The sequence below is a fragment of the Psychrosphaera sp. 1_MG-2023 genome, from assembly GCF_030548245.1.
In the GTDB taxonomy this organism is placed as follows: Bacteria; Pseudomonadota; Gammaproteobacteria; order Enterobacterales; family Alteromonadaceae; genus Psychrosphaera; species Psychrosphaera algicola.
The window spans coordinates 1-57,671 of record NZ_JAUORW010000022.1 but is presented as its reverse complement, the minus strand read 5'-3'; the positions used below and the strand labels follow the sequence as shown (position 1 = coordinate 57,671).

Annotated in this window: 54 protein-coding genes (1 of these 54 running past the window's edge); 23 read left to right on the top strand and 31 right to left on the bottom strand. The window is 40.5% G+C overall.

Going from position 1 to position 57,671, the window contains the following annotated elements; genetic code table 11:
* The 4 genes in view from Q4575_RS17530 to metA are tightly spaced (at most 20 nt apart) and all read right to left on the bottom strand, a layout consistent with a single transcriptional unit that may run on beyond the window.
* A protein-coding gene (locus Q4575_RS17530; RefSeq protein ID WP_303523672.1) for a DUF938 domain-containing protein crosses the window boundary here: on the bottom strand, positions 1 to 200 show its 5' portion. It extends 442 nt beyond the left edge of the window; the window shows 200 of its 642 coding nt (coding positions 1-200); it begins with the start codon at positions 198 to 200; its stop codon lies beyond the left edge, outside the window.
* Positions 197 to 2,827 (bottom strand): methionine synthase, encoded by a 2,631-nt coding sequence (gene metH, locus Q4575_RS17525; RefSeq protein ID WP_215963959.1) that lies wholly within the window; start codon positions 2,825 to 2,827, stop codon positions 197 to 199. Before metH ends, Q4575_RS17530 begins: the two co-directional genes overlap by 4 nt.
* A 10-nt stretch (positions 2,828 to 2,837) precedes the next feature.
* Entirely contained in the window at positions 2,838 to 3,905 is a 1,068-nt protein-coding gene (locus Q4575_RS17520) for a homocysteine S-methyltransferase family protein (RefSeq protein ID WP_215963960.1), read from the bottom strand.
* 20 nt (positions 3,906 to 3,925) lie between these two features.
* A complete protein-coding gene (gene metA, locus Q4575_RS17515) occupies positions 3,926 to 4,867 on the bottom strand; it encodes a homoserine O-succinyltransferase (protein ID WP_303523671.1) in 942 nt (313 codons plus the stop codon).
* A gap of 771 nt (positions 4,868 to 5,638) precedes the next feature.
* Here metA and Q4575_RS17510 point away from each other — a divergent pair.
* Complete coding sequence (locus Q4575_RS17510) at positions 5,639 to 6,862, top strand: EAL and HDOD domain-containing protein (protein ID WP_215963962.1); 1,224 nt, start codon at positions 5,639 to 5,641, stop codon at positions 6,860 to 6,862.
* A gap of 143 nt (positions 6,863 to 7,005) precedes the next feature.
* Here Q4575_RS17510 and Q4575_RS17505 read toward each other — a convergent pair whose 3' ends face one another.
* Both Q4575_RS17505 and Q4575_RS17500 read right to left on the bottom strand, forming a co-directional pair.
* Positions 7,006 to 7,323: a helix-hairpin-helix domain-containing protein gene (locus tag Q4575_RS17505; RefSeq protein ID WP_215963963.1), complete on the bottom strand. Its 318-nt coding sequence runs from the start codon at positions 7,321 to 7,323 to the stop codon at positions 7,006 to 7,008.
* Between the two features lie 99 nt (positions 7,324 to 7,422).
* Entirely contained in the window at positions 7,423 to 8,295 is an 873-nt protein-coding gene (locus tag Q4575_RS17500; RefSeq protein WP_215963964.1) for a hydrogen peroxide-inducible genes activator, read from the bottom strand.
* 198 nt (positions 8,296 to 8,493) lie between these two features.
* Between Q4575_RS17500 and Q4575_RS17495 the strand changes: the two genes are divergently transcribed.
* Both Q4575_RS17495 and Q4575_RS17490 read left to right on the top strand, forming a co-directional pair.
* Complete coding sequence (locus tag Q4575_RS17495) at positions 8,494 to 8,781, top strand: hypothetical protein (protein WP_215963965.1); 288 nt, start codon at positions 8,494 to 8,496, stop codon at positions 8,779 to 8,781.
* Positions 8,756 to 8,962, top strand: coding sequence for a DUF2970 domain-containing protein (locus Q4575_RS17490; RefSeq protein WP_215963966.1), 207 nt, complete (start codon positions 8,756 to 8,758; stop codon positions 8,960 to 8,962). The genes Q4575_RS17495 and Q4575_RS17490 overlap by 26 nt, the downstream gene beginning before the upstream one ends.
* A gap of 80 nt (positions 8,963 to 9,042) precedes the next feature.
* Here Q4575_RS17490 and Q4575_RS17485 read toward each other — a convergent pair whose 3' ends face one another.
* The 9 genes from Q4575_RS17485 to Q4575_RS17445 all read right to left on the bottom strand — a co-directional run bounded on the left by Q4575_RS17485 (position 9,043) and on the right by Q4575_RS17445 (position 18,052).
* Positions 9,043 to 9,885 (bottom strand): Dam family site-specific DNA-(adenine-N6)-methyltransferase, encoded by an 843-nt coding sequence (locus tag Q4575_RS17485; RefSeq protein ID WP_215963967.1) that lies wholly within the window; start codon positions 9,883 to 9,885, stop codon positions 9,043 to 9,045.
* Positions 9,886 to 9,887: 2 nt separating this feature from the next.
* A complete protein-coding gene (locus Q4575_RS17480; RefSeq protein ID WP_303523670.1) occupies positions 9,888 to 11,405 on the bottom strand; it encodes an AAA family ATPase in 1,518 nt (505 codons plus the stop codon).
* Positions 11,402 to 12,469: a 3-dehydroquinate synthase gene (gene aroB, locus Q4575_RS17475; protein WP_215963969.1), complete on the bottom strand. Its 1,068-nt coding sequence runs from the start codon at positions 12,467 to 12,469 to the stop codon at positions 11,402 to 11,404. Before aroB ends, Q4575_RS17480 begins: the two co-directional genes overlap by 4 nt.
* Positions 12,470 to 12,487: 18 nt before the next feature.
* Positions 12,488 to 13,006: a shikimate kinase AroK gene (gene aroK / locus Q4575_RS17470; protein WP_272180593.1), complete on the bottom strand. Its 519-nt coding sequence runs from the start codon at positions 13,004 to 13,006 to the stop codon at positions 12,488 to 12,490.
* A gap of 139 nt (positions 13,007 to 13,145) precedes the next feature.
* Positions 13,146 to 15,206, bottom strand: coding sequence for a type IV pilus secretin PilQ (locus Q4575_RS17465; RefSeq protein WP_303523677.1), 2,061 nt, complete (start codon positions 15,204 to 15,206; stop codon positions 13,146 to 13,148).
* A gap of 71 nt (positions 15,207 to 15,277) precedes the next feature.
* Positions 15,278 to 15,802 (bottom strand): pilus assembly protein PilP, encoded by a 525-nt coding sequence (locus Q4575_RS17460; RefSeq protein WP_215963972.1) that lies wholly within the window; start codon positions 15,800 to 15,802, stop codon positions 15,278 to 15,280.
* On the bottom strand, positions 15,802 to 16,407 hold the full coding sequence (locus Q4575_RS17455) for a type 4a pilus biogenesis protein PilO (protein ID WP_215963973.1): 606 nt from the start codon (positions 16,405 to 16,407) through the stop codon (positions 15,802 to 15,804). The genes Q4575_RS17460 and Q4575_RS17455 overlap by 1 nt, the downstream gene beginning before the upstream one ends.
* Entirely contained in the window at positions 16,404 to 16,973 is a 570-nt protein-coding gene (locus Q4575_RS17450; RefSeq protein WP_215963974.1) for a PilN domain-containing protein, read from the bottom strand. Before Q4575_RS17450 ends, Q4575_RS17455 begins: the two co-directional genes overlap by 4 nt.
* A complete protein-coding gene (locus Q4575_RS17445) occupies positions 16,961 to 18,052 on the bottom strand; it encodes a pilus assembly protein PilM (protein WP_215963975.1) in 1,092 nt (363 codons plus the stop codon). Before Q4575_RS17445 ends, Q4575_RS17450 begins: the two co-directional genes overlap by 13 nt.
* A gap of 144 nt (positions 18,053 to 18,196) precedes the next feature.
* On the opposite strand from Q4575_RS17445, the gene Q4575_RS17440 reads away from it, so the two are divergent.
* Positions 18,197 to 20,728, top strand: coding sequence for a penicillin-binding protein 1A (locus Q4575_RS17440; RefSeq protein WP_215963976.1), 2,532 nt, complete (start codon positions 18,197 to 18,199; stop codon positions 20,726 to 20,728).
* A gap of 29 nt (positions 20,729 to 20,757) precedes the next feature.
* Here Q4575_RS17440 and Q4575_RS17435 read toward each other — a convergent pair whose 3' ends face one another.
* The 4 genes from Q4575_RS17435 to Q4575_RS17420 form a co-directional block, all read right to left on the bottom strand.
* Complete coding sequence (locus tag Q4575_RS17435; protein ID WP_303523669.1) at positions 20,758 to 21,330, bottom strand: hypothetical protein; 573 nt, start codon at positions 21,328 to 21,330, stop codon at positions 20,758 to 20,760.
* A 134-nt stretch (positions 21,331 to 21,464) separates the two neighbouring features.
* Positions 21,465 to 22,688, bottom strand: a complete 1,224-nt coding sequence (locus Q4575_RS17430) for a malic enzyme-like NAD(P)-binding protein (protein ID WP_215963978.1) — start codon at positions 22,686 to 22,688, stop codon at positions 21,465 to 21,467.
* A 582-nt stretch (positions 22,689 to 23,270) separates the two neighbouring features.
* Positions 23,271 to 23,483, bottom strand: coding sequence for a 50S ribosomal protein L31 (gene rpmE / locus Q4575_RS17425; protein WP_215963979.1), 213 nt, complete (start codon positions 23,481 to 23,483; stop codon positions 23,271 to 23,273).
* Between the two features lie 129 nt (positions 23,484 to 23,612).
* Complete coding sequence (locus Q4575_RS17420; RefSeq protein ID WP_215963980.1) at positions 23,613 to 23,966, bottom strand: hypothetical protein; 354 nt, start codon at positions 23,964 to 23,966, stop codon at positions 23,613 to 23,615.
* Positions 23,967 to 24,052: 86 nt separating this feature from the next.
* Between Q4575_RS17420 and priA the strand changes: the two genes are divergently transcribed.
* Together priA and Q4575_RS17410 are read left to right on the top strand one after the other, a co-directional pair.
* Complete coding sequence (priA, locus tag Q4575_RS17415; RefSeq protein ID WP_303523668.1) at positions 24,053 to 26,251, top strand: primosomal protein N'; 2,199 nt, start codon at positions 24,053 to 24,055, stop codon at positions 26,249 to 26,251.
* A 22-nt stretch (positions 26,252 to 26,273) separates the two neighbouring features.
* Entirely contained in the window at positions 26,274 to 26,819 is a 546-nt protein-coding gene (locus Q4575_RS17410; RefSeq protein ID WP_215963982.1) for an SPOR domain-containing protein, read from the top strand.
* 100 nt (positions 26,820 to 26,919) lie between these two features.
* Here the strand turns inward: Q4575_RS17410 and pmbA are convergent, their stop codons facing one another.
* Positions 26,920 to 28,263 (bottom strand): metalloprotease PmbA, encoded by a 1,344-nt coding sequence (pmbA, locus tag Q4575_RS17405; RefSeq protein ID WP_303523667.1) that lies wholly within the window; start codon positions 28,261 to 28,263, stop codon positions 26,920 to 26,922.
* An 89-nt stretch (positions 28,264 to 28,352) separates the two neighbouring features.
* Here pmbA and yjgA point away from each other — a divergent pair, with 89 nt between their 5' ends.
* Entirely contained in the window at positions 28,353 to 28,871 is a 519-nt protein-coding gene (yjgA, locus tag Q4575_RS17400) for a ribosome biogenesis factor YjgA (protein ID WP_215963984.1), read from the top strand.
* Between the two features lie 72 nt (positions 28,872 to 28,943).
* Here yjgA and tldD read toward each other — a convergent pair whose 3' ends face one another.
* From tldD to Q4575_RS17380, 4 genes are all read right to left on the bottom strand, one after another.
* Complete coding sequence (gene tldD, locus Q4575_RS17395; protein ID WP_215963985.1) at positions 28,944 to 30,383, bottom strand: metalloprotease TldD; 1,440 nt, start codon at positions 30,381 to 30,383, stop codon at positions 28,944 to 28,946.
* Positions 30,384 to 30,393: 10 nt separating this feature from the next.
* A complete protein-coding gene (locus tag Q4575_RS17390; protein ID WP_215963986.1) occupies positions 30,394 to 31,224 on the bottom strand; it encodes a carbon-nitrogen hydrolase family protein in 831 nt (276 codons plus the stop codon).
* Positions 31,218 to 35,270 carry a YhdP family protein gene (locus Q4575_RS17385; RefSeq protein ID WP_303523666.1) on the bottom strand — a complete coding sequence of 1,351 codons (4,053 nt, stop codon included), beginning with the start codon at positions 35,268 to 35,270 and terminating at the stop codon, positions 31,218 to 31,220. Before Q4575_RS17385 ends, Q4575_RS17390 begins: the two co-directional genes overlap by 7 nt.
* 243 nt (positions 35,271 to 35,513) lie before the next feature.
* Positions 35,514 to 37,073, bottom strand: coding sequence for an NAD(P)H-hydrate dehydratase (locus Q4575_RS17380; protein WP_303523665.1), 1,560 nt, complete (start codon positions 37,071 to 37,073; stop codon positions 35,514 to 35,516).
* On the opposite strand from Q4575_RS17380, the gene queG reads away from it, so the two are divergent.
* Positions 37,054 to 38,250, top strand: a complete 1,197-nt coding sequence (queG, locus tag Q4575_RS17375; RefSeq protein ID WP_303523664.1) for a tRNA epoxyqueuosine(34) reductase QueG — start codon at positions 37,054 to 37,056, stop codon at positions 38,248 to 38,250. The genes Q4575_RS17380 and queG overlap by 20 nt on opposite strands.
* 49 nt (positions 38,251 to 38,299) lie before the next feature.
* On the opposite strand, the gene Q4575_RS17370 is transcribed toward queG, so the two are convergent.
* From Q4575_RS17370 to amrB, 3 genes are all read right to left on the bottom strand, one after another.
* Positions 38,300 to 38,509, bottom strand: coding sequence for a cold-shock protein (locus Q4575_RS17370; RefSeq protein ID WP_215963990.1), 210 nt, complete (start codon positions 38,507 to 38,509; stop codon positions 38,300 to 38,302).
* Between the two features lie 331 nt (positions 38,510 to 38,840).
* Positions 38,841 to 39,053, bottom strand: coding sequence for a DUF1289 domain-containing protein (locus Q4575_RS17365; protein ID WP_303523663.1), 213 nt, complete (start codon positions 39,051 to 39,053; stop codon positions 38,841 to 38,843).
* A 43-nt stretch (positions 39,054 to 39,096) separates the two neighbouring features.
* Complete coding sequence (gene amrB, locus Q4575_RS17360) at positions 39,097 to 39,789, bottom strand: AmmeMemoRadiSam system protein B (RefSeq protein WP_215963992.1); 693 nt, start codon at positions 39,787 to 39,789, stop codon at positions 39,097 to 39,099.
* A 175-nt stretch (positions 39,790 to 39,964) separates the two neighbouring features.
* Here amrB and Q4575_RS17355 point away from each other — a divergent pair, with 175 nt between their 5' ends.
* Positions 39,965 to 40,228: a GrxA family glutaredoxin gene (locus Q4575_RS17355; protein ID WP_215963993.1), complete on the top strand. Its 264-nt coding sequence runs from the start codon at positions 39,965 to 39,967 to the stop codon at positions 40,226 to 40,228.
* A gap of 303 nt (positions 40,229 to 40,531) precedes the next feature.
* Positions 40,532 to 41,833: an inosine/guanosine kinase gene (locus Q4575_RS17350; protein WP_215963994.1), complete on the top strand. Its 1,302-nt coding sequence runs from the start codon at positions 40,532 to 40,534 to the stop codon at positions 41,831 to 41,833.
* A 104-nt stretch (positions 41,834 to 41,937) separates the two neighbouring features.
* Here Q4575_RS17350 and hutI read toward each other — a convergent pair whose 3' ends face one another.
* Positions 41,938 to 43,179 carry an imidazolonepropionase gene (gene hutI, locus Q4575_RS17345; protein ID WP_215963995.1) on the bottom strand — a complete coding sequence of 414 codons (1,242 nt, stop codon included), beginning with the start codon at positions 43,177 to 43,179 and terminating at the stop codon, positions 41,938 to 41,940.
* Positions 43,180 to 43,303: 124 nt separating this feature from the next.
* On the opposite strand from hutI, the gene hutC reads away from it, so the two are divergent.
* The 4 genes from hutC (at position 43,304) to Q4575_RS17325 (ending at position 48,989) form a co-directional block, all read left to right on the top strand.
* Complete coding sequence (hutC, locus tag Q4575_RS17340; protein WP_215963996.1) at positions 43,304 to 44,011, top strand: histidine utilization repressor; 708 nt, start codon at positions 43,304 to 43,306, stop codon at positions 44,009 to 44,011.
* 103 nt (positions 44,012 to 44,114) lie between these two features.
* Positions 44,115 to 45,788 (top strand): urocanate hydratase, encoded by a 1,674-nt coding sequence (hutU, locus tag Q4575_RS17335; RefSeq protein WP_303523662.1) that lies wholly within the window; start codon positions 44,115 to 44,117, stop codon positions 45,786 to 45,788.
* An 83-nt stretch (positions 45,789 to 45,871) separates the two neighbouring features.
* The gene (gene hutH, locus Q4575_RS17330; RefSeq protein ID WP_215963998.1) at positions 45,872 to 47,389 is read left to right on the top strand and encodes a histidine ammonia-lyase; all 1,518 of its coding nucleotides are present in this window, start codon (positions 45,872 to 45,874) and stop codon (positions 47,387 to 47,389) included.
* 253 nt (positions 47,390 to 47,642) lie between these two features.
* Entirely contained in the window at positions 47,643 to 48,989 is a 1,347-nt protein-coding gene (locus tag Q4575_RS17325; RefSeq protein ID WP_215963999.1) for an MATE family efflux transporter, read from the top strand.
* On the opposite strand, the gene Q4575_RS17320 is transcribed toward Q4575_RS17325, so the two are convergent.
* Both Q4575_RS17320 and Q4575_RS17315 read right to left on the bottom strand, forming a co-directional pair.
* Positions 48,990 to 49,577 carry a rhomboid family intramembrane serine protease gene (locus Q4575_RS17320; protein WP_303523661.1) on the bottom strand — a complete coding sequence of 196 codons (588 nt, stop codon included), beginning with the start codon at positions 49,575 to 49,577 and terminating at the stop codon, positions 48,990 to 48,992.
* Between the two features lie 3 nt (positions 49,578 to 49,580).
* Positions 49,581 to 49,853: a DUF6471 domain-containing protein gene (locus Q4575_RS17315; RefSeq protein WP_215964001.1), complete on the bottom strand. Its 273-nt coding sequence runs from the start codon at positions 49,851 to 49,853 to the stop codon at positions 49,581 to 49,583.
* A 188-nt stretch (positions 49,854 to 50,041) separates the two neighbouring features.
* Here Q4575_RS17315 and Q4575_RS17310 point away from each other — a divergent pair, with 188 nt between their 5' ends.
* From Q4575_RS17310 to Q4575_RS17270, 9 genes are all read left to right on the top strand, one after another.
* Positions 50,042 to 50,446 carry a DUF2170 family protein gene (locus Q4575_RS17310; protein WP_215964002.1) on the top strand — a complete coding sequence of 135 codons (405 nt, stop codon included), beginning with the start codon at positions 50,042 to 50,044 and terminating at the stop codon, positions 50,444 to 50,446.
* Positions 50,443 to 51,135 (top strand): PspA/IM30 family protein, encoded by a 693-nt coding sequence (locus Q4575_RS17305; protein WP_215964003.1) that lies wholly within the window; start codon positions 50,443 to 50,445, stop codon positions 51,133 to 51,135. The genes Q4575_RS17310 and Q4575_RS17305 overlap by 4 nt, the downstream gene beginning before the upstream one ends.
* An 88-nt stretch (positions 51,136 to 51,223) precedes the next feature.
* Positions 51,224 to 51,871: a YjfK family protein gene (locus Q4575_RS17300; protein ID WP_215964004.1), complete on the top strand. Its 648-nt coding sequence runs from the start codon at positions 51,224 to 51,226 to the stop codon at positions 51,869 to 51,871.
* A gap of 29 nt (positions 51,872 to 51,900) precedes the next feature.
* Entirely contained in the window at positions 51,901 to 52,314 is a 414-nt protein-coding gene (locus Q4575_RS17295) for a DUF350 domain-containing protein (RefSeq protein WP_215964005.1), read from the top strand.
* A 10-nt stretch (positions 52,315 to 52,324) separates the two neighbouring features.
* Positions 52,325 to 52,954 carry a DUF1190 domain-containing protein gene (locus Q4575_RS17290; protein WP_215964006.1) on the top strand — a complete coding sequence of 210 codons (630 nt, stop codon included), beginning with the start codon at positions 52,325 to 52,327 and terminating at the stop codon, positions 52,952 to 52,954.
* Positions 52,954 to 54,123, top strand: a complete 1,170-nt coding sequence (locus Q4575_RS17285; protein ID WP_215964007.1) for a glutathionylspermidine synthase family protein — start codon at positions 52,954 to 52,956, stop codon at positions 54,121 to 54,123. Before Q4575_RS17290 ends, Q4575_RS17285 begins: the two co-directional genes overlap by 1 nt.
* Positions 54,124 to 54,204: 81 nt before the next feature.
* Positions 54,205 to 55,287, top strand: coding sequence for a hypothetical protein (locus Q4575_RS17280; protein WP_215964008.1), 1,083 nt, complete (start codon positions 54,205 to 54,207; stop codon positions 55,285 to 55,287).
* Complete coding sequence (locus tag Q4575_RS17275) at positions 55,284 to 55,862, top strand: LPP20 family lipoprotein (protein WP_215964009.1); 579 nt, start codon at positions 55,284 to 55,286, stop codon at positions 55,860 to 55,862. The genes Q4575_RS17280 and Q4575_RS17275 overlap by 4 nt, the downstream gene beginning before the upstream one ends.
* 56 nt (positions 55,863 to 55,918) lie before the next feature.
* Complete coding sequence (locus Q4575_RS17270) at positions 55,919 to 56,659, top strand: FecR family protein (protein ID WP_215964010.1); 741 nt, start codon at positions 55,919 to 55,921, stop codon at positions 56,657 to 56,659.
* A 246-nt stretch (positions 56,660 to 56,905) separates the two neighbouring features.
* Here Q4575_RS17270 and Q4575_RS17265 read toward each other — a convergent pair whose 3' ends face one another.
* Positions 56,906 to 57,397 (bottom strand): helix-turn-helix domain-containing protein, encoded by a 492-nt coding sequence (locus tag Q4575_RS17265; protein ID WP_215964011.1) that lies wholly within the window; start codon positions 57,395 to 57,397, stop codon positions 56,906 to 56,908.
* Between the last annotated feature and the right edge of the window lie 274 nt (positions 57,398 to 57,671).

Below are 57,671 nucleotides of genomic sequence, written 5' to 3'. Positions count from 1 at the left end.
CGTAACTGGTAACAATGTTGGCTTAAATGAATAGCCTGTTGCCCAGTACCTGAGCCGATTTCCAATACTTTGCGTTCGTTAAATTCTAGCTCAACCCATTTATCTAAAATTGGGCCTTTGTTATTTTCCGCCGCTGTTAACGTCGGTAAATCGCTAAATACATCCGCTGCATGTGACTGTGGTGGTTGAATTATTGTCATTCTAAATTTGGACCTAACCAGGTTTCAGCTTGTTGCTCATCCCAGCCCTTAAGTTCTGCATATTCTTGCATCTGCGCAAGATCGATTTTAGATACAGCAAAATATTTGGATTTCGGATGAGAAAAATACCACCCTGAAACCGACGCACCCGGCCACATCGCATAACTCTCTGTCAACGTCATACCAATTTTGTTTTCGACATCAAGTAACTGCCACAGCTTAGCCTTTTCTGTATGTTCAGGGCAAGCTGGATAACCTGGTGCTGGACGAATTCCTTGATATTTCTCTCTAATTAAGTCGTCATTGGTAAGTGACTCGTCTGGTGCATAGCCCCAATATTCTTTACGAACCTGATGATGTAAGTACTCGGCAAGCCCTTCTGCTAAGCGGTCAGTAACCGCTTTAACCATAATATTATTATAGTCGTCATGTTCTTTTAAATACTTATCCGCTAACTCATCAACACCAAATCCAGCTGTAACGGCAAACGCACCTACGTAATCGGCTAGACCAGACTTCTTAGGCGCAATAAAGTCGCCCAACGCATAGTTTGGCGCATTATTACGGGTTTGGATTTGCTGGCGTAAATTAAATAAACGAGTAACAATCTCAGTTCGAGACTCATCTTTATATACTTCTATCGTTTCTTCATCTGAGTTTGCTGGGAACAAACCAAACACGGCTTTTGCTTTCACGGTGCCTGACGCAATAATTTGGTCAATCATGTCGTTTGCATCGTCAAAAACTTTCTGAGCTTGTTCGCCAACAACTTCGTGTTTCAAAATTGACGGGTATTTACCACTGAGTTGCCAAGTAAGAAAATAAGGCGTCCAATCTATAAACGGTCGAATGTCTTCTAACGAGATAGAATCCCAAACATGTACGCCCATTTTTTTCGGTACTGGCGGAATGTAATTTTGCCAATCACCGTCAAATCGATTTGCTCTCGCTTTGTCAAACGAAATAAACTTAGTATTGTCACGTTTACGCTGGTGTTGCTTGATCACTGTTTCGTATTCTTTCGCTACCTGAGTCATGAAATTAGGTCGTAATTCATCACTTAACAAGTTAGACACAACCGAAACACTGCGGCTTGCATTTGGCACGTAAACCACAGGATGTTCGTAATTTGGATTAATTTTTATCGCAGTATGGGCACGTGAGGTTGTCGCGCCTCCGATTAATAATGGTAAGTCTAACCCCTGACGAGTTAACTCTTTAGCGACATGCACCATTTCATCTAAAGATGGTGTGATCAAACCTGATAAACCTATGATATCAACCTTTTCTTTTATGGCCGTATCGATGATTTTTTGGCACGGCACCATAACGCCTAGGTCGATAACTTCATAGTTATTACATTGCAGGACAACGCCGACAATATTTTTACCTATATCATGTACGTCACCCTTCACGGTAGCCATTAGAACTTTACCGTTGGTATAACCGTCTTCTTTTTCTTCTTCAATATATGGGTTCAAATAGGCCACGGCTTGTTTCATAACACGTGCGGATTTCACCACTTGTGGTAAAAACATCTTACCTGCGCCAAACAAGTCACCAACGACATTCATACCATCCATTAACGGACCTTCGATGACTTGCAGTGGTCGGTCGTAAAACTGGCGAGCGGCTTCCGTATCTTCTTCAATAAACGTCGTTATACCTTTAATTAAGGCATGTTCTAAACGTTTTACGACGTCCCAAGAACGCCATTCTTCTGTTTCAACTTCAACTTTTGAACCATCCCCTCGATACTTAGGCGCAAGATCAAGTAAACGCTCTGTGGCATCGTCGCGACGATTTAGTATAACGTCTTCTACCGCTTCACGAAGTTCATCAGGAATGTCGTCGTAAACCGCGAGTTGGCCGGCGTTAACAATCGCCATATCCATGCCCGCTTGAATTGCGTAATACAAAAACACAGAGTGCATTGCTTCACGAACAGGATTATTACCACGAAATGAAAATGATACGTTTGATAACCCACCAGACACTTTTGCATGTGGTAGATGAGTTTTAATGTCCCGTGTGGCTTCGATAAATGCAACGGCGTAGTTATTGTGTTCTTCAATTCCGGTGGCGACAGCAAAGATATTAGGATCAAAAATAATGTCCTGCGGTGGGAAACCGATCTTACCTACCAATAAGTCGTAAGCGAGTTTACAAATTCGGAACTTTTCTTCTCGAGTTTCTGCTTGACCATCTTCGTCAAAGGCCATTACAACGACAGCGGCGCCGTATCGTTTTAATTTTTTAGCGTGTTCTAAAAATTGTTCTTCACCTTCTTTCAACGAGATGGAGTTTACAATTGCTTTACCCTGAACACATTTTAATCCCGCCTCAATGACTTCCCATTTAGATGAATCCAACATGATAGGCACACGTGCGATGTCCGGCTCTGAGGCAATTAGGTTACAAAAACGGGTCATCGCGGCAACTGAATCTAACATGGCTTCATCCATGTTGATGTCGATAACTTGAGCGCCGTTTTCGACTTGTTGACGTGCCACATCAAGCGCGGTTTCGTAATCCCCTTCGAGGATGAGTCGCTTAAACATTGCCGAACCGGTTACGTTAGTTCGTTCACCGACATTAATAAATCTGCTTACTGATTGCGTGGTCATGGTAAAACTTCTATACGTTAAATGCTTCTAATCCTGACAGGCGCATAAGTGCGGCTGCAGGTCGAGGTGTTCTTGGCTGCTGACCAGATACCACATCTACAAATGCTTGGATGTGCTCCGGTGTTGTTCCGCAACAACCGCCAACGATATTTATTAATTTGCTCTGCGCCCACTCACCAATGTGTTCAGCCATATCTTGGGCGTCCAAATCGTATTCACCAAACTCGTTCGGCAATCCTGCATTTGGGTGCACCGAAACAAAACATTCTGCAAATGACGATAACTCGTCTACATATTGGCGTAACAAATCTGGACCTAGTGCACAATTTAGCCCAATTGAAATTGGGTTTACATGACAAATTGAATTATAAAATGCTTCCGTTGTCTGCCCTGACAAAGTGCGACCTGAAGCGTCAGTAATGGTCCCTGAAATCATTATTGGCAAACGATGATTTGCTTCTTCAAATGCAACTTCAACAGCGTAAAGTGCTGCTTTAGCATTCAACGTATCAAATATAGTTTCAACCAAAATTAGATCCGCGCCGCCAGCCATTAGGGCTAGTGTGGCTTTGGTATAGTCAGCAACCAAAGCATCAAACGTGATGTTACGAAAACCGGGGTCGTTAACATCTGGAGAAATAGAAGTTGTTTTAGACGTTGGCCCTAAAACACCAGCGACAAATTTCGGTTTATCTGGGGTCGCCACTTGATCACACGCTTCGCGTGCTAATTTAGCTGCTTCAAAGTTAATTTCATCGGCGAGACTTTCCATCCCGTAATCGGCCATCGACGCAACAGTTGCATTAAAACTATTGGTTTCAATAATGTCAGCACCCGCTTCAAGGTAAGCGATGTGAATGTCTTTGATCACTTGAGGTTGCGTCAATACTAATAAGTCATTGTTGCCGCGCACGGATGTCGGCCAATCTTTGAATCGCTCGCCACGATAATCATCTTCTTCAAACTTATACTCTTGGATCATTGTGCCCATTGCACCGTCGAGAAAAAGTACTCTTTGTTTTAACATTGATGTTAATAATTCTGATTGGTCTGGGCGGTAGTCGCCTTTAATAGTCATGTTAAAATTTTAACCTTAAATTATGCGAAGTTTTCTGTTCGAATTTTTGCACTAACTTGACTTATATCATATGGCGTCTTTTGGTAAACGTAATAATTTAGCCAGTTAATGAATAACAAATAACCATGGGACTGCCACAACTTTATTGGTGGCTGCGTAACATCATCATTTGGAAAGTAATTTACGGGAACTATGGCCTCTAAACCGGCATCAACATCTCGTTGATATTCGGTCAATAAAGTATTTCGGTCGTACTCAGGATGGCCGGTAATAAATACTTTGGTTCCTGCTTTATCTTGCATTAGGTAAGCTCCGACTTCGTCACTTCCCGACACTAAGATCAAATCATCTACTTTTTTCAGTTGTTCGATTGGAACTTCACCGTAACGAGAATGCGGGGCAAAAAATACGTCGTCAAAACCACGCATGATTGGCGCTTTACTTTGCCATTTCTGATGTTGATACACGCCACTTAATTTATCGTCGCGGATCTCATGTTGTAAATCGTGATAGTGATATATCGCTGCGTGGGCGGCCCAACACAAAAATAGCGTTGAAGTTACGTGATCTTCTGCCCATTTGAAGACTTCCTGAAGTTGAGACCAATAGGTAACGTCTTCATAACTTTTGAGACCTAGAGGTGCACCCGTAATAATTAAACCATCGTAATTTCGATCTTTAATATCATTAAAATAGCGGTAAAACGTATCTAAATGATCCTCAGAGGTATTTTTTGCTCTGTGCTCTAAGCGCACTAAATCAATATCAACCTGCAATGGGCTGTTGGATAATAACCGAATTAATTGAATTTCTGTCGTTATTTTATCAGGCATCAAATTTAAGACAGCGACTTGCATAGGACGAATGTCCTGCGTGTCAGCTCTATGTTCTGGCATGACATAGATATTTTCCTGCCTTAAGGCGTCAATGGCAGGTAATTGATCTGGGACTCGAATTGGCATGTCTTCACCTCATAAATACTAATCAAGGAAGATTACTTCAAATTTTAGCAATGTCAACATCTAGATGTTTAGACGTCCATGCATCCTAAATATTTTTTGGGCTCGCGGTAGAATTTAGTCTGTATTCATATTCCGTATTTATCCTTGCCTCATTTCCTCTAATCTCATTTCCTCTAATCTCATTTCCTCTAATCTCATTTCCCCTAATAAAGAAAACAAAACACTACGCCAACTCGAAGGATCATCAATGCCATTTGCGGTTGAAACGACAGTACATTGGTATTGCCGTTTTTCGCCAAACGTGTCGACAAATATGTAAAACCCGTAATAAGTTACCTTCACAAATCACAACTACATCCAATATTGTCTGCCTTATTTGAGATAAGTAAGACAAATAAATTAATTGTAAGTTTCATACGCAAAATCTTTTCCAAATTATTCCCTTCCATTACGCAATGGTATTTTGCTCAAACAGTTTCAAAGTCAAAATCAGTTCAAAAATGACTAAAATCTCGGAACCCCTTAGAACATTAAGATTTGTTTACAACATCAACGTAATTTATTTGACCTAACTCATTCCATACAAGGTCAAAAAGATTATAATTTAGACAGACATTGAACACTATCCCAACCCCTTTTTGTAAAAAAAGCGACTAATTTGGATAAATTGGTGGTCATTAAAATCTATAGATAATATATTGGTTAGTAACTAATGTATGTGAAACAATATAACAAATAACCAGTTACGGTTAGTTGGAGCAATATTTACTAATGTATTTTTACGCCGCTAGACAGCCCATTTTGGACCAGCAGAAAAAGCTTTTTGCCTACGAATTACTGTTTAGAGACGGTGTGAGTAATGTATTTCCCGATATTGACGAAGATGAAGCAACCTCACGAATTATTGAAGGTTCGCAGGTCAGTTATGGACTTGAAGACTTTACTGACAATAAGCCAGCATTTATCAATTTCACTTTAGATACCATTTTAAAAAATTACCCAACAATGATGGCACCTGAAACTATAGTTGTTGAAATACTGGAAACTGTACAACCGGGGCGTCGCTTACTTGCTGCCGTCAAAGAGTTAAAAGAGTTAGGTTATACAATCGCTCTTGATGACTACGAGCATAAGCCCGTATGGAAACATTTTTATCCGTATATCGATATTATCAAATTCGACCTTCGTGCTATGACCATGGACGAAATTGCTGGTATTTTAATTGAGCTCAAGCCTCAATCGCATATAGACATGCTCGCTGAGAAAGTAGAAACCCTCGAAGAATTTGAACAGTGCAAAAAACTTGGCTTTAAATACTTCCAAGGTTATTTTTTCTCTAAACCTGAACTCGTTAAAGCAAAAAATTTATCACCAGCGCAAATGACATTAGCCGAATTGTTGTATGAGACTTCGAGTGAAACGTTAGATTTGCCTAAGATCACGCAAATTTTTGAGCGAGACGTCAATCTTTCTTATAAATTGCTGCGATATACAAATTCAGCAGCATTTAAACGTCGTGCCGAAATTTCAACAATCAAACAAGCCCTAGTCGTATTAGGCCAGCACGAACTTAGAAAATTCCTATCATTGCTATTTACCGCCCAAGTGAATAACAGCAAACCACAAGAGCTATTAAAAATGGCGATGGTTAGAGCGCGATTTAGTGAATTGTTAGCTGCAGAGAATACTCAAATTGATTCAGCAATGGCGTTTTTAACCGGTATGATGTCACTTATCGACGCGATATTAGATGAATCAATAGATAAGATAATGGAGCAATTGCCACTGGCAGCTGAGATTAAAAACGCCCTAATTAAAGGTGAAGGACAGCTGGCAGAAATATTAAAACTTGCCATTACATTTGAAAAAGGTGACTGGGAACAAGAGTCGAAACTTGAATCTGTGTTAAATCTTAGTGGTAAACAAATTTCAGCTAAGTTTGCCGAAGCCATTAGTTGGGCCGATGACCAACTTTCACTTATATCTTCCGTTTAAAAAAGGTTTTTAGTCAATATTAAAAAGCGCAGTCACCAAAATTGGTGCTGCGCTTTTTTACATCTCAAAATTATCCTGAAATGAATTTATTCATTTAGGCATCTTTGAAATAATTCAATGCCATAAACTAAATCACTAAATCACTAAATTCTGAATTGAGGCTTAATTTTAGCAAATAGTTTGGGACCAATGCCTTTAATTTCTTTTAGTTCAGAGAGTGTTTTAAACTTTCCTACCTTTTTGCGATATGCAAGTATTGCGGCCGCTTTACTTTTGCCAAGTCCTTTAACTTTAATTAGCTCGTTTAAGCCAACGCGGTTAAGATCAAGCAATGAGTGACTGCTTACCTGTTTAACTTGTGCATTTGTTCCATCATTAACCATAGGCAAAGCAGACGCACTGTGCGAACCAAACAAGCTGCCAATAATTAAAAGTAGATATTTTACTGAACGTCCTTTCATCATATTTCCTTTTTGTAGTTTAAGAACATTCCAAATAGTAAGTTAGAATGCTGAAACCACAAGTCCAGTTTTTATCAAAAAAGTACAGTTTACATGAGGTTAGGAACTTACGAGTTGCTCGAGTACGCGCTTAATTTGAACCCCAATATTGGAATAGAATACTCTTCGGTGACTCGTTTTCCGCCACACTAGACTCAAGTTACGAAACGCATTTTTATCCTCTAGCTCAGCGACCTGCAGCTTATGGCGGTCAACAAAGCCAGATTTAATAGCGAGCTTAGTTAAATAAGTTGCGCCTGCATGCCCCTCTACCATTGCCAATAAAGTCGTTAAACTACTGGCCTGGAATGGATGAACATCTTTAGATTCAGACAAGCTACAGCCACTAATCGTATGCTCTGACAAACAATGATCGCGTTCTAACAAATAGACATTATTTTCTACATTATCTTTATGAAAAACATGGTAAAACTGATCTTTAATCAAATGATACTCAACAAATTCGCCGACATTATAAGGGGTCGCCATCAACACCATGTCAAGTCGGCCCTCTCGAAGTAAAGACAGGCAGTTGTCTGTTGTATCTTCACGTAAATAAAGGTCCAATTTAGGAAATTGCTCTGCACAATCTTTTATTAAAGGATTTACAACAAATGGGGCGATGGTAGGGATAATACCTAAGTGCAATTCACCGCCGTATTGGTTGCCATCTGATGTTGCCGTGGCCACGAGATCAGCGCTGCTTTCTAAAATTTCCCGAGATTTTTTAACGACATCGACACCAACAGGAGTAAACACAAACGTTTTGTGGTCGCGTTCGATTAACTGTGCATCTAATTGCTCTTCCAAGGCTTGAATTGCACTACTTAATGTTGATTGTGAAACAAAACACTTTTTTGCTGCCTGACCAAAATGTCCAGTATCGTACAAAGAAACTAAGTATTTTAGCTGCTGGAGCTTGGGTAACTTCATATAAATAGCCTTTCCTGAAGTATCAATTTATCGCATATTTTATGGCGCTTACCTTACCGAATAACCTCCCAACTGACAAAGAGATTCAATAAATTGTTACTTGGTCGGCCAATATCTTGATTCTACCGCAATAGCATATTTTTTTTCATAAACTCTATTATTCTTATACGTACGAAAAACGCGCGGGGAGAAAATCCTATGAACGTTTCACATATAAGAAAAGCAATATTGGTATCAACAGTAATATTTTGTTCAGCAACAACAGCAGCGACAGTTTCGAATGTTGATTGCGAATGTGCTCAAAAACAAAACGGCTGTGAAGCACCAAAAGCCCAAAGCCCTAGTTGGTGGAATTGGATAACTGGCAACAAAAATGGTTCGCAATTCCACTTTTTTGACCTTATTGAATTACTACACAATAGTGACAAGGTTGCCGCAGTAGACAAGGGAGAGATTGAGGGTGAAAACGATAAAAGTAACGCATAAACCGAGCTTTTTTTCCGCTTTGAAAAGTGCAGCGTCTGCCATGATTGGCATTCAAAAGTCAGATAAACACAGTTCAGATTTTAATTCAGATACACCATTTCCATTTATTTTGGCTGGCGTTATTTTAGTGATTGGGTTTATTTTAGCACTGATCACGATTGTTAATTTTGTTGTCGGCTAGGACGAGTTAAATTAAGTTGCGATACGTATATAGCGATATCTAAGTAGCGATTTACAGCAAAGTGTTAAATCGCTGCAATTTTACCGAGACTTAACGATTACCTTATCTGGGCAATAGTAAGCAAATATCTCACCTACCTTCTTTCTCGTCGCGCCATTTTGGCTAATGTTCCTGCTAACCTTTACAAAACTATGTTTAGCTTCATGGTAAAGCTTTCTAGTGAGTTCAGTGTCATGATTACTAATCAGTACTGGGATCTTTCTATTGAACGCTGTGTGTTCTGCCAAAAGCGCTAATTTGGCCTGCTCATTTGGATCAAAGCCGCCTACCGAATAACTCGTAAATTTTGCGGTTTGACTTAATGGAGCGTATGGCGGATCGCAGTAAATAACAGAACCGGCCCTTGCCCGCGAAAACGTCTTTTTATAATCCTCACAAACAAACTTAGCTTTTTTAGCTTTTTCCGAAAATGCATAAATTTCATTTTCTGGAAAATAGGGTTTGTTGTAGTCACCAAAAGGCACATTAAAGCCTCCTTTCAAATTATAACGACATAACCCGTTATAGCCGTGGCGATTCAAATAGATAAATAACAAGGCTCGATAATACAGATCGGTAGTGGTATTGAACTCCTGGCGCAAACCGTAATACATCACTTTGTCGTTATTTTTCTGATTGAAAAGCGTTCGAGCATCAGTGACAAGTGTCTTTGGTCGCGACTTTACATATTTGTATAATCGAATTAAATCTGGATTAACGTCATTTAGTAGGTAAGAATCATAGTTACTATTGAGAAAAACAGAACCGGCACCGACAAACGGTTCAACCAATTTTTTCCCCTCCGGCAATCTGGAGTGGATCTGCTCAATAAGGCTGTACTTTCCGCCGGCCCACTTAAGAAAGGCTCTGGTTTTCTTGGTCATGGTTACTCGGCTTTTTCGAAACGTTGATTATAAGTTTGAATTTGTTGTTGGATCACCGACACTGATTTTGCCCAAGCATTCGGCTCGAGGCGTGAGGCTACTTCGCGAGCTTGTGTAATGGTATCAAATAAGCCATAGGTCACCACTATCCAATCTGTCCCATTTCGTTGAATTTTGTAAATCCGAAATTCACTGGGCTTTACTGGCGCTGAAACTAAATACTCAGCTAAAGTTGGCTCTGAGCTAACCGCAGTAAACTGCAATACATAGCGGTCTTTTGGCAATGACATAAACGCGTCATTGTCAATTTTATACAAACTTGGTTGCGGCTGTTCTGGGTAATTCTCTGATGCCGTTGCAATAATTAAGTCACTGTCGTTCACAACCTGTTTGGCTGCGGCCGCTGACTTAGACAGTTGATTTTCCACCGACTGTTTTTTAACGGTAGGAGGAGTATTAGTAGCTAATGACGGCGTAGATTTTACGGATGTCGTTCCCGTCACTTTTGCGCTGTCCTCCGCATTGCCACCTTTATCAGGTTTTGTCTGCGGCGTGATGACCGAGGCTGGGTCATCCAAAGATGCTTGTAACGCAGTAAACATTTCTTCAGCGGACGCTGTCCGGGTCGCCGCAAGATCATCGGCATACAAGGTACGACTTTTAAATTCTGGTATCGACACCTTTTTATTGGCGTTGAGCACTTGTTTCACCGCCAAAGACTCATCATCCTCTGGACCAATATGTTGCTTTGCAACGTTTGGAGTTGAGTCAAAATAACCCACATTGTAGGCATAAATCCCAAGGGCAAGAAGTAAACTTGCGAGCGTGACAATTGCCCCCCAAAGTTTGATATTTAAGCCGCCTGAATTAACTAACTCTAAGTTATTTTGGTCGTTATAGGCCAATAACTGGATCGGAACACCTTTTGAGTTTTCAATCCAACGCTTCAACTTTGAATCGGTAATCGCTGGCAACTCAGAAAAATACGTATTTAACAGATGATAACTTTCGTCCTTTGACAACCTAGGTATTGATTCAACGGCGATAAGCTGTGAATTAATATTTAACAAGGTGGCCGAGATTGACTTGTCGAAACTGAGTACAATTGAAAACTGGATACCCGCACCGTTAATTTGGCTAAAGACCTGTAATAACTCACCAACCAGTTTTGCAGACATATAGTGCGCATTATCTATCGCTACCATTAGTTCAGTTTGCTGATTAAACTCAAGGAATGAGCTTACAAGAGGTTTTTCTGGGTCAAATAGTACATTGCCAAACAATTGCTCTATTATCCGGCTACGGAGCTGTACATCCGTGATGTTTTTTGAAGCTGTGACATAACATTTGTTGGCATCTGGCATCGCCGTTGTTAAAACTTCTTCTAACAAAACGGTTTTGCCAAACCCCATGCCGCCTTCAAGCGCAACGATCTTGTTTTGAGTTAACAAAGAACGAAGTTGAACTAAATAATTTAGTCGACTTGGTGGGAAGTAGAAATTAGAGCCCAAAGCGGTCATTGTAAAATTAGTTTCAGTTCACTCTCGGTTACGTCTGTAACCAGTATCGCCTCACCTAAGTGTTTCGGCAATACAAATCTTATGGTTTGTGCCTGAACTTTTTTATCTTTTTTCATATGAGGAATATATTGCTCATATGACATTTGTGCAGGTCCTTTCGAAGGTAACGAAAACGCGTCATTTAGAGCAACGATGCGATTAACGTCAGCATCCGATAACCAACCACGTAATTTGGCTAATTCGGAAGCTTGCACCATACCGACAGCAACTGCTTCGCCGTGAAGCCAATTGCCATACCCCATTTCAGCTTCGATAGCGTGCCCAAAAGTATGACCTAGGTTAAGCAATGCTCGAACACCACTTTCTTTTTCATCTTGCGCAACAATATCAGCTTTATTTTGGCAGCATTGTTTAATGATATAAGACAATACACTTGGAACTTTCGCTGAAATTTCAGCTAGGTTAACTTCGAGATATTCAAATAATTGAATGTCACCCAAAATACCGTATTTAATAACCTCAGCCATTCCTGCTGAAAACTCTCTATCAGGCAATGAAGAAAGGGAATCAATATCAATAATTACGGCTTTAGGTTGGTAAAACGCACCAATCATATTTTTGCCGAGTGGATGATTAACTGCCGTTTTTCCGCCTACTGATGAGTCAACTTGACTCAATAAGGTTGTTGGGACTTGAATAAAATCAACACCACGTTGGTAGGTGGCCGCAACAAAACCTGTCACGTCGCCTATTACACCGCCACCTAAAGCAATTAGGGTTACATCACGACCATAGTTACCCGAAAGTAAAAAGCTCATGATATGTTCGTAACTTGCTAATGTTTTGTATGCTTCACCATCAGGTATGGTCACAGTCGCTACATCATATTGAGATAGCAATTCTGCAACTTCGGTGGCAAAGATGGGTGCTAAAGTATCATTTGTAACAATGACAACTTTAGTTCCTTTGATGTGTTGCGAAAACAAAGAAGCATCAAACATCGCTCCCTGTTTTATATAAATCGGGTAGCTGCGTTCACCTAACGAAACATTTAGGGTTTCCATACTGACAGCCTCCGCTATTTAGAAATCGAGTTTACTAATAATTTCGTTTGCAACAACACGTGCACTTTGTTCATCGGTTTTAACCACGATGTCAGCCACTTCTTCATAAAGTGGATTACGTTCTTCAGACAAGCGAATCAATACATCTCTCGCTGGTTCTTCAGTCTGTAACAAAGGTCTACGCTTATCACGTTGAGTACGAGCAACTTGTTTTTCAATTGGGGTTTCCAAATAAACTACAATTCCACGTGCGGATAGACGATTACGAATTTCTTTACTGACAACTGAGCCACCGCCTGTGGCTAACACAATACCTTGTTTTTCGGTCAATTCAGTGATGACAGATTCTTCGCGTTGGCGAAAACCCTCTTCACCTTCGATATCAAATACCCATGCGATATCAGCGCCAGTGCGACGCTCTATTTCCTGATCCGAATCGACAAACTGCAAATGCAATTGATCGGCGAGGTGTCTGCCGATTGTGCTTTTACCCGCGCCCATTGGACCAACTAAGAAGATGTTACGTTTTTCAGCCATATTACCTAATTCAAATACTATGTTTTGTGTTTACAACAAGCCCAAGGCACCATACTTCGCGCCCATGAAAAATTTAAGGCGCGAATTATCGCAAAAAAAGTGGCAAAATTGCAACTAAGAGTTGTCAATAAGAAGCTAACTACAATGCATCAGTAACAATTTTAGGTGTTACGAAGATTAAAAGTTCGCGTTTTTCGTTAAAAGAAGTATCCGTTCTGAACAATCTACCAATAAATGGTAGGTCACCTAACAGCGGAACTTTACTTACGGAGTTTATCACTTGTTGCTGATATATTCCCCCCAATACTATAGTTTCACCATTAACAGCCGTGACTTGTGTTTGTAGTTGCTGCGTATCAATCGCGACAGCTGGGCCAGTTGGTGTAGAAACTGTATCGCCCCGCGCATCTTGAGTGATGTTTAAATCTAATATTACACTGTTATCTGGCGTGATTTGCGGTGTAACTTCCAAACTTAATACCGCTTTTTTGAATGACACAGTTGTTGCACCACTCGACGCAGCCTGAACATAAGGTATTTCTGTACCCTGCTCAATCCGCGACATCTTTTGATTTGAAGCCGTGATACGTGGGGTCGCAACTATCTCACCCTTATTTTCACGCTCTAGTGCAGATAATTCTAAATCTAATAATGTACCGTCAGCTAAACGGGCTATTTGCACAGCAATACTACCTGCAGGACTTGCAACGGGTAAGTTTACATTTAGTCGTTGGGCAACAGGTATTGCAAGGACGCTAGTTTGCTCGCCGCCTGTAGACGCAGTATCTTGATTGTAATTTGCTGAACCAGCGCCATCCAATGACCCGCTGATACCCGATGTATAACCACTGCTTGGTGCATTTCGGTCAGTAATCCCCCAACGAATACCAAGTTGCTCGTCAATATTGTCACGAATTGTGACCATTCGAGCCTCAATAATTACCTGTTTAATTGGAATATCTAATGTTTTTACTGCTTTTTTAACAGTTTCGATACCATCAAACGTATCTTTAACTAAAAGTGTATTTGTTCTGTCATCCACTGATACTTGACCGCGAGGAGTTAAAAGTGACGTTCCATCTGATTTTAACAATGCCGCGATATTTACCGCTTTCGCGTAGTTTATTTGAATAAACTCGGACACCAGCGGTTCATTTTCTTCCACTTTTTTACGTGCTTCAAGTTCCCGTGCTTCACGAGCGGTTAATTCATCCGCTGGGGCAACCATTAATACATTGCCGTCCATGCGTTTATCTAAACCTTTCGTTTTTAATACGATATCGAGCGCCTGATCCCACGGTACGCCATTTAATCTTAGTGTTAATGACCCAGACACTGTATCCGATACCACTAAGTTAAACCCGTTGTAGTCCGCGATTATTTGTAAAACAGTTCGTATTGGTAAATCCTGGAAGTTTAGGGATATCGGCTGACCTTGATACTCAGTTCCGCCGGCTAATATGCCTTGTTGCTCTGCGGCTTTAATGACAGATAAAGTGAAGATATTATCAAGTTGTTGGAAGTCATACTCAAACTCACCGTCAACATTAACAACTAAACGCGTATTAACGCCCACTTGGAATGTTTCAATACCACCTACCACAGTGCCAAAGTCGGTCACGTCCATTTTATAAAGCAGTTCATTTACAATATCAGTATTGTGAAACTCAATAAAAATTTGATTGTCAGAGGAAGTGACATCAACCGCTGCCATATTATCGCGTAGGAACACCAAAACGCGGCCTTCGGTTTCTTGACCAGGATCTGTACCACGACGGAAGTCTAAAGCTTGAATGCGATTGATAAGTGTAATTGCAGTGTCTTGTTGTGCTTGAGCTTCTAACGATGCATTGTCTGAAACACGAATAAAGAAACGATTACCTTCAACACGTGATTGATAGATTTTTAAGTAATCGAGTAAAATGCTCACCATAACGCCGTCATCCATATACTGGGTTTCAACATTAATAACGCCATCTTTCTCGATTAATACGTTAGCTAGGCTTTCTTCAAAATCAGTTTCGTCAAAAAACATTTCAATTCGAGCAGGTTCGTTATAAACCTGAACATTTGGATCTGCGTAGAGTTCTTCATCAAAGACAAATTCAAGTTCAGTTTCACCTTTAACAATTGGGCTATAACGAATGTCATACAACAAAGGTATCGATTGTGCGGTAAACACCATAAAAAGGGCAAACATCCCAACAAGCGATCGCACCGTTGCAGATTTATTTTTATTTTTTGTTTGAAAATCCATATTTTTGACCATTTTTATTCTTCTGCCGTAGCTTCTGCCATTAACACGGTTGCCGTTCGCTCTTTCCAGCAACCCGCACCGTCGGGGATCAGTTCAATTAAATCTACTTGATTATCCGTAACCGAAGTTATTCTACCGTTAAATAGACCAATATAGTTATCATTAGTTACTCTATGTAATGAACCATCTGTTGCTTCTACTAACGCCCAAATTTGATTATTCGTGCCTAACGTACCTTTCATGCTTAAATTATCAAGCGCAAATTTTTCCAAAGGTTGTTTTCTTCTTCGATGATCAGGGGCAAGGCAATTTTGAACTGGGACAAAATTTTCTTCAATAGCTTCAGGTGAAGGCAACTCAAACGGACTTCGCGTAATGACTGCTTCATAATCGACATGAACAAACTTTTTGACTTCTGGGATTGGATCAATCTTAACCGGTGCGCCGTTTTTCACCTCATTCATATACTGCTGAATATCAGACACGTCATCGTAACAACCTTGAACCAAAAGAGTGAATAATAACATTAACCGTTTCATTACTTCGACTCCTTATAGCGGTAGGTTTTAGCGACAACATTTAGTCTAAGCTCTTTATCCCGAGCATCTTCAATCGAAAATTCGTGCAAGGTTACAATCCGCGGCAGTGCTGCAACTTTACTGACAAATTGGCCAAATTCATGGTAATCGCCAATAACTTCTATTTGAATAGGTAATTCTGTATAAAACTCGTTTTCTATTTCCGGTAACCAATTAATTCGAATAAACGTCAAACCCGAGGTTGTACCTACGTAGGTTATGTCATCTAGCAATCCTGGTGTTTCATGAGACGATGGCAACCTTTTCAGTAACAAAGAAAAATTTTGTTCCATGTCTGTCATCTGTGATTTGTAAGAATCAAGGTTGACCGCAGCCCCATATTTTATTCGGTACGTCTTTCTAAGCTGTTGTTCATTGGCTTCAGCTTGTTCTAATTCACTGATTTTTCCACTGACCAAAAACATATAACTCAACACCGAGACCGCAATGGCAACAACTAAAGCCATTGCAATTTTAGCGGCTTTTGGCCAGGACCCCATATTTTCAAAATCGATATCATTGATATCAAATTCTGATAAGTCAAAATTCAGCTTGTCGAAGTTCATTTTTTCGCTCCAACTTGCTCAGGTAAGTACTCAGTTACTTTTATTGTCATCTTAAAGTTACTTAACAAAGAGTTTTCTTTTTTGCCTGCAACAATCGATTCTAGTATGGCGTCCGATAATAGTTCGGATTTGTCGATTTGACGGATCATATTGGCCAAACGGTTGTTAGATTCGCTTCGGCCTGTTACTAAAATTAAATTATCTTTCTTCTCAACTCTAGTCAGGTAAATCCCAGCAGGCACAATTGCGGCAACTTCATTCAGTACCTGAGTACCTAAATTACGTGAGCTTTGCAGTTGTTCAATCAATCGAATACGTTGGTTTAGATTATCTTTTGTATCATTCAAATTTCGAATTTCGCGGATCCGCTTATCCAAAATTGAGATTTCACTTTTTAAATAGTTATTGCGATATTCTTGTCCCGCAATCCGTTCAGAAAAGTAAAAGTTTAGTAAAAAAACGAAAAAGACAACAATAGCCGATAATCCAGCCAATATAGCAATGAATTGCTGTTGCATTTCCCTTCTGGCATTTTCACGCCATGGTAATAGGTTTATATATGGCATTCAGAAAAACTCCTTAGCGCCAATCCGGTTGCAATCATCAACTGAGGTTGAATTAGATTAATTTCATCTAAATCCAATTCGGCTGCGACTTCCATATTTTTTAATGGGTTTGCAATTACGGTGTGTATTCCGAGTTCATCAATTAACAAACGATCTAAACCATTTATTAACGCTGTGCCGCCAGAGAGAACGATGTAATCGACGTTTTCTTTTTCACTGGTATTTAGGAACATTTGAATCGAACGACGAATTTGTTGAAGTAAAGCCGTCTGGAACGGAGCCAAAACTTCAAACGTATAATTTGGAGGTAAATTACCTAGTACCTTATCTCGCTCAGACTCTTCGAACGATTTACCATAATAGGTAACAATTGAATTTGTGAACTGTTCGCCACCAAATACCTGATCTCGGGTATAAAGTGCCCTTTCACCCTGTACGATACTTACCAGCGAAATTTGTGCACCGATATCGACAAAGGCAACAACTTTATCTTCAGCGTCGTCTGGTAATTGACTAAAGCACAATCGACCAGCTCGACTTAAGGCGTAACTCTCAACGTCCATGACTTTCGGCTCAAAGCCGCCATCCATTACCGCGTGAGATCTAACTTCGATATGTTCAGTACGTGCTGCACTTAACAAAACATCAACCTTGGAAGGATCAGCTTTATTCACGTTTAGCTTTTCAAAATCTAAGCTAACTTCGTCAAGAGGGTATGGGATCAAAGAGTCTGCTTCAATTTCAATTTGACTTTCTAATTCAGATTCAGAAAGCGAAACATCCATATAGATAACTTTTGTTATCACACTAGCTCCTGATATCGCGACGGCAGCATGTTTGACATTTTTAGGCATATGTTTACGAATTTTTGCAATCACACGAGATACAGCTTCAATATCTTGAATTTCACGATCCTTTATCATTCCTTTAGGCATTGGTTCTAATGCCGCGGCTTCCATACGAAAGATTCCATGTTGTTCTGACAACAACACAGCCTTTACTGAGTGTGACCCTATATCGATTCCCACCATATAAGGGACACTCTTGGTGAAAAACTTTTTGATTATCTCAACTATCATGTCAAGTAACTGAGCTTCCTGAAAAAATATGCTTTAATACAGAGATTAGACGCTTTTTAATCGAATAAAAAGCCTTTTCTCTATGCTGGTTCTAGTTATACTATCAGCTCGTTACATATTGACAAATTTTTTTAGGTAGTTTCAATGGTTTGGCTGAATAAATTACTACGAATATTATTCTATTGTGGATTATTAGGGCTTACGGTTTTAGTTTCATTTTATTTTTATATTCAAGATGAATTGCCTGATGAGGCATCAATTCGCGACGTTCAGTTCCAAATACCGATGAAAATTTATACAGCGGATGGCGAACTGATCTCCCAATTCGGTGAAAAACGCCGTAACCCATTACTTTATGAAGAAATTCCGCCTCAGCTGATGGAGGCGATTATTGCCACCGAAGACTCTCGATTTTACGAACACTTTGGATTTGATCCTATCGGGATCGTTAGGGCCGCTTTTGTTTCTATTACAAAAGGTCGTGCCGCACAGGGCGCAAGTACCATAACCCAACAGCTCGCTCGAAACGTATTTTTAACATTTGATAAAACCATTATCCGAAAAGTAAAAGAACTTTATATCGCTTTGCACCTTGAGCAAATCTTAACGAAAAAAGAAATTATAACGCTTTATCTCAACAAGATTTATTTTGGTAACCGAGCCTATGGTATCGGGGCTGCAGCGCAAGTCTATTACGATAAGCCAATTAATGAATTGACGCTGCCACAACTTGCGTTAATCGCTGGCTTACCAAAAGCTCCTTCGTCATATAACCCTGTTCGTAATCCAGCTAAAGCCAAATGGCGTCGAAATGTTGTACTCGGACGTATGTTCACTGTCGGTGCGATTGATGAAGCGACATATAAAGAAGCAATTGAAGCGCCAATTACCGCAAAACTCCACGGCGCCAATATTACCGCACATGCCCCTTACGTCGCAGAAGAAGTAAGGAAAGAAATGGTTGAGCGTTATGGTAAAGAAAAAGCTTATACCGAAGGATTTAAAGTTTATACAACAATAGATGCTAAAACGCAGAAAGCCGCACAGATTGCGCTAAGAAATAATATTTTTGCCTACGACGAGCGACATGGTTATCGAGGCGCTACGCTCACTTTATGGAGTGAGGAAGAGACAGACAGTACAACTTCTGCTAATGCCAGTTGGAGTCTAGAAAAGATCGACCAAAGGTTGTCACGCCTTAAGCAATTTAATGAATTAATGCCTGCGGTTGTTACAAATACAACAGAGCAAACCGCTTATGTGCAGCTCAAAGGCAATCAATTTGACGTGATTGAGTGGGATAACTTAAGTTGGGCTCGTGCTTATATTAGTGACGACAAACAAGGGCCAGCCCCTAAATTGGCGTCTGACATCTTAGTGCCTGGCGCGCAGATATGGGTTCGAAAACTTGAAGATGGTCGCTTACGTTTAAGTCAGATCCCAAGTGTCACCTCGTCAATCGTAGCACTTGATCCGAACAACGGTGATATCAAAGCTCTGGTCGGTGGTTACAATTTTGTTGGTAATCAGTACAACCGAGTGACTCAAGCAAAACGCCAAATCGGCTCAAACATTAAGCCCTTTATCTATTCTGCCGCCCTAGAAAATGGCTTTACATTAAGTAGTTTAATAAACGACGCACCAATCAATAAATGGGATAAGAATCTTGGCACAGCATGGCGTCCAAAAAATTCGCCTGAAAATTATGATGGTCCTACGCGAGTTCGACGTGGACTTGCTCAGTCTAAAAACGTGATGTCGGTTCGATTAATGCGTTCATTGGGGATCCAAAAAACAGTTGATCACCTAACCAAATTTGGTTTTGCAGAAAGCGATTTACCTAAAAATGAATCACTTTCACTTGGTTCGGCATCGTTAACGCCGATTTCAGTTGTGACTGCAATGAGTGCGTTTGCAAATGGCGGCTATTTAGTTAAAGCAAATCTTATTGATCATGTCACTGATGCAAGCGAAAAAAATGTTTTCCAAGCGACAAAATATATTGCAAGAGAGCCTTCACAATTAGAACCGTTAGACGCACTTACTGACGATAACGTTGAGGTCACAGAGGATTCGGTTGAATCATTTGCCTTAGACGCCCCACGAGTCATTAGTAGAGAAAATGCGTTTTTAGTTGCAGACGCAATGAACAGCACCGTTTGGGGAGGCGGAACATGGAGTAAAGGTAATGGCTGGAACGGTACTGCGTGGCGAGCACAAACGTTAAAACGTCGAGACCTCAGTGGCAAAACAGGGACAACGAATAGAGCTGTAGACACATGGTTTACCGGCTTCACCCCCAAATTAGTGGCTACAACCTGGGTCGGCTTTGACGCACCGGGACGTCCTTTGGGCCGAACCGCTTATAATAGCAATTTAGGTGACGGGCATATTTATGGCGCGGAATCAGGCGCGAAAACCGCATTGCCTGGCTGGGTAGATTTTATGAGTCGCGTTTTACCTGACATTCCTGTTACCTATCGAGAAATACCAGAGGGGGTTGTTTCCGTCAGGATAGATCGAGAAACAGGACTTCTATCTAGAAAAACAGATTACACAACCCGATTTGAATACTTCAAAAAAGGTACTGAACCAGACAAATATGCAGAAAACTCCCGACCTGTGAATATCGACGACGAAGAGGACTTTATTGCCGAAGAAGAAGAGTTGTTTTGATCAATTCGTTACTTAAGTTCAATTAGTCACTATAACGCCTTTTTCTTTTTAAACTTATTGGCAATGACGTGTTTTTGATACGCGACAAGCGCATTATAAGAATCATTTGTTACGGCTTCAATTGGGGTTCTATAGGCTATGTCGCGTAACCATTCAATATTATAAGGGCATGTGTTGATGAGTTGTTTAACTGACTCAATAGCTAATGCCTTATCCTCCACATGACAATAAAACAACGCTTCTGCGAACATCGTTGGCGTAATCACAAAGACATTGTCTCGGTTCAATGCGTCGACGTTTAGCCCTTCTGCACTGGATGTTTGGGGTGGTGTTTCGATAAAGCGCGGATCAAAATTTGACATCGCTAAGTTGCGATTTGGTTGTACCAAGTGCACCGTTTTATCGAACTGTTTTAACGTCTTTCCGGTTTTTTGTTTAAAACCATACTGCGCAAAAAACTGGATAATATAGTTGCGTTGTCCTATTGAAAGAACATCATAGTCATTCCGCAAAAACCAATTGTCATCATAAACTGTCACAAGTGGCAGCGCACTTATGGCATATAGGTTTTTATCTGATTTTATGTCATTGAATAAACGCATACATTGTCCACATTCTCGTTATCAGAACTAATACCACGGCAAGCTAATACCACAACAAACCAATAAGATACAAAAAAACCGCATTAATGCGGTTTTTACGTTTAGCGCTAATTTGCAGTTCAGTCAAAAATAGATCAAAAACCTATTTTGGCAACACCAGACTTAATAGCGGCTTCTGAAACGGCATTTGAAACGCGTTCCAGCAAACGAGCATCCATCGGTTTAGGTATAATGTAATTTCGGCCAAACTCAAGAGAAGTTAGATTTGACGCAACTAAAACTTCTTGCGGCACGGGTTCTTTTGCTAAAGAACGAATCGCTTCAACCGCAGCTATCTTCATTTCATCATTTATAGCAGTTGCTCTTACATCTAATGCACCGCGGAAAATGAACGGGAAACACAAAACGTTGTTAACTTGATTAGGATAATCTGAACGGCCTGTCGCCATAATTAAATCATCGCGAACGGCTCTTGCTAATTCAGGTTTTATCTCAGGATCTGGATTTGAACAAGCAAATACCACAGGATTAGGAGCCATAAGTTTGAGTGCATGTTGACTCAGTAAGTTTGCTCCAGAAACCCCTACAAATACATCTGCGCCATCCATCACATCTTCTAAAGTACGTTTATCAGTATTGTTGGCAAAACGCTCCTTGAATTCATTCAGGTCGTCACGACGAGTATGGATAACCCCTTGGCGGTCTAACATATAGATGCGTTCACGTTGCGCACCGCATTTGATAAGTAATTCCATACAAGCAACTGCCGCTGCGCCAGCGCCTAAACAAACAATAGTCGCCTCTTCTAATCTTTTACCCTGAATTTCTAAGGCATTTAACATGCCGGCAGCCGTAACTATTGCGGTTCCGTGTTGGTCATCATGAAATACCGGAACGTTACAACGTTTGATAAGTTCTCTTTCTATTTCAAAACATTCCGGTGCTTTGATGTCTTCCAAATTTATGCCGCCAAACGAATCTGCAATACTTGCAACTGTGTTAATAAACTCAGCGGGGGTTTTATGTGTTACTTCAATGTCAAACGAATCAATATTGGCGAAACGTTTAAACAATAGCGCCTTACCTTCCATTACTGGTTTAGACGCCAATGGACCAAGATTACCCAAACCTAGTATCGCTGTACCATTTGTAATGACCGCAACGGTATTTCCCTTTGACGTGTATTTATATGCGTTATCAGGATCTGCAGCAATTTCTCTCACCGGTTCAGCAACACCAGGACTATAAGCCAAAGAAAGGTCATCGACAGTTTCCGCCGGTTTTGTTAAGGCAATACAAATCTTTCCTGGAGTAGGTTCTGAATGGTACTGCAGTGCACGTTTCTTTAAATCCGACATTGATATAATCCCAGTTGCGTAGTTCTAATTATTAATTGTTGTCCTAGCCTAACGATCCTCGTTGATCAAAATTAGGCGTAATCGGACGGTCAATTTACTACTAAAGTCGTAGATAAAAAACCGTTTACTGGTAATAAGTTATAGCATGTCTACCTGTTCGTACCAGTTGGGTGTAATTTAACTACAAATAACAACAATTGATGTATTAAGTGCAATTAATAGATGCACCAGGTAAAACTTTTTATAAGAAGTTCATAGATATTTTAATGATTTAGCTCTGTATCGTGTTGATTCACGTAAATTAACTAAAATTCGGGAAACTTTCAGTTGTAGATTAATTACAACGAACACCCGTTAGAAAAATAGTGAATATTGCTAAAAAAAATGGAGATAAATACTGAAAACCAGCACATTGAAACGCTCGACATCATTAAATGTGGTACTTGGACCATGTAATTCGAGGTTAACGGGATAAACTACTCATGCGCAATTAGTGAGTTAGAACAATAAAAATTTTGAGACTCAAAATCTAGGCACAAAAAAAGCACCCTAAGGTGCTTTTCTTTAGATGCTTGGCAACAATTACTTTTTGCCCAACATACCGAAACGGTTTTTAAACTTATCAACACGACCACCAGTAGTAGCAGCTTTTTGCTGACCAGTGTAGAACGGGTGACAAGCTGAACATACGTCTAAGTGAAGGTCTTTACCTAGAGTAGAACGAGTAACGAATTTGTTACCACATGAACAAGATACGTTGATCTCGTTGTACTGCGGATGGATATCTTTTTGCATTTTGGATTACCTCAGTGGGCCGCATCGCCATCCGATCTTAATGTCGAATACCATACGAAGTTAATAAAATTAAGGGCGCGAATTATAAATGGAAAAATAAAAAGATCAAGGCTTAAACTGCAGAAATAATCAACGACGGACTTGTCGACGGTTATTCTGGGCTTCTTCAATTAATTTAACTTGTTCAGGATTTATGTAAATACTGCTACCAGGGTATGGTTGGCCGTAGGAGTAATTCCAATTTTCAGGTTGAAACTCCGAAACCAATCGATTTACACGATTGCACAGCTTGACCTTAGGTTTAAACCCAAGTTTTTTCTCATAGTCTTGCAAATAGCTACTATCTATTTGCTCAAATGCTAATATACAGTATCCTTCTGTAGAATAAATTCTTGCTTCCTTAGCATCTACATTGTTATTAAATGTAAGAGTCCCTATAAAGGTAGCTAACCCGAAACTCAAAATATGTCGAAACGAAGCCATTAATGAATAACGCCTATAATATAAACCGCATCAAAAGTAAGTGATTGCTAATCTGATGTCAAGCTATCTAATTGTTGGCGCATGCCATGTTTGAGTTAGAATATAAAATAATACGCGTTGCGTTAAACGTACCGCTGCGTCGATTATTCGATTATGCCCTTACAGAAAAGCAAAACGGACTGACCATTTGTGCCGGCCAACGTGTGCTAGTACCCTTTGGAAATAAGTCCCTTGTGGCTATTGTTGTTGAGTACGACGTCACCACGGACATCCCGGATTCTAAGCTTAAATCTATTATTGAAATGATAGATAGCCAGCCTGTCTTTAACGAAGAGCAAATTGGCTTTTTAAATTGGGCAGCCAAATACTATCAACATCCACTAGGCGATGTTTATTACAGTGCTTTACCCAAATTATTGAGAGAAAACAGACAACTAGAGGCTCTTTTACCTGAATCATTAGTTGCAACGCCAATGATGCCAAAACGCAGTGAGTTTTCTGCCAACGCCAAAAAGCAAATACAGCTCTATGATCTTTTAAAGCACAAGACACTAAGTCGAATCCAATTGGCAGACCACGGGATTACCGCCCCCACTATTAAAAAATTTGTCGACCAAAAGTGGGCGGAATGGCAAAACATAAAGCCCGCCCCCACCACGATTGATAAATCGCAACTACAACCAGGTTTAGCGCTAAATGCAGAGCAAGCACTCGCTGTTGCCGCGATAAATCAATGCTTTGGTCACACAACCTTTTTACTCGATGGTGTCACCGGCAGCGGTAAAACTGAAGTTTATCTGCAGGTAATTGAACAACGTTTATTAAAACAGCAGCAAATTCTCGTGTTAGTGCCTGAAATTGGGTTAACTCCACAAACCATAAAACGATTCGAACAACGATTTAAGCTTTGCATTGCGTTATGGCATTCCGGTATGACGGATAAACAAAGGTTTGATACGTGGCAAAAGACCCAATCTGGCGAAGCCAAAATCATCATATCGACTCGCTCTGGAGTGTTTTTACCATTCGCAGATTTAGGTTTGATTATTATCGATGAAGAACACGACCCATCATTTAAACAACAAGACGGGTTTAAGTATCACAGTCGCAGCATCGCACTTTATCGCGCCAACAAATTTCAAATCCCGGTTGTTTTGGGATCGGCAACGCCGTGTTTAGAGACTTTAAACAATGCTATGACCCAGAAATTTCATCATTTAAAGCTGAACCAACGTGCAGCTGGCAGCCAAATGCCAACGATGAAATTGTTAGACCTAAATTTATGTCCACAGGATTCCGGCTTAGGAACTCCGTTGATAGAACGCATCGGTGAACAACTAGCCCAAGGTCATCAAGTGATGCTGTTTATTAATCGACGTGGTTATGCGCCTGTATTGATGTGTGAAGAGTGTCATTGGCTAACTGAATGTCATCGTTGCTCAAGTTATATGACTTACCATCGCAATATCAACCAACTCATTTGTCACCATTGTGGTCATCAGCATCCTACCGTTCACCAATGTATGAGTTGTGGTTCAACACGATTAACCGCGGTTGGCGTTGGTACCGAACAACTTGAATATAAATTGCGAGAATTGTTCCCTGATATTCCTTTAACTCGCTTGGATAGAGACAGCACAAGTAAAAAAGGACAGTTCCAGGAAGTCCTCGAAAAGATAAATCAAAAAGGCCCTCAGATCATCGTTGGCACACAGATGATTGCCAAAGGACATCACTTTCCTAATGTCAGCTTAGTTGGTGTAGTCGACGTTGACGGTGCCCTTTTTAGCAGCGATTTTCGTGCTCCAGAAAAACTCGTTCAGCTCATTGTCCAAGTGAGCGGACGCGCTGGTCGAGGCAGTATAAAAGGTGAAGTTTGGCTGCAAACCCGATTCCCTGAACACCCGGTCATTCAAGATGTTGTTAACAACACATATAATGATTTTGCCGTATTTACGTTAAATGAACGTAAAATGTTACATTTGCCGCCGTTTTCTCACCATATTCTATTAAAAGCCGAATCGACCCACGAAACAGCGGGTCTTGAATGGCTAAATGGACTTTTGCCACATTTAAGACAATTCCCAAATCTGCAAACTTTAGGTCCGAGTCCAGCCGCCATGATGAAAAAAGCCGGTAAATTCCGCTTTCTTCTGACATTACAGTGCCAATCTCGACCTTATTTGCACAAAGTTGTCGATTGGCTCATTGAAAACTTGGATACTATTCAAAAGGATAATAGAATCCGTTGGAGTATCGACGTTGATCCTATCGATCACAACTAAATTGAATTAAGGCTCTTTGCCCATGAAAAATAAAGATTACGTGAGTCAACCTAAGCAAAAAAGACCCAAGCCCCCAAAAGAATCAACACCACCAAAAAGACCATTTCCAATCATAAAAGCAATTATTGTTTTATCTTTGGTCGCGGGTTTTGGTTATTTTCTATTAAATATCAAAGATGACGGGCTTATTACCGACGGTGCAAATCCAGAAACGAAACCTGATGTTGTTAAAAAACAAGCGGTTCCACCTCCACCAGAAGATGAGACTTGGACTTTTATTGAAGAGTTAGAGAACAAAAAAGTAAAAGTTACAGCTGATGAACTCGAAGACAAGGGGCCATTTTTGATGCAATGCGCCTCGTTACGGCATTCAGACCAAGCTGAATCTTTAAAAGCGAAAATTGCATTTGCCGGTTTCGAGTCACAGGTAAAACGTGTCGAAGGCAGCAGCGGAGTTTGGTATAAAGTCATTTTGGGGCCATTCGACCGCAAACGAGACGCTGAAAAAACACGTCATGTATTAAAGAGTAATAACATTAATTACTGTGAAATATGGTTGTGGCGTTAAGTAATACCAATCAACAGCAACAACAATAATTTTTGTAGCGATAATAAAAAGCCACTGATGTCAGTGGCTTGTTTTATTTCATAGCAGTTGTCTAGCGACTTTAACTTCCGGCAATTTGCATATTTTCTATTAATACTGAACCCGTTTGGACCGCTCCTCGGCGTTCAACGTCACCACCAATTGCCACTATTTGCTTAAACATTTCGGCTAGATTACCAGCAATGGTTACCTCAGAAACTGGGAATTGGATTTCACCATTTTCAACCCAAAAGCCAGCAGCACCACGGGAATAGTCACCGGTTACTGTATTTACACCTTGTCCCATTAACTCAGTCACCAGCAGACCTGTGCCCATTTGCTTTAATAAAGCATCAAGATCAGCTTCAGTATGTTTCACCAACCAGTTATGAATGCCACCTGCATGCCCAGTGGATTTCATGCCTAATTTTCGACCAGAATAACCAGTGAGTAAATAGGTTGTTAACACGCCAGCATCTATAATTTCTCTGTCTAACGTTTTAACACCTTCCGAGTCGAATGGACTGCTCGCCAACCCTTTCATGATATGTGGTCGTTCACTAATGTTAACAAAGTCTGGGAAAATTGATGTACCAAGCGAATCCATCAAAAATGATGAATTACGGTATAAACTGCCGCCAGAAACAGCCGAAACTAAATGCCCAAATAAACTCGAAGCGATTTCGGCATGAAATATAACTGGTGATTGGCAGGTATTTATTTTTCGAGCACCTAACATAGAAACAGCAGCCTGCGCCGCTTTTTCACCGACCCAAATTGGGCTTTTTAGTAGGTTAAATTCACGTTCTACGGTATACGCATAATCGCGTTGCATGTCTTCGTCAACTTGTGCAATTACCGAACAACTCAAGTTGTGTCGCGTACTTGCATAACCCTCAATAAAGCCCTCACTGCTACCATAGACTTTAAAGCCTTCATACGAAGAAAGGGATGCACCGTCACTGTTCGTTATTCTAGCGTCGGTTTCGAATGCGGTTTTTTCAGCTTCAATACAGTACTTAATGGCTTCTTCTGGACTGATTTGATGCGGATGATAAAGATCTAAGTCTAGAATATTAGTGGCTAGCTCATCATTATCGACCAATCCAGAACATTCATCTTCTGATGTATACTTAGCGATGTCGATGGCCGCTTTAACGGCTTGCTTCAATGCGTCGTGAGTTAAATCTGCGGTTGAGGCCGAACCTTTATGTTGTCCAACATAAACGGTGATGCCTAACGCACCTTCTTGATTAAATTCGATATTCTCTAATTCTTGGCAACGACTTGAAACTGTGATGCCTTTTGATTTACTGATAACAGCTTCCGCAGAGGTAGCGCCATAGGTTTTCGCCATTTTCATTAAGTCGGCGATGGCGTCTTTAACCTGACTAATATCCTCGGAAACATCATATTGCTGGGACATATATACTCAAAAAATTTAGTGAAAATGCTCGCGTGAGGATAGCATAAAACCTATACTCCAGTTATCAAAAAATAAGACTTTTTTATCCTATGACAAAGCCATATTATTTAATGCCTGATGATGAAAATTACATCAGTAAAACAGAAATAAAGAAAGAAGTTAAAGAGCTACAAGCTTTAGCTACACAGCTGACTAAGTTGTCTAAATCCCAGCGACTAAAATTGCCGGCGAGTGACGAGCTAAGAGAAGCATTCAAATTAGCTGACAAGATCAGTAATAAGCCAGACGCATTACGTCGCCACTTTCAGTTTATGACTAAGTTGTTACGTGATGAAGATATCGAAGGTTTAAAACGTGAATTGCATAAGTTTATTGCGCCTAAAAATGCACCTGACAAATTTTCTCTAGAGATTGAAAGTATCCGTCAGGGACTTATAGACAATGGAGATAAGGCAATTGACGCCCTACTTGAACGTTGCCCTTCCTTGGATAGACAACGTCTTCGTCAGCTGACTCGTCAAGCTGCAAAAGAAGTTGCTAAAGAGAAACCGGGCAAAAGTTTTAAAGAGATATTTCAGTATATTAAAACTGGACTGCAAAACGTTTAAATAACTAAGTTATAAAAACGTTTTGCTATCTTAAAAGCTTGGTTGAACTGAATTCAGTTAGCTGGAAACCGCTTATTGGGTGCCGCCAACAGTCATCTCATCGAGTTTGAGTGTTGGTTGTCCTACGCCTACCGGAATACTTTGCCCGTCTTTTCCGCAAACACCGACGCCCTTATCCAACGCTAAATCATTGCCGACCATAGAAACCATTGCCATTGCATCTGGCCCGTTGCCGATTAATGTCGCCCCTTTTACAGGTGTACTAATCTTGCCGTCTTTAATTAAATAGGCTTCAGAAGCCGAAAACACAAACTTGCCCGACGTTATATCAACTTGACCGCCGGCAAAATTATTAGCATAAATTCCGTCTTTAACACTGGCAATAATTTCTTCAGGGGAACTTTCACCAGGCAACATATAAGTATTGGTCATTCGTGGCATGGGTAAGTGAGCATAAGACTCTCTTCTACCGTTCCCCGTTGGCTCTACGCCCATTAAACGAGCATTCATCTTGTCTTGCATATACGACTTTAATACGCCGTCTTCAATCAAAACATTGTATTTTGATGCAACACCTTCATCATCGATGTTAATTGAACCACGGCGATTTAGCATAGTGCCGTCGTCAACAATAGTACATAACTCAGAGGCAACGGATTGACCAATCTTACCACTGTAGTTGCTTGACCCTTTTCGGTTAAAATCACCTTCAAGACCGTGCCCTACCGCTTCGTGCAACAACACACCAGGCCAGCCATTACCTAATACAACTGGCATAGTGCCTGCCGGCGCTTCGATAGCGTCTAAATTAACGGTCGCCATCTTAATCGCTTCGTCGGCAATCTGTTGGTATCGTAATTTACCATCGACTAATTCAACAAAAAAACCATAATCTGTACGTCCACCAGCGCCTGCGCCACCACGCTCTCGACGACCGTCTTTTTCTAAAACAACAGAGCAGTTTAAGCGGACTAACGGACGAGTATCTGTTCCCCACGTCCCATCGCTTGCGGCCACTAAAACTTGTTCATAAACTCCTGAGATGCTTACTACGATATTTTGTGATGTTGGTGATTGCTGACGGATGTAGCTGTCGACGCTACGCAACAAAGCAACTTTTTCATCATTTGACATTAAGTTTAACGGATGACGATCAGGGTAGATTTTATTAGCTTTAGTTTTACTAAAGACTTGTTGTTTTGCATGTGCACCCGCGGCGCTTATACTTCTGGCCGTTGTGGCCGCATCGTTAATTGCTTTAGCATTGATATGGTCAGAATAAGATAAGCCCGTTTTTTCGCCACTAACCGCACGTACGCCAACACCTTGTTCTATATTGTAAGAGCCATCTTTGATGATCCCATCTTCCATCACCCAAGATTCATGATAACTCGCTTGAAAATACAAATCTGCGTAATCCAACTTATGTTCAAGCATGATTTCCAAACCGTTAAATACATCCTGTTCGGTCAATTTATTTGCGTCTAATATATGTTGCTCTACACTATTCAAAATTGTCTCTTTACTTTAATTTGTAGTTTATTCGGTTGTGTTCTGCGACGGGCATTTGACGACGAACTTGTGCCAGATAATTAATATCTAGCTCCGCGCTATATAAGCCAATGTCGAGTTTGGCGTCACTTAAAATTTGTCCCCACGGGTCTACTATCAAGCTGTGTCCGTAAGTTTCCCGGCCATTTTGATGCCTTCCCACTTGATTACAAGCCGCAACATAACATTGTGTTTCAATTGCCCGGGCCTGCACCAATGTATGCCAATGAGCCGCTCCTGTGGTTTTAGTAAATGCACTCGGCAATAAAATTAAATCTACCTCAAAGTCTTGTCTAAGTATTTGAAACAAGCCTGGGAACCTGAGGTCATAACAAATCGCTATTCCAACGTTTAACTCACCAACCTTAAAAATCGCAAGTCTGTCCCCCGCCTCTGCAGTATCGGATTCTCGGTAATTTTTAGTGCCATCGGCAACGGTAACGTCAAACAAATGGATTTTTTGATAATCTAAAACTAATTCGCCTGTTGGGCCAAATACCAAACAGACGTTTTTAAACTTTTTACTGTCGTTGCCAGTAATTGGCATGCTGCCAGCAACTAAGTAGATCTTAAATTTACGTGCGATATTTGCCAAATCGGCTTGTAATTGACCTGCGCCAATAGGTTGAACGATGTCAAAACTGCCGGACTCTTTACCACCAAAATACGCAAAACACTCTGGTAAAACCACAATATTACCGCTGACTTCATCGGCGCGTTCGTTCAATAAAGATTGAACCGTCGAGATATTTTCCTCAACATTCGGAGCGGAGGTCATTTGTAAGTTAAATACTTTTACCATGGGCCGTCTCCCTTTTCTGCTGTCTCTGGTTGTTTATCGTCTTGATTGACTTTTTTCTTTTTAGCGCCTTTGGTCTGACGTTTTTGTTTTACGTCATCGGGTAACTTAACGGTGCGCGTAAAACGCTCCACTTCTTTTACTTTTGGATCGGACAAGTCACCGGTGATCTTTAATTTAATTTCAGATACCACAGGAGCATTTTCAATAATTTTGTCCAACGCTATAGCCGCCAATAATGTCAGTCCACCATCAGCTGGCGCAAACCAAGCCGCTATTGCAGGAAGGCTCGAAGTCACTTTCGGTTTAAAGCTAACATTATAATCTAGAGTATTTTTAGCAAGGTCTGTTTGACCCGCCATATTCATATCACCGGCAACACCATCCATTTTAATATTGTCGGTTAATGCAACGCCATTACGTAAAACGATATCGCCTTTGATGTCATTATAAAAAAGGCCTTTGGCAAAAACATCACTGAAATCAAACTTCAGTTTACGATAAAGCGAGTCTAGGCTAAATAATGAGAATATTCGTGCCCCCTGATCACTTATCTCGCTAAGCGAACCTTCACCCAATTTAAAATCGGCTTTACCATTTAATTTTTCATAACTAAATTCATGTGGTGCAGTATCCCATCTTAGGGCTAAATTAATTGTTGCATCACTTTCTTTAATACCAGAATTTAACCCCCAATTTTGTAACCACTTACCGAAGTATCGAGAATACAACTTACCTTTCAGTGAGGTAACACCGCCGGCTTCGTTGCCAAGCCAACTTCCCGTCGCTTCCAATTTAGTTCGTTCATATTCGAATGAGAATGTCTCAATGACCAGTTTATTGTCCACAGGTTTTGCTGTGAGTTGAACTTTACCTAATGGTTTCTCATTAAATGAGCATACTTCACATTTAAATCGTATTGGTGGCAAGCTACGAATAAGCTCTGCAGAATCGGTTATCGAATTACTGACGCGAGCTTCAACAGGTTGCACCGTTTTATCTAATCCGATATTTTCGTTAGGTGTCTGACCAATTGGAGAGACAAGGCCTGAAGAAATTAGTTCTGACGTTTTAGTTTGTGCTGCTGTTGGCTCACCACTAGTGACAATTTGCAAAAACTGAGAATCAATTAGGATCCCGTCTTTATTTATATCATTAAATACCGTTATATCAGTCAATGTCTGCTGCGCGCCAATCGAAAACAACCAGCCCGTTGCTTTGTTAGTGGCATTTAAACTTACATTTTTCCAGTCTTGTCCTAGAATATTAAAGTGCGAAATCACCCCATTTATGGCCGTTGGCGCGTCTATAACGCCTATGCTACTAGGATCAGATTCAGGTAAGGCGTGGATTATATCTAAGACGAAATTTAGTGTTGGTTCAAATTCAATAAAAGGCGTATCGATTGAAATATCAAAGCCCGATTCTGGCAATACGCCCGTCCCGCCACCAATGGCTAAATGCGCGCGTTCTAAGCGACTTGAGCCTTCTGGTATTTCTGCGGTAAAGACAAGTCTATTTTCGATTTCAGCAACAATACTACTATCATCCTGATCGCCCGATACTGATATATCTAAACTTGCATATTTACCCGCAGCCTTTTCTAGTGGCCCAGAAATATTCAATGCGACATCGGTCAAATCTGATTTGCCGTCTACGACATACTGAAATGCTTCGTCATCGATATTAACTTCGACGTTGAGCATTGATGAAAACTCACCAGATGCGTGTTCAAAGACCGGTAATTCAAACACATTATTTAGTTGATCAACTGACCATGTTGAAACCAAGTCACTTTTTATATGGTAACCGTCTTCACCTTGAGCACCAGAAACATTAAATGTCACCGGCAGTTTATGCCAATCAGCAGATTTAGCTTCAACACTAAACTTTTCGTTGGCAAAGGTAATTACTGAATCTATCTTTTCAAATTCGGTATAGAGTTTTGGCAAATTTAAAGTCGACTTATGTGTATCTAATGTCCCCGATGCAAACACTTGAGGGATATCGCCATTTGGCAATGGACTGCTATCCGTTGGAATAACGAGTTTGATATTGGCATCTGCCGCTCCGTCCAACAGCACAAACTCAAATACATCACCAATAATATCTCTCAAAGGCGTTTCAGCAACTAATAGATGGAAGTCGCTGAGTTGCAATTGTTGCGGTGTTAAACTCAAATTAACGTTTTTACGCTCCCCCACTAAAGGAATACTCGCTAAAACGTTATTGTCGATAACTAATGAACTAAATAAACCAGACTCCGCAAAAATGTCCATCCGGTCTTCTGTCACAGTCAACTTGGCATTCATTTTTTCGATCGCAGGCCAATCGGGATCAAATTCAAATTGGCCATCACGCAGCTTAGCTTCAACAATGAACTTACCGCGCTCACTAATAGCCAATTCAGAATTGAAAACTTGGTCAATCTTACCGTCTATTAAAACGCGCGTAAGTTCGCCGCGTCCTGTATGAATGGCTTTCTGGAGATAATCGTAAGTTTCATCGCCAATCAAATATCGTGGCAGATATTTTCCGATTTTACCCTGTGTTGGACCGGTAACCTCGGCGTACAAAGACAAGTGACTATTTGCCAATTCACTGTAACTCAACGACATGTCTAAATTGATTTCATTGTTCTGAAAAACCACCGTTGGCATTTCCATAACAAAACTGCCAGATTGCCAACTAAGCAATGTTTGTAGTTTTAATTTTTGATAAGTAATTGTGTCGCTAAATGTATCTTCGGTCAGCAAGGTGCCGTTTTTACCGTTAAGGTCCAGCCAAATATCCTGGTCTTTCCAATAGGCTTTAAACTCTAGATTTTGCACACCCATATATGCTTCTTTGGCCGTAGCTTTCGGCACAAAATCAAAATCGACAACATCTAAGTAGCCGCTTAATGGCAGGTCTTCACCCCATTGCATCTGCAATTCGCCGACATGGCCTGCGACATTAGAGTCGGCTAACAAACTAAATTGCTTGGTGGCGGAAAATAGCGTGAACAACTGGGTTACCGCGGTTAAGTCAAATTTATTGGCCTGTAGTTGCGACTTTTCAGTGCCATATTTAACGGTAAAGTTAAATGGCGAAGGACGATTTACGTCGGTGACTAATTGGATTTCATTGCCAAACAATAGCCAGTTGCCTTCAGATTTCCACCATTGTATTTGCGCACTTTCAACGTTTAAGTACTTATCTTGTTTCGCTTTTTGCCAATTCAACTTACTGTTATTGACGTCTAGCAAGATGTTTTCCACAAGGCCATTTTTCACTTCGCCCCAAACGGAAAAATTCGCATCTGTGCCTTTAACTTGTATGTGTTTTCCTACCAGTTGTTTTAACCATGGTGTTACATCCATGTTATTGGCTTCAAAATATACTTGGCCAAAAATATCGGTACGGCGTTGTCCGTAAAGATCGACAACGACATTCATTGAATTCGTAGAAAATCCATCGACGTAAATTTCACCCTGACCTTGATGTCGGTTACCGTTATTTACCCAGGTTAGGTTGTCTAACTGAAAGTTTTGTGATTCGCCGTCGTCGTAATTTACAACGATAAAACTGTCTAGAATTCTAAATTGTTGTACTTGAGATAAAAATAGATGACTAAGACTTTCAAATAGCTCGCTTCCTTCGCTACTTGGTCTAACTTTAAAAAACACCGCACTGTCGATAGACGAACGAATTCCGTCCAACAAAAAGGCACTCGTCACCATTTTTTGTTGGCTTAAGGATTGCCAAAAGTTAAATTCTATACGTGTTTCAGCAATGCTAATATCGAGTGGCGCAGATGGTGACGGGGCGAGTTGCACGTCTTTTAGGATTATGACAGGCCCAGAACGATGCCAACTAGCATCAATCCCGCCAATATGTATTTCTGCAGAAAACTGTTCAAAAAGGTAGGCTTCAATATCAAGTCGATATTCGTCGGCATAAGGTAAAGAATACTTTAAGACACTGATCACAACAGCCAAAAGCACAACACTGGTAGCAATACAGCCCCATAGTATCTTTGCGCATCTAACAAACAGTTTCTTTAACAATCTTTTTCCTTTCTGCTGTGGTGTAAAGGCATTAGGCACCACCAGCAATACGATCAACTATCTAAATGAAATTTAGAATTGAATATAATAGACATCCGCACAATCAGTTATGCAAGAGGTGTATTTATCTTTGAGTTTGAAACAAGAGATAAGTTCTATTAACTGGCCAAAAATTCCAAATTAGGGGTCGAATTCAACCCTTAATTTTACGCAATTTTTGTGCAAATAATATAACAAATCAATTTACTTAATACAGATATCAAGTGCCTGCGGCATTAATTCAATGACATCGGTGGATATAATACCGATTTCGCCATTTTTTGCAGTAATATCTCCTGCTAAACCGTGTAAAAATACCGCTTTTTGTGTACTTTTTTGTAGCGCTGTCTCATTTTTGTCAAAATTTGTCATAACACCCGCAATTACCCCCGCTAAAACATCCCCCATTCCTGCTGTTGCCATACCCGGATTACCTGACCCATTGATCGCAACATTAACGCCGTCGGTAATAATACTACCGCAACCTTTTAACACGACAACCGCACCAAATTTGTGTGCAATATCCCGAGCTATAGCGACGCGATTTTTACTGACATCAAGAACGGAAATATCCAACAAACGAGCAGCTTCAAGTGGATGTGGTGTTAATACCCATTTATTTAAGTTTTTATTCTTAACAAGAGGAACGTAATGCTTGCAAAGTAAATTTAGTGCATCCGCATCAAGTATGGTTGGAATATGCGCTAATAAATCATCAGCGACCAATTGAGTGAAAACACTTTCTCCCCAAGGCGCGACAGACAAACCAGGGCCAACGACCAAAATATCGGCGTGGCTAATTCTGTCTTTTATGGACTGGTCCATTTCGCCATCACTGCCAAAAACCATTAATTCAGGCGCTAAACTGTTAATCAAAGTGACATTTTGTGGATGTGTGATCACCGTCACTTTGCCCGCCCCAGAACGCAATGCGGACTTAGCTGCCATAAAAATAGCGCCGGGCATACCTACCGCGCCACCAATACAGACGACATGCCCAAAACTGCCCTTGTGACTATTAAATTTTCGTTTCTGTAGTTGGGCTTGTATGGGGGATTTTAACCAAGTCGCCGTCGCAATATTTGAATGATTTAAACACTGCTCGATTCCTAAACCAGAAAACAATAACGTGCCACAATAATCTGGACCATCACCAGTAACCAGTCCAACTTTTAGGCCAACGAAGGTGACTGTATAGGTCGCTTTAATTGCAAAATCAACAACATGCCCAGTATCACCGTTTAAACCACTTGGTAAATCGATAGCAATTATTGGGAGTGACAGCGTACTAATAAATTCTAAGGCTACGCGATATTCATCTCTTAACGCTCCATCAAAACCAGTCCCCAATAGTCCATCTATTAACAAACTAGGATGTAATTCATCAACAAGATCTGGCAATTTTTCTAACCCAACTATTGTGCCGCCATGGGATAAAAACGACTGCCGAGCAATTTCTGCGTCTCCTCGAAGTTTAGATTGCGGCTTAGGTGAAAACACAGTCACTGGCATATTAGAGTGATTAATCAAACGCGCAACAACGTATGCATCACCGCCATTATTGCCTGTGCCAGCAAGCACAATAATATGATTAGCATGAGAATATTTAGCAAGAACACAATCAAAAACAGCGTGACCTGCCGCTTCCATCAGTTGGTACATATCTATACCCTGCTGCTCAGCACATTTGATTTCCCCCAATTTTATTTGTTCAGCTAAGTATAGGTTCGATGGTAAAGTGTCTATGGTTTCTTTATATATCATTGGATGTGCAACTATTTTGAGTGCTTCTACAACTAACTATTACCAACTTGCCAAAAATATCAAGATTTGGGGACAGGAACTTGGATTTCAGCAAGTCGGAATTTCGGACATAGATTTAACAAAACATGAAGATAAGTTTCAACAGTGGTTGGATAAAAATTACCACGGTGAAATGGAATTTATGGCTCGCCATGGCACAAAGCGAACTCGCCCATCAGAATTGCTACCCGGAACCGTCTCTATAGTCTCTGTTCGACTTAACTATTTACCCGCTGATGCCAAGTTTGCAGCAACACTTGAAGATGATAATTTAGCTTTTATTAGCCGATATGCTTTAGGCCGTGACTACCATAAACTGGTACGTAACAAATTAAAAAAACTCGGTCAAAAAATTGCCGCGGAAATTGGTGACGAAACACTGAACTTCCGTCCATTTGTAGATTCCGCTCCCGTACTAGAACGCCCTATCGCAGAAAAAGCGGGGTTAGGTTGGGTTGGTAAACACTCACTTATAATAAATGAGGAGGCAGGTAGTTGGTTCTTTTTAGGGGAACTATTTTTACCATTACCTTTGCCTGCCGATATGCCAGTTGAAGAGCAATGTGGAAAATGTGTGGCGTGTATTACAACGTGCCCAACCGGCGCGATTGTCGAACCTTATGTCGTTGATAGCCGAAAATGTATTTCGTATTTAACAATCGAACTAAAAGGGTCAATTCCTGTTGAATATCGACGTGCGATGGGCAATAGAATTTATGGTTGTGATGACTGCCAACTGATCTGCCCATGGACTCGCCAAGGGCAACTAACGAATGAAGATGACTTTACACCAAGGGCACAGTTAACCGCCAAATCACTTTTGGCGTTATGGCAATGGACCGAATCCGAATTTCTAAAAAATACTGAAGGCTCGCCAATAAGACGCATTGGTTTTGAAAGTTGGAGCAGAAATATTGCAATTGCATTAGGAAATGCCGCTTTTTCATTAACCATAGTTAACGCACTACAGCAAAAACAAAATCAGATCAGTGACCTAGTTGATGAACACATTGACTGGGCATTGGCTGAGCAACAATTAAAGTTTGATAAGTTAAATGGTAAAACAGATGAGAAACCGCGGAAGCTTCAAAGACTGATTAAAGCAATAGACATAGGGCTACCTAGAGATGCAAGGTAGGCAAGTAGAAATAACGTGCTCTAAACGAGCACGTTGACAATCATCCAAATTACTGTGGCTCTACGTTCGCCGCTTGTAATCCTTTTTGACCATCTTCAACTTCAAATGACACAGGTTGGCCTTCTTTCAGAGTTTTGAACCCATCACCAACTATTGCGCGGAAATGAACGAATACGTCCTGACCACCGTCATCTTGAGTTAAAAATCCATAACCTTTTGATTCATTGAACCATTTTACTGTGCCTGTCGTCTTAGACATAAAAACCTCTAACTTTATATATTAACTTAAAGCGACACCAATCGTCGCAAATATCCCTAACCAGACAGTGATAATTGCACGGTAACTTTCTAGCTATACAACTCAACGTATCTAAGACGAAACGAATTTTATAAGCATGTATCTAACAGAAGCATCTAACAATGTAATCTGTCTAATTAAAGACCTAATAACGTTACCACAATTGAATTTGAATGCTAATGAATTATCGATGACTGTTAAATTAATTTTTTATTATCTAGCTCTTTTTAATACTCATTTTGCCTAAAAGGCCTGATCCTTTGCGCATTTATAAGACAATTTCGTACTAATATCATTTTGAATTTGGTTGCACTTTGGTGGATTTTTCCTGTTTATCCATCATGTCTAGCTGACGAGAACCACACTTTGCCAATACGTTTTCCCGTTCTTTATTGGTATAACTAGTCCATGCACAAATTTCGGTGATCGTCCGAAAACAACCTAAACAAACATCTTCTGCGTTCAAGCAACAATTACGAATACACGGAGATGAGATTTCCGTCATAACAGTTTTCCTATGAGAAAGGTGCTAAACATCTAAAGTAGAATTAATGGGCAATAAAACTTGTAGCAACATTTTGGTCAGTAAATTCAGTTTCCGCCAAAGCGGGCTTAATTTGCCATTTCACGTCATTACAAAATTCGAGAAAAGAAACAAATAAACTTTGTTCGTCTAGGTCGGCTTCTTCAATATCTTGTTCTTTAACATCCAAAGACAAAATAATAAGAGTATTTCGACTTGTTGGTAAGCTATGGAAAAACAAACTTAATTCATCGCTAGGAACATCACCAATTAATACCGGCATAATCGAAAAATCGGTTAAACACGTTTGTAGATAGGGCAACTGAACTTCAATCCGAGCAGAGTGGTAATGCGCAGTATCATCTGCAACAACAAAAGGTAATTTTTGCAACTGCGTACTTAGGCACTTGTTAATTGGGACTGCACCTAGAGGCGTGGTGAATTGATCACATGCCGGTACATGAATGCCAGTAGACTCGCCTTCTATGCAGCTAATCACAACCACTTGATCGATTACAGAAGACACTTTTGAAAGGTGCCTATAGGCGGCAGCGGTTATCTCACCACAATTTTGTATCGCATTGTGAGGAACGACTAACGCATAGGGCTGTACATTCGCTATTGGGTAAGCCAATAACAACTTGGCTACAACGGTGATGAGCTCATCAGCGTCGGCAGGATAATTATGACCTGCGGCACATGCTGGACGAATGACCATTAAACAACTCTGTCTGTAAACATATAGAATAGTATAGATGACAACGAGATTACAGCTAATTTAAATCGACATTTTCTACGATTCATTTATTCAATGATGACTATCGATTTTTGTAAATATTAATTTTAAGCAGGAAGCAATATACTGCTCACATACCAACTTAGAGGAAAAGATTATGTTTACAGTTATATTTGGTCGTCCAGGATGCCCATATTGCGTTAGAGCGAAAGAGATCGCTGAACAACTAGTTGAACAACGAGACGATTTTAAGTTTCGCTATGTCGACATTCATGCTGAAGGCATTAGTAAAGCGGACTTAGAAAAAACCGTTGGTAAGCCTGTTGAAACAGTTCCACAGATTTTTGTAGACCAAACACATGTTGGCGGTTGCACAGAATTTGAAGCTTACGCAAAAGAAAACCTAGCGTTATATCAATAAATTTGTCAACGTCCTTACGTTAACTGTTAAGGGCGTTTTCATCTATTTATTGTGTAAACAAATTGCATTAACTTGTTGGAAACAATCGTAGTTAAAATGTAACAAATTGAATTTTAGTGTTTTTTATTAAACAAAATATTAAATTATGTCTTCTAAATTAGCTTTTTATTAGTAAAGGCTAAGCTAACGTCTTCGAATTAGCCGCTATATTGTCAATATTATCTTCTATAAACCGTTAAAACTCATGTTAAAAACGGTTGGGATCAGCTATTCTTCGCTTTTTTTACAACTGCCTCAGATATTATGCGATTTCCCGGACGTCGAAAGTACAAACATTATTTCCCTGTTGAACAAAAAGATCCTGTCAGTAACAAGATCGATACCGATGTTTTATTAAAACATCCCTATGTAGTTGGCATTGACCAAACCATAGTTGATATCGAAGCAGATGTGAGCCAAGAATTGCTCGACCAGTTCAGCTTAAAAGTCGGACAGTCGCAATTAGTTGCCCCAGACCTTGCTGAAAAGCTATATGAATATTTACTTGAACAGAAACTAATCACTGATCAACACGCAGGCGGTACGATTGGTAATACACTTCACAACTATTCTGTTTTAGCAGATGACCGTTCGGTGCTCTATGGTGTGATGAGTAAAAACATTCAAGTAGGTAATTACGCCTATCGCTACTTATGCAATACGTCGTCAAAAGTTGACTTGCAACAGTTACAACCCGTCGATGGTGCAATAGGTCGTGCATTCACCTTAATTACACCAGACGGCGAACGTACCTTTGCGATTGACTCCGGTGTGATGAACAAACTGACCCCGGATTTTATCAATGAAGATTTGATTAAAAACGCCAGTGCATTTGTTATCAGCGCCTATTTTACTCGTTGTACAGGTGACGACACATTAGATAAAGCGACTCTTCAGGCTATAGAGTACGCCAACAAACACAATGTCCCTGTTGTACTCAGTTTAGGCACTCGATTTGTCATCGAAGAAAAACCACAATGGTGGCGCGACTTTATCAAGCAACATGTGCAAATTATCGCAATGAATGAAGATGAAGCTGAAGCCCTTGTTGGCAGTAACGATCCACTTATCGCCTGTGAACGAATGTTAGAACTCGTTGACTTAGTGCTTTGCACTGCGGGTCCTGTGGGACTTTATATGGCAGGTTACACCGATGAAAAATACAAACGTGAAACGCAGCGTCCGTTGCTGCCAAGTTCGATTAGCGAATTTAATCGATATGAGTTTTCCCGCCCATTAAGTCGTGCCGTTTGTGATAAACCTATTAAAATCTATTCTTATATCGCACCGTATATGGGTGGTCCTGAAAAAATCACCAATACAAATGGGGCTGGTGATGGCGCATTAGCCGCGTTGTTACATGACATCGCTGCTATTGACTACCACCGCATGAACGTACCAGAGTCGAGCAAACATGTTGTGCCAGCATTAACATACTCGTCGTTGGCTCAAATTTGTAAATACGCCAATCGTGTTAGTTTTGAGGTGTTATCTCAAAGCTCTCCACGTTTATCTAAAGGCTTACCAGAACGCGAAGATAACTTAGAATCGGCTTATTGGCACTAGTTGCTATTTAAGTTCGAGCAGAGTAATTAATACGAAACACCTAATAAAATGCCCACTAAAAATTAGTGGGCATTTTTTTTGATGAATACATTGTTTTTTATAAACTAATTGTTGATTACTAACTGGCCATTTTGCCAACTTTTAACCAAAGGATTGACACCGAACGTATAGGCAAGCTCAGCTGGATGTTCAATTTCCCATAAGCACAAATCCGCTTTTTTACCTACTTTCAACACGCCTCTATCTGTAAGTCCCAGTGCTTTAGCTGCATTTAACGTAACCCCTTTTGTTGCTTCTTCTGGCGTTAACTTAAATTGGGTACATGCCATATGTAACATGAGTTTTAATGAGCATAACGGCGACGAACCTGGATTATAATCACTGCCGATGGCAATGGGGACATTGTGCTCCCGAAGCGCAAAAATAGGCGGTAACTTAGTTTCACTCAATGTATAAAATGCCCCAGGTAATAATACGGCCACAGTGTTTTTATGTGCCATTTGTTTTATGCTTTGCTCAGACAAATACTCCAAATGATCCGCCGATAGGCCATCAAATTCAGCCACTAACTCAGCGCCACTTAAATCACTCAGTTGTTCAGCGTGCAACTTTACAGGCAAACCCAGCTCATCTGCTGCGGCAAATAACCGTGACATTTGCTCTCGTGAAAACCCAATGCCTTCACAAAATCCATCGACCGAATCGGCTAAATCAAGTTCCACGACTTTAGGTAAGCTATCGGTAATCAAATAGTTAATGTAATCATCAGCACGGCCAGCAAATTCGGGAGGCAACGCATGGGCTCCTAAAAACGTGCGTGAAACCGACACAGGCAATTGTGCCTTTAGCTGACTAGCTACACGTAACATTTTGATTTCATTGTCAGTATCGAGACCATAACCTGATTTGATTTCCACTGTAGTTACGCCTTCGGAAATTAGCTGTCTAACTCTCTTTGTCGCACTAACTAATAGTTGTTCTTCATGTGCCGCTCGCGTTGCTCGAACTGTGGACAAGATCCCGCCGCCCTGCTCCGCAATTTGCTGATAACTAACGCCTGTCAACCGCTGCTCAAATTCTTTAGCTCGGGAGCCGGCAAAAACCAAATGGGTATGACAATCAATTAGCCCTGGTGATAAATAGTGGCCATTACCGTCAATAATTTCAGCGGCTTCAAACTCAGGAGCCGTTGACTCTGGGCCTAACCAAACGATATTGCCATGACGTAACGCAATACAACCGTGCTCGATCAAACCATACGACGCCGAGACACTCTCGTCCATCGTCATCAGATTTACATTTTTTATCAGTAAATCAACCACTTGATTTTCAGTCTGTAAATTCATCTAAACAGATCCTTAATTTTTCGTTTGGAATGCAACCATACAACAATTTAAAAGTTGTATATACATCTTTATTGTGGCATTTTCTCATTTAATCGCTAATGTGACAAATTGGATTGAATCAAGTATGGCAGCAAAATTTGAGCTAATAAAAAAATACATCTTAGAAAAGATCGAATCTGGCGAATGGCAAGAAAATGCTCCCGTACCATCAGAAAACAAATTGGCTGAAGAATTCAGTGTTTCAAGGATGACAGCACGCCGTGCATTAGAAGAATTAAGCCAAAAAGACATTTTGGTGCGAACGAAAGGTTCAGGTACTTACGTAGCTTCGTTAAAGTCTCAAGGCTCCATGTTTGAAATTCGTGATATCGCAGATGAGATAAAAGAGCGAGGTCATGAATATTCTGCAACAGTTATTGAACTGGGTGAAATCGATGCAATTGCAGCCACTGCTATTGCCCTTGATGTAAAAATAGGGGCGCAAGTACACCATTCAGTCATCGTTCATAACGAAAACGGCAAGCCTGTGCAAGTGGAAGAACGATTTGTGAACCCTGAAATGGCCCCCGATTATTTAGGTCAAGACTACACTGAAATTTCGCCGCACGAATATCTATCGCAAGTTGCACCGCTAACCGAAGCACGTCACACGATAGAAGCCATATCTTCAACCCAACAAGTATGTGATTGGCTAAAATTAGTGAAAGAAGAACCTTGTTTGCAACTCATTAGACGCACTTCAAGCAAACAAGGCGTTGTGTGCTTCGCACGAATTATCTATCCGGGTTCTAGCTATCGACTAAGTGGACAACTGACCTTTCCCGACAATTAAAAACCCTGATAAAGCAAAATACCCATGACGTTCTACAACAATAGTTTGGTAAAAATAACAATAATAAAACCAATTTTACCCCTCTAAAAAGAGAGAATAAAATATGAAAAATGAAAGATTAGACCCAACTCGCAATATCAAAGCCCCTACCGGCTCAACTATCACAGCGAAATCTTGGTTAACAGAAGCAGCCAAACGCATGTTAATGAACAACCTAGATAATGACGTTGCTGAACATCCGCAAAACCTCGTCGTATACGGTGGTATTGGACGAGCTGCGCGTGATTGGCCGTCGTACGACAAAATTATAGAAGTATTAGATCAACTCGAAAATGATCAAACTTTACTGGTTCAATCAGGTAAACCAGTTGGCGTGTTTAATACTCACGAAAACGCGCCTAGAGTATTAATCGCAAACTCCAACATAGTGCCGCATTGGGCCAACTGGGAAACCTTCAACGAACTCGACAAAAAAGGCTTGATGATGTACGGCCAAATGACCGCGGGGTCCTGGATCTACATTGGCTCTCAAGGCATAGTCCAAGGGACTTATGAGACATTTGTTGCAATGGCAAAACAACACTTTAATGGTGAAGCCAAAGGACGTTGGGTATTAACTGGTGGACTCGGTGGCATGGGTGGCGCACAGCCTTTAGCAGCAACTATGGCGGGCTTTTCAGCGCTGGTAGTGGAATGTGATGAATCACGCATTGATTTCAGAATTAACACCCGATACGTCGATAAAAAAGCGACAACGCTAGATCAAGCATTATCCATGATAAATGAGGCAACCAAAAACGGCGAAGCCATTTCAGTTGGCCTTTTAGGTAATGCTGCAGATATTTTCCCTGAGCTAGTAAAACGCGGCATAACCCCGGATATCGTCACCGACCAAACTTCTGCTCACGACCCACTTAATGGTTACTTACCCATTGGCTGGACAATGGAACACGCTAAAGAAATGCGTCTAAAAAACGAAGCTGCCGTCGTTAAAGCCGCAAAGCAATCCATGGCAGTTCAAGTTCAAGCTATGTTGGATTTGCAATCTGCCGGTGCTGCGACCACAGATTACGGTAACAACATCCGTCAAATGGCATTAGAAGAAGGTGTCACCAACGCGTTTGACTTCCCAGGATTTGTACCGGCTTACGTGCGACCACTGTTTTGCGAAGGCATAGGGCCATTCCGTTGGGTGGCGTTATCTGGTGATCCGGAAGATATCTACAAAACAGACGCTAAAGTAAAAGAACTTATTCCGGATAATCCACACTTACACAATTGGTTAGATATGGCACGTGAACGAATTCAATTTCAGGGATTGCCTGCTCGCATCTGCTGGATTGGGCTAAAAGACCGTGCGCGTATCGCACTGGCCTTTAACGAAATGGTGAAATCAGGTGAATTATCGGCACCTGTAGTTATTGGCCGTGACCATTTAGACAGCGGTTCGGTTGCCAGTCCAAACCGCGAAACCGAAGCCATGTTAGATGGCTCAGATGCGGTTTCTGATTGGCCATTATTAAATGCCTTATTAAATACAGCAGGCGGTGCAACATGGGTTTCTCTTCATCACGGTGGTGGTGTTGGTATGGGCTTTAGTCAACATTCTGGTGTTGTAATTGTCGCCGACGGTACAGATGAAGCCGGTAAACGAATCGCCAACGTGTTATGGAATGACCCAGCGACTGGCGTTATGCGACATGCCGACGCGGGATATGACATCGCAAAAACATGCGCAAAAGAACAAGGGCTTAATCTGCCGTCCATCGACCTTTAGTTCAGGCGAGGTTATCGAACGATTCGATTAATTCAATACGCTCACTCAATAATGTGAGCCATAAGATTTAAAAAGGTTACCCAATGTACACACTAAAATTGTCACCAGGTACGTTAACATTAGAACAAATGCGCCGTATATTTGATTCTCCAACGCAACTTGAATTAGACCCCGCTTGTTTTGACGCCATCAATCAATCGCAAAAAGCAGTACAACAAGTGATTGACGAAGACCGTGTTGTTTACGGCATTAATACCGGTTTTGGTTTGCTGGCAAATACCCGAATTTCAAAAGAAGAGTTAGCGGTTTTACAGCGGAAAATCGTCTTGTCTCATGCAGCCGGTACTGGCAAGTATTTGTCGGATCGTGTTGTCAGACTCATGATGGCCCTTAAGATTAATTCACTTGCACGTGGCTATTCCGGGATTCGTTTACAAGTCATTCAAGCCCTCATAACCTTACTTAACCATGAAGTATACCCATGTGTTCCTGAAAAAGGCTCTGTTGGCGCATCAGGTGATTTGGCGCCGCTAGCGCACCTTGTACTGCCCCTATTGGGCGAAGGGGAAGTGACCATAAACGGTAAAATCCACACAGGTTTAGAAGGCATGAAATACGCTGGCCTAGAGCCAATCGAACTTGCTCCAAAAGAGGGGTTAGCGCTATTGAACGGCACGCAAACGTCTACGGCATTGGCACTTCAAGGTTACTTTTTTGCTCAAGACTTACTTGCATCGTCAATTATGATTGGCGCAACTACAGTAGAAGCGGCGATGGGTTCGCGCTCACCATTTGACGAACGAATTCACTTAGCCCGTGGACAACAAGGACAAATCGATATTGCCGCGGCATTTAGAGATGTCCTTGGGGACGGCTCAGAGGTCGGCAACTCTCATGTCAATTGCGAAAAAGTCCAAGACCCTTATTCACTTCGTTGCCAACCGCAGGTGCTAGGTGCGTGTTTACAACAGATAAGAAATAGCGCTGAGGTATTAACGATAGAAGCAAACGGGGTAACTGACAACCCGCTCATTTTTATCTCTGATGAAAGTACCGATATTATCTCAGGTGGTAATTTTCATGCTGAACCTATCGCTATGGCCGCCGACAATATGGCACTAGCGATTAGCGAAATTGGGGCATTATCAGAGCGTCGAATGGCGATGTTGATAGATTCAAACCTCAGCAAATTACCCCCATTTTTAGTTGAAAACGGCGGGCTAAATTCAGGCTTTATGATTGCTCAAGTTACTGCGGCGGCACTGGCTTCTGAGAATAAAACATTTGCCCACCCGGCCTCTGTAGATTCTTTGCCAACCAGTGCTAATCAAGAAGATCATGTATCAATGGCAACTTTTGCAGCCAGACGTTTATCTGACATGGCTGAAAATACCTTCACGATCTTAGCTGTAGAATGGTTAGCGGCATGCCAAGGCCTTGATTTTAGAACCCCACTAAAATCCTCAAAATTAGTGGAAATAGGCAAGTCTCGATTACGAGCTGTTGTGCCATTTTACGACGAAGATCGTTATTTCGCACCGGATATGGAAAAAGCAAAACAGTTATTGCAAGCACGCGCCCTCGCAGATTTATTGCATTAAACTGGTATTCATAAAACCATTATCATCCGTAAAAAGGCACAACTATGGTTGTGCCTTTTCTATTTTAATACTTAGATCCACTTCCCAACTGGAACTTTAGGCTGAAACAGTACTGTGCAATTCAAAAATACGTAAAATCAGTCCCTAGTTTCTTCAAAAACATAAACCAAAAAATGACAAATGGAGTAATATCTACGCTTATTTTTCCAATGATGCTTCCCCGCACTAAAAACAAGGATACTTCAAGGACATTATGTCTAGAAAACGCCAAATGATTGATGCCATCAAACTAGGTTGGCCAATCTCATTACAAAACACATTAGTGACTTTACTTGGCATGATCGACGTTATCATGGTCAGTCATATAGGCGATGCTGCCATTGGTGCCGTAGGCCTCGGCAATCGCGTTTTATTTGTTGTTATGGTAATAATTTTTGGCCTCAGTTGGGGGGTCGGGATTTTATCTGCGCAGTACTACGGTGCGCAACAAACCCATAAAATAAGACGAACCATTGTTATTGGATTTTCAATCTCTGTCGTTGCCCTACTGCCTATAATTATTGCTAATTACTTTTTTGCCAGTGACATTATAGGCTTTGGTTCTACCGATTCTGAAGTCATTGAGCTAGGCACGACGTACCTATGGTTAGCCGCACCAAGCCTCATTTTTGTTGCGGTTATTCAGATCCTTGAAAATGCTTTGCGAAGTGTTAACCAGGTAAAATTGCCATTACTGTTTAGTGTTGTCGCAATAATTCTTAATATTGTTTTAAACCTGTGGTTAATTAACGGTGGTTTTGGCGTCCCAGCTATGGGAGTTGCAGGTGCGGCCTTGGCAACAACGATATCAAGAGGTGTACAAGCGGTTGTTATGGTCGTTATGTTAGTCAAAATGGACCACTTCTTGGCCGTTCGATTAACTGATTTTTACCAAGCCAATGATTTAAAAGAATGGCGTAAATTGATTATTCTTATTGTGCCTATGATGTTTAGTTTTGGCGTGTGGGCATTAGGTTCATTTTGTTATCAGTTAATCTTCGGTCGACTTGGAACAAATGAACTCGCCGTAATCAGTATGTTACTGCCATTAGAAGGCATGTTTTTATCACTCTTTTTTGGTATTGCTGCGGCATGTTCAATTACCATTGGCCAACATTTAGGGGCGGAACGAAATCAACAAGCCTGGGAAGTTGCCAAAACATTTACCTTTCTATCACCGCTTGTAGCCATAGTTATTGGATTGATTGTCATGGCTTTTCGGGATTTAATATTGTCTCCCTATGAAGGCGTGTCGCCCGTTACGTTAGCAATGTCTCATCAAATATTTTTCATCATTGCCGGTTTTGCGTGGTTGAAGGTGATTAATTTAACCCTTGCGATGGGAGTCCTTCGTGCAGGTGGGGATAATAGATATTGTTTAATAACGGATACAACCTGTATGTGGCTGATCAGTTTGCCACTTACATGGCTTGCCGCATTTTATTGGCACCTTGACTTCAAATGGGTTGTTTTAATTTCTTATTCAGAAGAATTAGCTAAAGGTGTAATGTTTGGTTGGCGGATGCGCAGTAAACGCTGGATCCGCAACCTAACACATTAATCAATCGTTTAACTTTGTACCTGTTTCCGGCTCAGTTGGGGAAAAGTATCGTTTAATTAAATATGCGGTACCAACCCCACTGACAAATCCCCAGAAATGCGCAGCCCAAGATATATATGGGTTAAAGCTCAGTATCGATAAAACCGCACCACCAAATAGAAACAACGAGACAATCGCAATGGCCCAGCTTTTAATGCTTGGATGAAAAAAAGCGTATCCAAACAAAAATCCTAATAAACCATAAACTAGACCTGATGCGCCAACTACAACACCCGCCTGAGCAAATAACCAAGTCCCGATGCCAGATCCAATAACGCTAAATAACATAACTAATCGAGCACGTTTACTGCCAACTGCCATTCTCACCAATATGCCTGTACCCAGCAGCGCAATACTATTTGAAACAATATGACCGATACCACCATGCAGGAACGGTGAAAATATCATGCCGAATAAACCATCTAGGCGCCGAGGACGAATACCAAACTGATTTAGACTTATACCCACCAATAAAACATCAATAACAAAAACAGCCCACATAATTGCTAAAAGAATAAAGATATCTTTAGGGATGATTTTTTTTGTCATCGATTAGTCCAATTGCTTAATGATTTCAGCTAATGCCACATCTTCTACATCTAATACTTGTACAATGGCAACAAATAAATCGGCAGAAAACATTCCTTTACTCACTTTACTGCGCAGATTTTCAGGCGTCATTACAGTGCCAACGACTTCCAATTTCTCTGCTAAATCATTGTATTTTAATCCTTTTAGCATCATAGCTGAACGTATATATCTGGCAATGGCTTGCTTATAGGGCGTCATTGCTTTTCGATTATTCACACTTTGAGTTTGATCCATCTCACAACCTTCTATTGAAATAGTGTGATCCAGTCTTAATATTGATGGTATAGACTGATCACGTTTCAGAACATAATTTATAACACAAAAAAGAATCAATTCGCAATTTTTGTGTTTCTTTATTGACATAACAAAACATAGTGTTATATTCGTGACCTATGTTACACAAACATATTAAGGAAGCTAACATGAGCTGGAGTAACACAACTTTAAAAGATCTCGCCCAAGAACAGTCCAACTGGGTTGTTGAAGCAGAAGGCGATTGCCTAACAATTGCAAATGACGAAGGCATTGATGCTTTTGTCTATGTCGGAAATCAACAAATTATTGTTGAAACAGCTTTGTTTCCGGCCAGCGATGTATCAGATGTAGCCGCTTTAGATGCGCTTATTCTGCGTTCACATCACTTACTGCCGTTAACCGCTATATGCATTAACAAAATAGGCAACGAAGATTACTACGTCGCATTCGGCGCATTGTCCGTCGACAGTAAAGACTCTGTAGTAATAGAAGAAATTGAAACACTATTTGCCAATACAGGCGAGTTTTTAGATTTATATAACCAATACCTGACACAGGAGCACGCAGCATGAGCTTAAAAAAATTATGGAACGCATTACGTGGTGCAGCAAACGAAGGTATCGAAGCCGTTGCTGATAGCCAATCAATTCGCATTTTGGATCAAGAATTACGTGATGCAAAATCAGAACTTCGTGCTTGTGACGAAAACCTAACAAAGATTATGGCCAAACGTAAAATGGCAGAATCGAAAGTTAAAGCGTTACAAAATGACGTTGCGACTTACACTGATCACGCAATAGCAGCGAGCGAAAAAGGCGATGAAGCATTAGCGATTGAATGTGCAGAACGAGTAGCTGATTTAGAAAACTCGTTAACTACTGAACAACAAATTTTGGCTGGCTTTACGTCATCTGAAAAAACGTTAAAAGCTAATATAAGCAAAGCTAAACATAATGTTCGTCGTATGGAACAACAAATCGACCAAGTGAAAGCGACAGAATCTGTGCAAAAGGCACAAGTTGCTGTATCTAGCAGACACATGGGCGCCAACAGCAAAGTAAAAACAGCTTTGGATAGTTTAGAACGTATAAAAGACAAACAAGCTCAGCGCAGTGCCGAACTTGAAGCCGCTGAAGAGTTAGCTGAAGAAGAGTCAGGTGGCGATTTAGAAAACCGTTTAAAACAAGCCGGCATAAGCCCAGGTGGTGACAAAAGCGGTAGTGACAAATTGGCTGAATTGTTAGCCAAGAAAAAAGCGTAATTGCGATTAAACTTAAAAAGCAGCCTAGATCACTCTATGCTGCTTTTTTTGTGTTATAAGAATAGTTGTCTAATCAAGAGAGAACATTATGTTTAGCAAATTATTTGGCAAGTCAAAAGAAAAAGCCAAAGTAGCAACGCCGGAAATAATGGGCCTGCGCATTGGCGGCAGTTTTGACATCGACCCACTGTTGTTACGACTATCAGAAAGCGAACTGATTACAGATGGCTGCGCACCAACTCACATTATCCAAGCTGCTGGTTTGGTCGATATGGACGGTACTTTTGTTTTTCGATTTTATACCGACGACGACGCATTTCTCCAAGTCATCGCCGAAGGTGGTAAAGAAGAACACAACATTATTGATGTTAAATTATTCCACTTTTACGATACGCAAGACATCCCAACCCAAGAATTATGGGACGATTTGTTGAAAAACAAAATTGGTCAACCAAGCTATCAATTACTCGACCATACGTTTGAGCGAGTCTGGACGTCCGCTGGTACTTATCATAATCCAGTTCATATGTGTGAAAATACATTTGACGAAAATGGCGAGTCGAGTGAAACAGATCAGTTTACGATGTTGTTCGAGCGACCAATTTCGAGTAATAATACAGAATCATTATTTTTGTCAGCTGAAGAAAAATTAGAACCTGGCGGTTATTTAAGTCGTTGCCTAGTGATGAGCACCGGGATAACACTTTCTGCGACACAAATACAAATTCACGGTTAGAAAAACAACAGTTTAAACAAGGAACCAACATGGAACATCAAGACTTACTTAGCGGCGTGATTAATTTCGCACTCTACTTTAGCGTATCGATTGCATTTTTACTTATCTTCAAGTTTGCATATACGTTAGTGACACCTCACGACGAATGGCGTCTAATTAAAGAACAAAAGAGTACGGCTGCAGCAATTGGATTTGGTGGTGCTATTCTAGGTTTTTCTCTTGCACTCGCGGGCGCTGCAACCAACTCAATTTCAATTGTCGACTACGCCACTTGGGCCTTAATTGCATTAGTTGCGCAATGTTTGGCCTTTGCCATTATCCGCTTTGGATTTATGCCTAAAATTGTACAACGCATAGAAGACAACGAAGTGAGTGCTGGCATCATGCTAGGCGTAGTTAACGTTGCAATAGGCGTATTAAATGCGGCTTGCATGAGCTACTAAGGAGACCGATATGAAACGGACGAAAATTATCGATCTCAGCGCTATGCGCAAAATTAAACCGAGCTATCTAGTTAAGCCAATTACTTTGGCCGTGGCCGCTGCGATGTTATCTGCATGTGGTGGTGGAAATTCGCAAGAAGTGACATTTGTTAAATCTGTCGATGATTGTGTTAGCAATACCGACTTTACGTTAGCACAGTGCGAAGTGGCTTATGAAAAAGCCCTTGAAGAAGCTGAAAAAACAGGGCCAAAATACAAATCGATGGCCTCATGTGAATCTGAGTTTGGTCCACAACAATGTTTAACTGACCGTTCAGGTTCGTTTTTCATGCCATTTATGGCGGGTTTCATCGTTAATCAATTGTTATTCGACCGCAGTAGAAACTACTACGGTGGTTCGTATAATCCAGTCTATCGTTACAACCGCCCTTATTCTCGTTATCACGACACACTTATGCTTTCCGACGGTACGTCAATTGGTAAGTACGGTAAAAATAAGTTTAAGGTAAGTAAATCAGCAACATCACCTAAACCCAAAATCACAAAGACGGTTTCACGTGGTGGTTTTGGCTCGGTTGCTTCTGCCAAATCAAGTTGGGGCGGTGGTAAATCATCAAGCTCTAAAGGTTGGGGCGGTTAATGCTTCGGCAGGATATTAAACAAAGAAAAGAATGGCAAAAAAAAGCGGCTGAATTCGGGTTTAAATTTCACACAATGCACGGTGAAACTTACTGGGACGAATCTGCTTTTTACCAATTTTCGTTGAACCAAATCGAAAATGATTTAGAGCAACCGACCGAAGAAATTCATCAAATGTGCCTCGAAGTTGTTAATCAGGTTGTTCACGACGAAGAATGGTTAACTAAGTTTAAACTGCCACCGAATCAATGGGAGTTTATTCGTGACTCCTGGTTAAATGGCGACCCTAGTTTATACTCGCGCCTCGACTTTGCTTATGATGGAAAAAATCCTGCAAAACTTTATGAAAACAACGCCGATACACCAACCAGTATTTACGAAACTGGATTCTGGCAATGGCTGTGGTTGCAAGATAATGTCGACGGAGGCAAGTTAAATCGTGGCGCCGATCAATTCAATAGCCTTCAAGAAAAATTGGTAAATCGATTTTTTGACCTGCAAGTATTAACCCCAAACCGCACCTTACATTTTGCCTGTTGTAAAGACACCGAAGAAGACCGCGGAACAGTTCAATATTTAGAAGACTGTGCAAATGCCGCAGGAGTTAACTGTAAATTTGTCTATGTTGAAGACATCGGGGTTGATAAAAATGGCAACTTCACTGACCTAGACAACCAAGTTATTACCTGGATGTTTAAGCTGTATCCTTGGGAGTTTATGATGGCCGAAGAGTATGGTCAGTTTCTTGGCACAAACAACATTCGATGGATTGAACCGCCTTGGAAAGCCGTACTTTCAAATAAAGCCTTGATGCCAGCTCTTTGGAAAATGTTTCCAGATCACCCGAATCTTTTGCCATCTTTTTTTGAAGATGAGCTTAACAAAGCTGCAAATTTTTCAAGTTTAGTTAAAAAGCCGCTATTTTCTCGAGAAGGTGCAAATATCTCTATTATAAACGGTGGAAAAGAAAAAACAGAATCTGACGGTCCCTACGGAGACGAAGGCTTTATCTACCAAGCAACTCATTTTTTACCTAAGTTTTCAGATAATTACACATTAATTGGAAGCTGGTTGGTAGACGATACCGCCGCTGGGATTTCCATCCGTGAAGATAAAAGCCCGGTCACTCAAGATATGAGCCGCTTTTTACCCCATATAATTCTAGGCTAATTAAGTAATTTGGCCTAGAATAAAAAATAAGCATGTAGCTATCTAGTTAGATATAAACGGTTGCGGAAAAGGACATCTCAGTTGGTTAAAGTTAAAACAAAGTATTTTTTTCTTTTTACTTTCATTTCTTCATTGATTTTTGTTAATCAATGTTTCGCTTCAGACCATCCCCTAAAAAATATTCCTTGTTGGTTAACCGACCTTTCCTCTACGCCTGGTCATAGTGTTTATGGTGTCGCAAGAAGCTTCAGTGCCTCCGCTAAAGCACCAGAACATTTTGCAAAATTGAACGCAATAAACAATTGGCAACTGGCCAATGGCTTATCAAAAATAACTACAAAACAAGTTTTAACCGATTTAGACGAGTATTACACTGGTAAAGACATGCTCTATTTCAACGACGTATTTACCGACAAGGGCAATATCTACGCCCTAGTGTCAGATCAAAAACTCACGGTTAAACCGGCTCGAAATTGTAATGTCGATGAATGTAATTTAGAAAGTTGTGAACCAAATTGGTTGTGCAGTGGTCAAAGTAATGACATTACTTTGCTAGGGATCTCAGCTCCGGCTGTACATCCTAACGATCCACTTAAACATATGATCGATAATGCACAACAACTTGCCCGTACAGTCAATCTTGCCCATGTAAAAGGCGAAACATTTTTACTCAATATTGACAGTACGTATGTTAAGACATCTAACCTGCAACAAACTTTTAAAATAGATGAACTTGATCATCAGGTAAACCCTGTTAAAGTTGGAAAAATGTGCCATTATAAAAGCACATTGATCAGTGAGATATCTTTTACCTATGGTAAAGTTTATCGAGGACATGACTGGTTAAATACACCTAACATAGGTGGAGTTACCGGGGCCATTGGCCATGCGAAAGGAATAACGTCAACTGGTAGAATGAGCGATTTGCTAAACTTAGCTGCTCGCCGCGGACTGTTTGCCCTTGCAAAAGCAAAGAATATCAATGTTGAAAACGACGTAGAAATGTCAATTTCGAATAGTGGTTTTTACTCTCTGATACGTAAAACACATCAGACAACGGAATCGCTCATTTCGGCTTATGTAGCTGATATGAAGATGGAACTTAACGAGAAAGTTCAACCTGAAATATATATTTGGTTATTAGAAAATAAGGGTACATTATGAAACACACAGTTAAATTGGCGACGGCGCTAACTCTCTCTGCACTTTTAGCAGCATGTGGCAGCACACCTGCAGACAACATGGCAGAATTAAACAAAAACATTCCTGAGTGGGTTTTAAACCCAGTTCTTGAAGATGGTATCGCATCATCAGTTTGTGTTGCATCATCAGGTCATATGTCAACAGACAAAGCTCAAGCAACAGCATTAGCTCGTGCAGAGTTAGCGCAACAGATTAATACACGTGTACGTGCGATGGATAAAACCTATCAAGAACGTATTAATGTAGGTGACCAAGCTCAAGTGGGTCAAACATTCACGTCAGTGTCAAAACAGATCACAAACCAATCATTAACAGGGTCACGTGTAATCAAAACAGCTTACGCTAACTTTGATGGCAAAAACCAATTATGCGTATTAACTGCAATGGGTTCTTCATCAACTAAAGAGTTGTTTGATAATATCCTTAAAGCCAGTGAGCGTAATATTTCTGTAAACCAAGAGCAGGTTCTTTATCAAGAGTTTAAAGCGCAAAAAGCGCAAGAAGAACTTGAAGCTGAACTTGAAAAAATGCAATAAAATGCATCACTATTAAGGGGTCCACGACCCCTTAATACTTTTGACTGGAATATATTGTGAAAACACTCTTTGGCTTAATCGCCTTTACAGCTTTATTTGCCACTATCGTTTATGCTCAACCTCCACAAGTATTGGGTAACGTTGTAGATATTGACGGGAAAGTGACCATTCACAATGAAGGTTCTCCACGTGGTAAAAGAATCAAAAAAACGCCTCAAGACATAGAACTAAACCAATTTGTTCGAACTTATGCTAATTCAAAAGCACGCGTGACTCTAACAGATAATTCCAAGATATTAGTCACAGAAAGCTCCACTTTAGAATTCCAAGATGATCAAAATATCGTTGTAAACGAAGGTAAAATTTTATTTTCGATCAATAAACGCGAAGCAACGCGATCACTAAATGTCATCACAAAAACAGCCGTTATAGGTGTTAAAGGCACACGCTTTTTGGTTGAAACTCGTGGTGATGAAGCATTTTTGCATTTAGAAGAAGGCGAAGTTGAAGTTAAATCACTCGCTGAAGAGTTTGACGACTACAAATCTGAATATGAAGCGTTTAAAAAACAGTACATGAAAGAGTTTAGCGACTTCAAAAAATCGATTACGATTACCTCAGGCACCTCTCTAAGCTTAGGAAATAAAGGATTATTGGAAGTCCCTACGCCAGATAAAATCCAATTATTGTTTGATGAATTAGATGCCGAGTTTGAATCAGACCCAGTGCAAAATGATATAGAATCTAGCTTAGAAAATGATGCTAAAACAACCCCAGAAGATGGCTTATTACATTAGTAGCCTACCCCTCTTATTTCCCGAATTAGCATTTAATTGTCTACGGAGTTAGGCAGTGATGAGAGCACAATAAAAGAGCCTCTATATGTGTTTCCGTAAACAATTTTAACGGCCAGTATGACATAGCGAAGAAGATTGTTTTGCTGATTGAAGATACAAATTAGCTGCCTAACAGCAGCTAAAAAAGATCCTATTGTCTATTTGACGGGAGAAGGTTCATATGTGTTATGTAGCGGTAACAAATTATTACGAATCTTCTTTTTCGTAATTATCCATGGCTTGCTTAATTTTTTTCTTTTCCCATTTTTCACCAAAAGGTTTGAATACTATATAACCATGCGCTCCGATGATTAAAGCGAAAGATATGGCGCAAGAAATTAATGCCCCTAAGTTTTCCCCACCGTTATAATTTGGTACGAAAAAAAGAATAAAAACTCCTAACAAAAAGAATGACAGAAGATAAAATTCTTTTTTTGATTGCACTTCAGCCTTAGCTGCTTTTTCTAACTTTTCTCGCTCAAATTCAACTGGTATTTCATGGGATCTATTTTCGCAATGGTTTTTACTTTTTAATTCATTTATATCGACATTAAATACCGATGCTAAAGCTTTCAATGTTTCAACACCAACACTTTCGCCTTTTTCGGCACGTTGAATTGTTCTAATATTTAAACCACTTAGTTGGGCAAGCTGCTCCTGAGACCAATTATTCTTTTGTCTTAAAGACTTCACATACATAACCATTGTCCATTAGATCTATATTATTGCCTAATCATAGCTGAAGATTAACCTGTCGGTAACGACAAACGTATGACAAAAGTACGACTGTGCCCGCTTTAGCTACATACGCTTACTTAAGCGGAAAAATATAGTTGGCTAAAATGTTGAACGAAGTGAAAACAGGCAACTGTATTTTTTCCGTTTGAAGTTCTTGTTACTTATTGAACCTTCTCCCCGAAGTTTAGCTTTTAGCTAAACTTCAAGGCGACCAAACCAAAAGGAGAAAGCTCAA

Excerpts from the sequence above, each read along its gene's own strand:
- metH (WP_215963959.1), bottom strand. The coding sequence starts at position 2,827 with ATGACCACGCAATCAGTAAGCAGATTTATTAATGTCGGTGAACGAACT.
- Q4575_RS17520 (WP_215963960.1), bottom strand. The coding sequence starts at position 3,905 with ATGACTATTAAAGGCGACTACCGCCCAGACCAATCAGAATTATTAACA.
- metA (WP_303523671.1), bottom strand. The coding sequence starts at position 4,867 with ATGCCAATTCGAGTCCCAGATCAATTACCTGCCATTGACGCCTTAAGG.
- Q4575_RS17510 (WP_215963962.1), top strand. The coding sequence starts at position 5,639 with ATGTATTTTTACGCCGCTAGACAGCCCATTTTGGACCAGCAGAAAAAG.
- Q4575_RS17505 (WP_215963963.1), bottom strand. The coding sequence starts at position 7,323 with ATGAAAGGACGTTCAGTAAAATATCTACTTTTAATTATTGGCAGCTTG.
- Q4575_RS17500 (WP_215963964.1), bottom strand. The coding sequence starts at position 8,295 with ATGAAGTTACCCAAGCTCCAGCAGCTAAAATACTTAGTTTCTTTGTAC.
- Q4575_RS17495 (WP_215963965.1), top strand. The coding sequence starts at position 8,494 with ATGAACGTTTCACATATAAGAAAAGCAATATTGGTATCAACAGTAATA.
- Q4575_RS17485 (WP_215963967.1), bottom strand. The coding sequence starts at position 9,885 with ATGACCAAGAAAACCAGAGCCTTTCTTAAGTGGGCCGGCGGAAAGTAC.
- Q4575_RS17480 (WP_303523670.1), bottom strand. The coding sequence starts at position 11,405 with ATGACCGCTTTGGGCTCTAATTTCTACTTCCCACCAAGTCGACTAAAT.
- aroB (WP_215963969.1), bottom strand. The coding sequence starts at position 12,469 with ATGGAAACCCTAAATGTTTCGTTAGGTGAACGCAGCTACCCGATTTAT.
- aroK (WP_272180593.1), bottom strand. The coding sequence starts at position 13,006 with ATGGCTGAAAAACGTAACATCTTCTTAGTTGGTCCAATGGGCGCGGGT.
- Q4575_RS17465 (WP_303523677.1), bottom strand. The coding sequence starts at position 15,206 with ATGTTTGCCCTTTTTATGGTGTTTACCGCACAATCGATACCTTTGTTG.
- Q4575_RS17460 (WP_215963972.1), bottom strand. The coding sequence starts at position 15,802 with ATGAAACGGTTAATGTTATTATTCACTCTTTTGGTTCAAGGTTGTTAC.
- Q4575_RS17455 (WP_215963973.1), bottom strand. The coding sequence starts at position 16,407 with ATGAACTTCGACAAGCTGAATTTTGACTTATCAGAATTTGATATCAAT.
- Q4575_RS17450 (WP_215963974.1), bottom strand. The coding sequence starts at position 16,973 with ATGCCATATATAAACCTATTACCATGGCGTGAAAATGCCAGAAGGGAA.
- Q4575_RS17445 (WP_215963975.1), bottom strand. The coding sequence starts at position 18,052 with ATGATAGTTGAGATAATCAAAAAGTTTTTCACCAAGAGTGTCCCTTAT.
- Q4575_RS17440 (WP_215963976.1), top strand. The coding sequence starts at position 18,197 with ATGGTTTGGCTGAATAAATTACTACGAATATTATTCTATTGTGGATTA.
- Q4575_RS17435 (WP_303523669.1), bottom strand. The coding sequence starts at position 21,330 with ATGCGTTTATTCAATGACATAAAATCAGATAAAAACCTATATGCCATA.
- Q4575_RS17430 (WP_215963978.1), bottom strand. The coding sequence starts at position 22,688 with ATGTCGGATTTAAAGAAACGTGCACTGCAGTACCATTCAGAACCTACT.
- rpmE (WP_215963979.1), bottom strand. The coding sequence starts at position 23,483 with ATGCAAAAAGATATCCATCCGCAGTACAACGAGATCAACGTATCTTGT.
- Q4575_RS17420 (WP_215963980.1), bottom strand. The coding sequence starts at position 23,966 with ATGGCTTCGTTTCGACATATTTTGAGTTTCGGGTTAGCTACCTTTATA.
- priA (WP_303523668.1), top strand. The coding sequence starts at position 24,053 with ATGTTTGAGTTAGAATATAAAATAATACGCGTTGCGTTAAACGTACCG.
- Q4575_RS17410 (WP_215963982.1), top strand. The coding sequence starts at position 26,274 with ATGAAAAATAAAGATTACGTGAGTCAACCTAAGCAAAAAAGACCCAAG.
- pmbA (WP_303523667.1), bottom strand. The coding sequence starts at position 28,263 with ATGTCCCAGCAATATGATGTTTCCGAGGATATTAGTCAGGTTAAAGAC.
- yjgA (WP_215963984.1), top strand. The coding sequence starts at position 28,353 with ATGACAAAGCCATATTATTTAATGCCTGATGATGAAAATTACATCAGT.
- Q4575_RS17390 (WP_215963986.1), bottom strand. The coding sequence starts at position 31,224 with ATGGTAAAAGTATTTAACTTACAAATGACCTCCGCTCCGAATGTTGAG.
- queG (WP_303523664.1), top strand. The coding sequence starts at position 37,054 with ATGGTTTCTTTATATATCATTGGATGTGCAACTATTTTGAGTGCTTCT.
- Q4575_RS17380 (WP_303523665.1), bottom strand. The coding sequence starts at position 37,073 with ATGATATATAAAGAAACCATAGACACTTTACCATCGAACCTATACTTA.
- Q4575_RS17370 (WP_215963990.1), bottom strand. The coding sequence starts at position 38,509 with ATGTCTAAGACGACAGGCACAGTAAAATGGTTCAATGAATCAAAAGGT.
- Q4575_RS17365 (WP_303523663.1), bottom strand. The coding sequence starts at position 39,053 with ATGACGGAAATCTCATCTCCGTGTATTCGTAATTGTTGCTTGAACGCA.
- amrB (WP_215963992.1), bottom strand. The coding sequence starts at position 39,789 with ATGGTCATTCGTCCAGCATGTGCCGCAGGTCATAATTATCCTGCCGAC.
- Q4575_RS17355 (WP_215963993.1), top strand. The coding sequence starts at position 39,965 with ATGTTTACAGTTATATTTGGTCGTCCAGGATGCCCATATTGCGTTAGA.
- Q4575_RS17350 (WP_215963994.1), top strand. The coding sequence starts at position 40,532 with ATGCGATTTCCCGGACGTCGAAAGTACAAACATTATTTCCCTGTTGAA.
- hutI (WP_215963995.1), bottom strand. The coding sequence starts at position 43,179 with ATGAATTTACAGACTGAAAATCAAGTGGTTGATTTACTGATAAAAAAT.
- hutC (WP_215963996.1), top strand. The coding sequence starts at position 43,304 with ATGGCAGCAAAATTTGAGCTAATAAAAAAATACATCTTAGAAAAGATC.
- hutU (WP_303523662.1), top strand. The coding sequence starts at position 44,115 with ATGAAAAATGAAAGATTAGACCCAACTCGCAATATCAAAGCCCCTACC.
- hutH (WP_215963998.1), top strand. The coding sequence starts at position 45,872 with ATGTACACACTAAAATTGTCACCAGGTACGTTAACATTAGAACAAATG.
- Q4575_RS17325 (WP_215963999.1), top strand. The coding sequence starts at position 47,643 with ATGTCTAGAAAACGCCAAATGATTGATGCCATCAAACTAGGTTGGCCA.
- Q4575_RS17320 (WP_303523661.1), bottom strand. The coding sequence starts at position 49,577 with ATGACAAAAAAAATCATCCCTAAAGATATCTTTATTCTTTTAGCAATT.
- Q4575_RS17315 (WP_215964001.1), bottom strand. The coding sequence starts at position 49,853 with ATGGATCAAACTCAAAGTGTGAATAATCGAAAAGCAATGACGCCCTAT.
- Q4575_RS17310 (WP_215964002.1), top strand. The coding sequence starts at position 50,042 with ATGAGCTGGAGTAACACAACTTTAAAAGATCTCGCCCAAGAACAGTCC.
- Q4575_RS17305 (WP_215964003.1), top strand. The coding sequence starts at position 50,443 with ATGAGCTTAAAAAAATTATGGAACGCATTACGTGGTGCAGCAAACGAA.
- Q4575_RS17300 (WP_215964004.1), top strand. The coding sequence starts at position 51,224 with ATGTTTAGCAAATTATTTGGCAAGTCAAAAGAAAAAGCCAAAGTAGCA.
- Q4575_RS17295 (WP_215964005.1), top strand. The coding sequence starts at position 51,901 with ATGGAACATCAAGACTTACTTAGCGGCGTGATTAATTTCGCACTCTAC.
- Q4575_RS17290 (WP_215964006.1), top strand. The coding sequence starts at position 52,325 with ATGAAACGGACGAAAATTATCGATCTCAGCGCTATGCGCAAAATTAAA.
- Q4575_RS17285 (WP_215964007.1), top strand. The coding sequence starts at position 52,954 with ATGCTTCGGCAGGATATTAAACAAAGAAAAGAATGGCAAAAAAAAGCG.
- Q4575_RS17275 (WP_215964009.1), top strand. The coding sequence starts at position 55,284 with ATGAAACACACAGTTAAATTGGCGACGGCGCTAACTCTCTCTGCACTT.
- Q4575_RS17265 (WP_215964011.1), bottom strand. The coding sequence starts at position 57,397 with ATGTATGTGAAGTCTTTAAGACAAAAGAATAATTGGTCTCAGGAGCAG.